Here is a 57,671-nt window from a genome sequence, read left to right on the forward strand (position 1 = left end):
CGCATCGCTATGGAACTTCGGGATATGATTACCGCAATTTTAATAATATTTGCGGGGGGTGATCCTGCAAAAGTCTTCAAAACTTAAAACATAAAAATGGTCGGAAATTTCTTCCGACCATGACTACTAAAAATGGGGCGTTTTTATTTTACATAAACTTTTGAAGACTACTTAGAGATTTTTTTGGAATAAAAACAAAATTCCTACTTTAAACAACATAACTGGTAAAGAACTTTATATTCTAAAATTACCCTCATACACAAAATGTGAATATATTCTTCTTATTACTTTTAATCTGTTGTGCATTTTAAATGATACTTGCTTTTAAGTTATTAATATTTCTGTTGAAGTAACCTTGTTAATAAATTGCACAACGGTTAAAGCTATTATTTTAGTTCATTATCTGGTTTTAAAACCTTCAAAACTCTTTGCATAATTGCTTGTTTCATTTACAGAGCAAACTATATGAAGTTTATATCCATAGATGAAATTATTCAGCATATTTACAGATTTTTGAAGTAGCACTTCTAGAAACTTTACAAACTTACACCACCATACTATAAACAATGAATAGCTTCTCAAATTCATTAAAACTTCTTGCTGTTTTTAACCGTATTTCAATAATCTTATTAACCAATCTAAGCTTAACCCGGTCTATTTTTTACCCAAGAGTATCAGAATTGTGGCGAAAAGGATGATTTTCACTATCATTTCCAAATTCTTTAGTTTTAGAATTCGTCTTTGATTAAGCAAAATATTTTCATTTGATATTCTTCATAAAACTTCCAAAATTCTTTCATAATTAGCTTGTAAGTTGTTCATTGTAAAAGTTTTACTTCAGAAACAATTTGCTGATTTTCAATCAAATGAAAAACTTTATTCTTTTTAATTTATAATGCACAGAGAATTATTTTTAAGAAAATAAAAATAAAAACAATAATATTAATTTTATTTTATAATTTTATTACATAAATAAATATATTCTATTATTATAATTATATAGAATATTGTTATGTTTTTAAATTCAACATTTGCACAAAATAACATTATTATATTTCATTAAAAACAACCCATATAATTATGAAAAAATAACTTTATCCATTGTAATTGCCTTAACGACTTTTTCAGCAAAAACAATAGCGCAGGTAGGTATTAATACTACAACACCTGCTGCAACTTTGGATATTATCCCAAAAAATTCAACAGGAACTTCTACAACAGTAGATGGACTTCTGGTACCGAGAGTAGACAGACAGCGTGCCCAGAGTATGGCCTCTGTCCCTGTATCTACCCTAATCTATGTCAACAGTACGGCGACAGGGACACAAACAGGAACTGCAATTAATATAGATGCTGTAGGGTTCTATTATTATAACGGAACTGCATGGGTAAAAATAAGTCCTCCACTCAATATTTATAATACTAACGGAACGCTTACCGGAAACAGAACTGTAACTCAGGGAGCCAGTACTTTGGCTTTTACCTCAAATATTGTCAACGGATTCTCTGTTGCAGGAAATACCTTCTCTGCAGATGGAGCCAACAGCAGAATAGGCATAGGAACTGCTGCTCCCACCACTAAACTCCATGTAGAAGGCAGTCAGTTTCTGAATGCAGCTGTCACCGGAGCAGCAACGAAAGATGCTCTGAACATCAATGTAGGTCAGGATGGCTTTTTATACGGTAACCGAACAGATAATTTCGGGATCAACATAAGAACCAATTCTTCTGCAGATACAGGCCCTATTGCCCGTATTAATTTTGGAGATATTTCAACAGGAACCATAAGCGGTAACGGACAACGTTATATGTCATTCAGTGTAGGAAAACCTCTTAATGAGCTTATGTATCTCACCAACGTTAACGGTGGAAATGTAGGAATCGGAACCATCAGTCCCAATACAAAGCTTGAAGTTAATTCAGGAACAGCAGGAATAAGCGGGATGAGATTTACCAATCTTACCTCTGCCACTACTGTAGGAGCCGGCCAGACTTTAGGAGTAGATAATTTGGGAAATGTAGTCACTTTACCCAATCCCACTACTGCCAGTGTAACGACTTTTGAAGTTGCATCTACAACAGAGCCTACCTTTAATGTCAGCGATACAGGCTATACAATCATTTCAGGGACCAGCCAAAATGTCACGATTCCCGCCGGAGGAAAAACATTGTTCATTAATTTTATGCTTGGAATTGATTATCTTAGTCTTCCTCCCGGATCAGGAGGAGGAAATTATCAGGCCACTTTATTTATAGACGGTGTTGCAACCAATGAGTATATGGTTACTCAGGAATCTGGTGTAGGACTTCAGACTCAATTCAGCTTAAGCAGTGTTAAGTTTTTAACTGCCGGTTCCCACACTTTGGATGTGAGAATGAGAAGGTCTGCAAATAACGGCACTACACCCGGGGCTTTAATGACATGCTCACCAATTTCCATGTCTTTCAATGCCTCTTATATTAATTAAGCAACAATCCTCACTTTCTAAAACAAAAATACTGTTCCTATAGTAGGAATAGTATTTTTTGTATATCCTTGTGACAACATTTAATTTATATTATAAATCAAAATTCTGCCTCTCATTTTCCATTCTGTTTCTTGTGATTATCATTAAGTTTAATAACATTCAGTGGTTTTATTCAAAAAAAAATCATTATTTTTATTTAAAATTGAATAACACATGAAAATTATATTATTTCCCCTACTTCTTATATCCGCTGTGCTGACGGCTCAAAAAAGGGATAAATTAATACCTTTTTCTAAAACAGATACTATAAAAAAATTAAATACGGAAAAATTACCCGGATCTTTTGGAATGAAACAAGATCAGAATAAAAGACTCTATAAAATGCTGGTTAAAAAGCCTGATGCCATTATCTATCTTGCCTTGAAAGAGCCTTCAAAAGATCATTCTCAATACAAAATTTTAAATGCCATCACCCCGGAAAAAACTCAGGTGAATCCTAAAAAACTAATACCATCCAAATAATCACAAAAACAATTATCATGGGAAAATTTATCATCTCTAAAAGAACAAACGGAGACTTTCAGTTTAACCTAAAAGCGGGAAACGGACAGGTTATTTTGACCAGTCAGGGATACAGTACAAAACCATCCTGCGAAAACGGAATCGGATCTGTGAAAACCAACTCACAGGAAGATTCAAAATTTGAAAGAAACACGGCCAATGATGGCAGATCTTACTTTAATCTTAAAGCAGCAAACGGACAGATCATAGGAACCAGCCAGATGTATGAATCTGACAACGGCATGGAAAACGGGATAGAATCTGTAAAAAATAATGCCCCCCATTCGCCTATAGAAGATGAAACCGACTTATAAAATCATCTGAAATAATTTTAATAAAAATGCCTTAAGTTTTTAAGGCATTTTCTATTTTTGTATTCTATTTTTCATTAGCAATGACAAAAGAAGAATTACTGAATAAAGCAATCAAAATTGCCGATAAGGCTCATAAAGGACAAACTGATAAATACCATGCTCCATACATTGCCCACGTAATGCGTGTGATGAATTATGGTAAAACACTGGATGAAAAAATTGTAGGGGTGCTACACGATGTTGTAGAAGATCATCCACAGGAGTTCAGTCTGGATTATTTAAGATCTGAAGGATTTCCTGAATATATTATTTTTGCCATCAGCTGTCTTACGAAATTTGATCCGGAAGAAGATTATGATGAATTCATTAAAAGAACAGAAAGATCTCTCCTATCCGTTGCTGTAAAATTGAATGACCTTCGTGATAATATGGATCTTAGAAGAGTAAACAGAGAGCTTACTCCTAAAGACATCAAAAGATTCAACAAATACCTGAAAGCTTATCGTTACCTGATAGAGAAATATTAATAAAAAAACACAATGACTAATAACCTACCCAAAATTTCATCGGCTTATCAATCTAAGCTGATTTCTGCTATGGTATCTATTTCAGTTTTTTTCCTGATGTATCTGATACTCATTCTCGCCTCCCTCCTGATGATATTCTTATTAGGATATGGAGCCATAAAAATGCTGAGTGTTTCTGTTAATTATTTTACAGTTTTAGGGGCGGCAGGACTCTTGAGTGTGGGCGTTTTTGTGTTTATATTTCTTGTTAAATTCATTTTCAGAAAAAACCATTACAGTACCCGCCATTTGCTGGAAGTGAACAGATCTCATCAGCCCGAACTGTTTGCTATTATTGATGAAATTGTAGCTGAAACAAAGGTAAAAGCACCACAAAAAGTTTTCCTCTCACCGGATGTAAATGCCAGTGTAAGCTATAATTCTATTTTCTGGAGCATGTTTCTGCCTGTGAAGAAAAACTTAACGATCGGCGTTGGACTGATCAATGCTACAAGTGTAGGAGAACTAAGAACAATCCTTGCTCATGAATTTGGGCATTTCTCCCAAAAAAGCATGAAAGTAGGCGGTTATGTGAACCAGGCTGAAAAAATCATTTTCGAAACCGTTTACAATAACAAAGACTACGAAAATTTTATCATGGAATTTTCAGGAGGGAATGCTATTTTTAAAGTTTTTGGTCTTATTTCGGTCAGTTTTATTAATGCTTTTCAGTCTGTTCTTAAAAGCATGTCCAATTTTCTTTTCAAAAATCATGCTTCGCTGCAAAGAGAGATGGAATATCATGCAGATGCTATTTCAACCTATATTACCAATCCTGAAGAACAGGCTTCATCTTTATTAAGGTTGGAATTAAGTGATATTGCTTTTAATAATTCTTTTAATTTTTACGTTGAAAGCAATCAAAAATACCTTCCAAAAGACCTGTACAGGAACCAGTTTTCTTTAATGAAAATTTTATCCGAAAGAAATAATCATCCTTACGTAAATGGTCTCCCAAAAATAGATGCCGAAGATCTTACCCGTTATAATAAATCCAGAATAGAAATTGAAGATCAATGGACTTCTCATCCTGATATTTTAAAAAGAGTTGAAAGGATTAAAACAAACGAAACCAGAAATGCATCCACAGACCACAGATATGCGAAAGAGATCATCAGTGGATTTGATAAGATCTGCGAAATCATGACCTCAAAATACCTGACTTTATGTACAGTGAAAAACGTAGGAGAAGTGATAGAGGATGAAACTTTCATCAAACTCTATCTGGATAATAATATCTATAAGACCTTCACGTCAAACTTCAATGGATATTACGAAAGACATAATCCTATCATAGAAAATATCGAATCTGTAATTTCTGATACTTCCTCTCATGATAATGGAGATTTATTCAGTGATAAAAAAGTATCTTTAGTTTACGAAAAATCAGGAATAGAAGGAGACATTCAAACACTGCAATACCTTGCCTCCTATCCGAAAGAAATAAAAACATTCAGATTTGACGGCACTTTATATAAAGCAAAAGATGCTTCAAGCCTTATTCCAAAATTGGAAAGTGAACTGAGAAGAGTAAAAGAAGAGCTTCTGGAAAATGACAAAGCTATTTTTCAGCATTATTACCATGTTTCCAACGAAGATAGTAAGAAAGAACTTCTTAGTAAGTACAGGAATTTTGCCGTATTAGACAGGGAATTCGATGTATTTCAGAAAAGTCTTAATGATTTTACAGTACATCTGCAGTTTATGGCTGTTACACTACCCTTTGAAGAAATCCGTCAACACAGAGCCAAGCTATTGAAAGCAGAAGAACCTTTTAAACTAAAGACTAAAGAACTGATCGAAAATTCTGCTTATAAAGATGGTTTAAAGATTGAAGACAAAATCATCTTACAGGAGTTTGTAAACTCTGAGTACATTTATTTCAATAAAGACAAATACCTTGAACATGAAGTAAATTCCATATCATTACTTATTGAAAAATATCGGGAATTACTGAATGATCATTATCTTAATTCTAAACTTGAATTGCTAAACTTTCAAGCAGATTTAAACAAGAATTAATCCGCACCCGGGAAATCGTAAGTTTTCGTGTGATGGTCTGTTCCGTCGATATTGATGTTTAACGCAAGGTAAACGAAATGTAAATTTTTGTTTCCTTTTGCTTCAAATTCGCGCTGCCACAGATATCCGCTCACGATACCGAAATACTCATCAATCTGATAGCCGAAACCGCCATAGACTCTGTTTCTGGCGAAAGTAGGCTTCATCGGAGAGACAAAGAACACCTCGTCATAAGCATTGGCGAAAACAGTTCCTTTCTTAATGGTTTTTGCATTTAAAGGAACACTTACGTTCAGACGATATCTGTAACGCATTCTCTGGGAAGTCTGATCTGTTTTTGGCTCATAGAACCAGCTCTTTTCAGCACGGAAACGGTTCTCAAACTTTACGATACCCTTTTTGATATCGATAACATCCTGCAGCCATACCCTGAACTCTTCTCTGCTTAAGCTATGCTCCTTATAATTCGCATATCTTCCAAGCCCAACAAAAGGTTTATGGTTTTTGGTAAGATTATACCCTAAGCCCCCTTTTATCTCATAATAATCAGGGTAGGTATAATCTTCGTTACCACGCATCTGTCCCTCAGCATAAAGGAAAAACTTCGGATGAAACTTATAGGTCAGAGTCACTGCATTGAAGCTGGAAATGTGTTCCTGTGCTTTAAAAAAAGAAATTCCAAGTAGTAAACCTAAACCTATAAGACGTTTCATAAAAAATTTTTGCAAATGTATATTTTTTAACAATTTGTTAATGTTAACTTTTATTCATTCCGGGTTAACATTTACTTAATATTAATCGTGTATGAAAAACCAATGTGGAACCATCTTTGCGGCATTGCTACCCCAAACGCTTCCGTATATTTTGTATTGGTAATATTGTTAATCAGCACATACACAGAGTAGTCTTTTTTAGCAAAACTCAGCTTTTCATCAAGCAGGTTATAACTTCCTAAATTCACTCTTTCATTATACCTGTAAACAAGCTCATTCGTGAAATTTTTCAGGAATTTGACCTCTAATTTAGAAACCAGCTGATGCTTCAGATTGTCCAGTATATATCTTGAAACCAACCCGTTCTTTTCTTCATATTTGCTGTCGATATAAGTATATCCAACTGTATATTTCAACCAATCCATCGGTCTGTGGCTCCACTCTGCCTCAATTCCTTTGGTTTTGATATCCCCTACATTCTGGGCATACCAGACTTTATCGCTCAGGTCTTTTTTCACCCAGTCAATGGAATTGCTTGAATTTCTTACAAATCCGCTTACTTTGGCTAGAATTTTACTATTCTGGAACTGATATCCAACTTCTGATGACAACGCATTTTCAGGCTGTAGCTCCTGATTTCCCTGTTCTGTTTTACTTATATAATAAAGATCGGTAAAGGTTGGAATACGGTGTACTTTTGCAATGTTTCCGTACACTTTATGATTAGGATTAAAGTTATATCCTACATCAAGTCCCGGATAGAAAAAGTTTCCTTCCTTCGAATAATTAGCCCATGAAATTCCCGGACTGATGCTTAGTTTTTTATCCAGTAATGAAAAATGATGTTCAAAGAAAACCTGGGATACAAAACGGTTTCTATTCCCCAAATTACTGCTTACTAAAAATTCTTTTCTCAATTCAACACCAATTCCGGTTGTTCCCAATCCCCACTCATAACTGGAGTTCACTTCTCCACCCACATTATTTCCGATGTGCATATTTCGGTAAAAATCCGGATTCCATCTGTCATAAAGGTACATATCCTGTCCCCTTCTCCAGTATACATTAGAATTAAGTTTCAGCTTTCCAAAAGTCTGCTGATGAGCCACACTTACAATGGAAGCCTGCGTTTCCTCATACTGTTTTGTGGCAGCACTGGAAGCATAAAAGCCGTTAGCCCCGAATTTCTTTTCCGAAAAACCTGCCTGTACTCTTACATCTCCGTTTTTGATATTCAGTTTTCCCTGATAAAATACATTTCTGATCTCATAATCAGTATTAAACATATATCCTTCTGAAGAGGCAGAATTTGCCTGAAGAGAATTCGTAAACTTCTCATTTCCAATCTGCGCATTGAATCCCAGGCCATACGTACTGAAGTCTCCTCCATCTGCACTGATCTTCACTTTCTTCCCTGGCGAAACTTTGGTAATGATATTGATAACACCTGCATAAGCATTCTGCCCAAAACGTCTGGCAGCCGGTCCTTTTATGATTTCTATCTTTTCTACGTCATCCAGATCTACCGGAATATTCATACTATTATGTCCCGTCTGGGAGTCATTCATTCTGATTCCGTTCAGAAGCAGAAGAACCTGCTCAAAAGAACTTCCACGGAAACTGATATCACTCTGTACCCCATTAGCACCTCTTCTTCGGATATCCATTCCTGGTACCTGCTGAAGAATTTCATCAATACTTTTAGCCGGAGAATTTACAATATCTTCTCTGGTGATGACACTGATGTTCTGGTTGGCACTTTTATAAGGGGTAGAGATAAATTTCCCCTGAAATTCAATGCTTTCAATATCCGTTGTCTTTTCCTGTGCGTTTACCCAAAGTAAAGATCCAAGAAAAAAAGCACTTCCTATCTTTTTGATCATAATCGTTTCCGTAGTTTTTTTAACAGAGTCCAAAAGTAAGGGAGTTCACCAAGACAGACAAATGATAGTTGTCATAAAAAAAGATGCAACGGAATGCTGCATCTGTGTGAGGGAGTAATTCTATCTTTTTCTCATTAAATGTGTAACTAGATCTCTGAATAATTTTCTCATTTCTATATTACATATTTACGAGTACAATTTTAAATAATTTTGCAACATAAAACAATACTTAAATTAAAAAAATAGAATGTATTTTGTAAAATAATGAAAAACACTATAAAATAAACACTAAATCAATAATAATTCAACAAAAAATAGTATTTTTTATTTAGAAATTATAGACTTTATCACAGCACAATTTCACTTTAAGAGGATGAAAAGGATAAAAAAATTATAGTTTAGTTACAACTGAGGCAGTATCTTTAAGTGGAACCTGATAACTTAAAAAGACGGCAAACATCTTATCCAAAAAAACTAATTTAAAAATTCAACAGTAATAAAAATAAGTGTAGTATTTCCTATATTCTCTAAATTGTGTATGAAATAATTTTCTTCATTTAAATCTGCAAAATATTTAGTATCACCAATTTCGTACTCACTTTCAACAATAGAACCATCATTGTAATAAGATATGGCTTTCCCTTCTGTTAATACTGTCCAAAAATATCTATTTTCATGTTTATGAAAGGGTAAACTTTCACCTGCTGGCAAATGTATTTGCCATATTCTAAAATCGTTATTTTCAAACACAATTCTATCTCCAATGTGCTTGTTACCTTCTGCAGAAGCTAAACTTAGTTTGATTTCTGCAACCCATCTGCTCCAATCGCCAGGATGAGATATTATATTTTTTTTCATTTTTTATAATTTAATCAATTATTTTTTGGTTTATCTAAAATTTTTGCCAGGTTATTTCGGGTGACAATGGTAATAAAGCCTACGATAACTCCAATAAAAAGAGGAAATAAAAGTTCAGAGATAATAGTTTTATGACTTACACCAGAGGCAAAAAATACAACTGTTCCTAAAAATGTTGCAGGAACCATTTCTGACCAATTTTCAAAACATTCTAGAAATACCAGCAGAGTTCCTACCACAAAAATGATGAGCCCGTTCATGTATAAATCATTACCTGTATTTTTCATAATAATTGTTGAAAGTAGAGCTAATACAATCCCTATACTAAATGCAAGAAACATTTTCATCGCCTTCTTAAGATTACTTTGATGCAAAAAATAATTTGCCCAAGAGAAAAAAACAATCCATGTAGTTATTCCAAGGATACCACAAAAAACAAAAACCAACCCCGATATTAAACCAACTAATAAAGAATGTGCCATTGTTTTTTTCATAAAAAATAATTTATACCACAAATCTAGCCTCTACTACCCATCCACTATTTGTAAAAATTCATTTAGTTTTTGTAAAAATTAATCACAAAATAATTTTGACTTTCTTTTAAGGAATTTTATACACTTTTTGAGCAGAGCAGCTGAGAGCTTCGCCACTTCAATATTTTGGAGCTTAAAAAAATAACATTCAGTCTTCAACCATAAAAAGGAGGTTTTTAGAGCAGCATCCACGCCTGTCGACCTACTCTGCTCTTTTACTTTTTCAAGTGATAAACTGACGGGGCTACCGGAATGGATGAGAAAAGAAACGTTTCCAAACTGAGAATTCTGGCGGTAAGGTTTCGCAAGTGTATTATTGTATTGCTAATCTTTAATAAAAGCATTAGTCAGCTGTATCCGTTAAGAGTCATCATCTTTATCAGGAACAAAAAACTGATCATACATTCGTGTAGGTTAACGTTTACAATAATCATTCTTAACAATAATATAAGCATAAAGTTTTCGCTAAAATTTCGTAATTTTGTGGGTCTTAATTTTACGATGAAAAACATTCTTTTTCAACCGTAATTTTGTTGGCATTCTTTAAGAATGTTTTTACAAGATACCGAATGAATTCAGGGATAAAAGTAAAAGTTCAATTGATGACAGCCCCGGAATATTCTGAGGCAAAACACCATTACTGACAGCCTTAATGCTGTACAGTCTTTTTATGAATAAACAAAATATGGCTAACACAACAGAAATAGATATAAAAAAACAGATTTTCGTTAAGAATGCACATCTTAACAATCTGAAACATATAGACGTCCTGATTCCGAAAAACAAACTGATTGTTATTACAGGAGTTTCAGGAAGTGGGAAATCATCTTTGGCCTTTGATACAATTTACGCAGAAGGACAGAGAAGATATGTGGAAAGCTTAAGCTCGTATGCCCGTCAGTTTTTGGGAAAATTAGAAAAACCAAAAGTAGATGATATCAAAGGGCTTGCGCCTTCTATTGCCATCCAGCAGAAAGTAATTTCTTCCAATCCACGTTCTACGGTAGGAACTTCTACAGAGATCTACGATTATATGAAGCTTTTATTTGCAAGAATCGGAAAAACCTTTTCCCCGGTTTCCGGAGAAGAAGTGAAGAAAGATTCTGTTTCGGATGTGGTTGACTTCATCAAAGCCTCTAAAAAAGATACTTCTTTTTTACTGACTGCACCGTTGGAATATGATGCCGATAATTTTAAAGAAACCTTAAATGTTTTAAAACTGGCAGGTTTCACAAGGCTTGAAATCAATGGAAATCTGGCTGGAATTGAAGATCTGGAAAGCTTTGGTTTCACTCCTGAAAAAGGAATGGCAATTAATCTTGTTATCGACCGTTTCTCGTATGAAGAAGACGAAAGTTTTCTACAAAGGCTTGCAGACTCTATTCAAATGGCGTTCTATGAAGGACGCGGATATTGTTCATTAAAGAATACAGATACTGAAAAAGTAAAAGAATTCTCCAATAAATTTGAACTGGACGGAATGGAGTTCCTTGAACCCAACGTTCATTTTTTCAGCTTTAATAACCCATACGGAGCATGCCCTGCATGTGAAGGATATGGAAAAGTAATAGGAATTGACGAAGATCTTGTTGTTCCTAACAAAACCTTATCTGTTTACGAAGATGCTGTAGTCTGCTGGAGAGGAGAAACCATGAGTGAATGGAAAAAAGATTTCATCAAAAAAGCAGGTGACTTCCCTATCCACAAGCCTTATCATCAATTAACAAAAGAACAGAAAAACTTCCTTTGGAAAGGTGACGGAAAAGGCAATTTCCCATGCATCAATAATTTCTTCAAAATGCTTGAAGAAAACCTTTATAAAATCCAGTACAGAGTAATGCTTTCGCGTTACAGAGGAAAAACCCTTTGTCCTACCTGTGAAGGATTGAGACTTCGTGAAGAAACAAGCTGGGTAAAAGTAGATGGACACAACATCCAATCGATGATTGAACTTCCTTTGGATGAATTAGCTCCGGTAATCAATGGATTAAAGCTTTCAGATCACGACAAAGAAGTGGCCAAAAGACTGACCTACGAAATCACAACCCGTCTGGAATTTTTATTAAAGGTAGGATTAGGATATTTAACATTAAACAGAACATCCAATACCCTTTCAGGAGGAGAAAGCCAGAGAATCAATCTGGCAACCAGCCTGGGAAGTTCTTTGGTAGGTTCTATTTATATATTAGATGAGCCTTCTATCGGGTTACACTCCAAAGACACAGAAAATTTGATTGAAGTATTGAAAAATCTTCGAGATCTTGGAAATACCGTCATTGTGGTGGAACATGATGAAGATGTAATGAGAGCTGCTGACTATATTATTGATATTGGTCCGGAAGCAGGTTATCTTGGTGGCGAGCTGGTATTTGCAGGAGATTATAAGGACTTGAAAAAAGCCAACACCCTTACTTCAGAATACCTTACCGGAAGACTTGAAATAGAAGTTCCGAAGAAACGAAGAAAAGCAAAAGAATGGATTCATATAAAAGGAGCCCGTCAGAATAATCTTAAAAATATAGATGTAGACGTTCCTTTGGAAAGTCTGGTGGTGATTTCCGGAGTTTCAGGGAGTGGAAAATCTACTTTGATGAAAGAAATCCTTACCAATGATATCCAGATCCAGCTTGGAATGGGTGGTAAAAAGGGAGACTATGATTCTGTAGAATTTCCAAAAAAACTGATCAAAAATATTGAATTGATTGATCAGAATCCGATTGGAAAATCTTCCCGTTCAAACCCCGTTACTTATTTAAAGGCTTACGATGACATCCGTGATCTTTTTGCGAAGCAGAAAGTAGCTAAATGATGGGTTATAAGCCTAAACATTTCTCTTTCAACGTTGATGGCGGAAGATGTGATGAATGTAAAGGAGAAGGAGTAATCAACGTTTCCATGCAGTTTATGGCAGATATTGAGCTTGAATGTGAGGTTTGTAAAGGTACACGATTCAAAAATGAGATCCTTGAAGTAAGATTTGATGAGAAAAACATCTCTGATATTCTTCACATGACGGTAGATGAGGCATTGGAGTTCTTTAAAGATAACAATGAAGACAAAATTGTAACGAAACTGAGACCTCTTCAGGAAGTAGGTTTAGGCTATCTGCAGCTGGGGCAAAGCTCTTCTACCCTTTCCGGTGGTGAGGCACAGCGTGTGAAACTGGCTTCATTCCTTGTAAAAGGAGTAACAACAGATAAAACGTTATTCATCTTTGACGAACCTTCCACAGGGCTTCACTTCCATGATATTCAAAAATTACTGAAATCATTGCAGGCATTGATTGATCTTGGACATTCCGTGATTGTTATTGAGCATCAGCCGGATATCATCAAATGTGCCGATCATATTATTGACATCGGCCCAGAAGCTGGAAAACACGGTGGAGAAGTCGTATTTACAGGAACACCTGAAGATCTGACAAAAAATAAAAAGTCTCACACCGCAAAATATATTAAAGAAAAACTGGAACAATAAATACAATCGGCTGTTATAAAAACAGCCGATTTTTTATTAGATTCTCTATCTTTATTCAACCATTACAAAAATTATTTTTATGCCCTGGAATCCTGAATTATATGATCAGTACAAAGATGTACGTTACAAACCCTTTTACGATTTAGCAGCATTAATAAAACCTGAAAACAACATAAAAGCTATTGATTTAGGCTGTGGAACCGGAGAACAAACCTCTATTCTGACAGAAAAACTGACAGGTTCAACATTTTTAGGAATAGACTCATCGGCAGAAATGCTTGAAAAATCTAAAAATTTTGAGAATGATAATCTTCATTTTAAACTTCAGACCATTGAAGAAACAGCACAGTCTGATCAAAAATGGGATCTTGTTTTCAGCAATGCCGCTTTACAGTGGGCTGATGATCACGAAACTTTATTTCCTAAAATCATTGGATTGTTATCTCCCGGAGGTCAGTTAGCCATACAAATGCCTGTTCAGAAAGAGAATATCCTGAATCAGATTCTATCGGAAATGGCAGATGAAGAGCCTTATGCATCACAGTTAAATCACTTCAACCGTGATTCCCCAGTACTTTCTATGGATGATTATGCACAGATATTGTTTGATAACGGAATTCAGGATATTGAAATATTTCAGAAGGTTTATCCTATTATTGCAGATGATTACGAAGCCTTATATGCCTTTATTTCAGGAACCGCATTATTGCCTTATTTAGAGCGTCTGGAAGAAGAACATAAAGAACATTTCATCTCTGAATTTAAATCACGTATTGCAAAAAGGTTTACAAAATACCCAGCTATTTATGCATTTAAGCGCATTCTGATGTATGGACGTAAGAAATAAAAGATTTTTATGCTAAAGCTAAAAGGAGCTGCCACGAAAGCCAAATAATTTGGTTTCTGTCATTCTGACACAGAATGAAGTTCTGCGAACATTGTTCAAAGAATCTCATTGATAACTATGTCTATGAGATTCTTCACTACATTTCATTTCATTCAGAATGACACCTTTGTGACAGCTTCTTCTTTGGACCTCTTTACTCTTTCACATTATACAAAAACGGACTTTTCCTGATATACTCGGAATCCTCAATCTGAGAAGCTAAAAATTCCGCCAGATCTGCAGCACTGATTCCTTCACCTTTGCAGTCTGTGAGATTTGTTTCTAGTGGAAAATTTTCCTCTGTAAGATGAATCAATGGTAATCTTACTAACGTCCAGTCAAGGTTACTTTCCAAAAGAAATTCATACTCTTTTTGCTTATCAGCTGTGGTTTCTGGATAATTCTGATACATCCAGTCTGTAGCTATTTTTACCCCTTCATTTTTATGATCGGATGCTGTATTTACACTTAGACCAGTGGTTACAATATAACGCCTGATCCCATGATAATTCATTGCAGAGATGATATTTTTTGCAGCATCACTGAATATAGACTTCTCTCCTTTTGGTTGTCCTAAAGTACTCATGACAAGATCAGTTCCTTCAATTAATTTATCGATTGATGTTTCATCTCTTGCATCTCCTTGTAAAACTTCAATGAATGGATGTTGAAGGGTAAAATTTTCAGGATGTCTTAGTAAAAGTTTAAGTTGATATCCTTTCTCAAGAAGATTTTCTACCAGATATTTTCCGGATTTTCCGGTTCCGCCGATCACGGCAATTTTATAGGTTTTCATAATTATTTTTTAATATTAAATATCAACAATCAGCAGCAGATTAACCGTTAATGACCGTTGATACGGCAAACGACACATGGTATTTGCTTTTAAATATGATATAATAGAATTATTGGGTTCAGAAAATTGAACCTAAGATGTTCAGTGTTAAAAATAACACCTGACTCATTGTAATATGTATTACGAGATTTTAATGAAATAAAGTTACTTATTTTTTATCATTAAAAATCAAAAAATTATAAGATGCAACGGCTTTGTGGAGCGGAAATCAGGTTAATCAAAAAAATGATGTTCCTGCCGGAGTACTTGTATTTCCCCGGGAAGTTCAATTTCCGAAAGAATGGGTGGAGCGTTTTGTGAATGTAACCAGTTTTAAAAAGATGAATGAAGGAGTACACTTTGCCGCATTGGAATTACCTCATATATTTGCGGAAGAATTAAGATCATTCTTTTATTCTGTCCCATAAAAACCAATTCATGAAATGTATTTTATTCACTCTTATAACAGCTTCTATTTTTATCACAAGCTGTACCTTGCAAAAGAAAACTACTGAAAGTAATGATTATGAAGTAAGACTGGATACTTTAACCTTATTTGACCAAAGCAGAAACCGTAAGATTCCGGTTGCTTTTTATTATCCTAAAACAAATAAGAAAATTCCTAATCAACAGGTTATTATTTTCAATCATGGATATGGTTTTAATAAGGGGGGAGATTATTTTGTATATTCTTATTTAACGGAAAAACTGGCTTCAAAAGGTTATTTTACAGTAAGCATTCAGCATGAACTTACTACAGACAGTCTTTTACCAACAGAAGGAAATTTGCAGATCGTAAGAAGACCTTTCTGGCAAAATGGCTCTGATAATATTCTGTTGGTATTGAATGAGCTTAAAAATGCAAACCCGGAACTGGATTACCAACATCTGACTCTCGTAGGACATTCTAATGGAGGTGATATGGCAGCATTATTCACGAATCAGCATCCTAATCTGGTATATAAACTGATTACTTTGGATAACCGGAGAATGTTTCTGCCGAGAACTTCTGTTCCTAAAGTGTATACTTTACGCTCCAATGATTATCCGGCTGATGAAGGAGTATTACCCAACGAAGAAGAACAGAAGAAATATCATATGACGGTACAGCCTACCCTCATCAATCATGGACATATGGACAATAAAGGGACGGATGAGGAGAAAAAAACCTGAATGATTTTGTTTTAAAATACCTTTCTGAGCCTTAATTTCAGAGAACCACACAAGTTATCCACAATAAATTGTGGATAACTTGTGAATTTTAACATTAAATTCATATTTCGTATTAAATTTATTACTATATTTACTATGTAATAAAAATCGAAGTGGAAACTTTATTTGCTTTTCTTACTACTATTGAAATTGCAATTAAATTTGAAATAAAAATTTAAGCACAGCATTGTCGGCTGTGCTTTTTATTGTTGTCTAATTAAAAAAATGAGATGTATTTATCTACTGAATCTGCCTCTAAAGGGCAGATTCTTTTATCCATATACCCTTTTATAAAAAGGTTTCCAGAGTTTTTGAATTCTTGAAAATCTATTTATTCTAAACTGAATTATTGAGCCAATCAGAAAGCTGTTTTTTCTTTTATAAAAGCAAAATTCATTTTAATCAAATTGTTATTTATAATATTATAATTTTCTATGTTTTTCCTATGTACGGTATAACATTTGTATTTTAATGTTTAATTATCAACATTATGGACGAAACGAAAATGGAATTTTTAGACCTGATTAATGATAAGTATTTAATAGATGAATATTTTAAACTCAAGGTGAAGAGGGAATTAAATATTAACATTGATCTTAGTTCTGAATATGTGACTGCACATAATATAGTTTCAAAAAAATTAATTCTTGTGCAGACCTTTTCACATGCCACTATGGAAAATCCCCAGCTCTATCTTTTATTACGCTCTTTAATTCATAACGTTAACAGTTATCAAGTAACAAAAACTCAAATGATTTCTGATCTGAACAATAAATAAAAAAGAATCCGTCTCAAAAGTGTCATTCTGACGAAGGAAGAATCTCATCCATTATTGATAACATGAGATTCTTCACTACATTTCATTTCGCTCAGAATGACAGTGTCAAATTGTTTGACTTTTAAGATAGACTCTTTTATTTGGAAAGTCGTAAGATTTACACCTGCTCTTTTATATGTTTTGCCACCATTTCTTCCAGATCATCCAGATTAAAAGGTTTTGAAACATAATCATCTGCCTGAGCTTCGGATGCTAAAGCAGCGATATCATTGTTTGCCGTAACATAGATGACAGGAATATGATTAAATTCTTCACTGCTTTTAAGAAGTTTTGTAGCTTCCACTCCTCCAATTTTTGGAATCCAGTTATCCATCAAAATAACATCAGGATGATATTCAGCCACTTTTTCCAGAATATCATGGGAAGTTTCTGAGATTCTGACCTCGTAGCCATTCTCTTCAAATATGATGGTAATTACTTCTAAAATAGCAGCATCATCATCAAAAATTAAAATTTTCTTTTTGTTCATATTATTTAGGTTATTCTTATTACAATTGATTGATATAATCTGCCAAATTATCTGGATTGATAATGAGGTCATAATCTATTTCTTCTACAGCATGTTTGGGCATGTATTCCACCTCGGCCGTTTCAGGATCCTGAATCCACACCTGTCCGTTATTTTTTTAATGTAATACAGTCCTTCTACTCCATCAGCATTGGCTCCGGATAAAAGAATTCCAATCATATTCTCTCCGTAAATTTCTGCTGCAGACCTGAAGGTAACATCTATTGAAGGACGGGAGTAATTCATTTTTTCTGAGCTGTCCAATGACATATTTTTCTTATTCTCAAACAGCAAATGATAATCTGCCGGAACAATATAAATAGCATTATTGTCCATTTCAGTTTTATCTTCTACTTCTATCACCGGTATCTTTGTAAATTGCTGTAACAGGGTTCTCAGAATGTCTCCGGATTGGGCTTTACGGTGAACCACCACCACAATTGGAATCCTTAGGGTATCATTCAGGTTTTTGATCATTTCAATAATGACCTGTAAACTGCCTGCCGATCCTCCTATAACAATTAATTCAATGTTCATCTGTGATTTCATAGCCTTAGTTATTAATGATGATCAAGCTTTTTCCAGATTTTCTGGTCTTCAATCTGATGATAATTCTTTTCAATAGTGGAAAACCTGAGGGTTTCTTTTGCTCCCAAAGCCAGAAAACCTAAATTTTCCAGACTGTTATCGAAAAGTTTGAATACCCTTTCCTGCAGTTCTCTGTCAAAATAAATAAGAACATTTCTGCAGATAATCAGCTGGAAACTATTGAAAGAGCTGTCTGAAACAAGGTTGTGGGTAGATAAAATAAGTTTTTCCTGTAAGCTTTTATCAAACTTTACACTATCATAATTGGCTGTATAGTAATCTGAAAAATCACGTTTCCCTCCTGAAAGCATATAGTTTTCAGAATATAATTTCATCTGATATAATGGAAAGACACCAGCTCTGGCTGTCTCAAGAACTGCGGGATTCAAATCTGTACCATAAATCAGGGATTTATCATACAGCCCTGCTTCTTTCAATAAAATAGCAATAGAATAAGCTTCTTCTCCCGTAGAGCAACCAGCAATCCAGATCCTGATCAGTGGATAAGTACCTAACTGAGGCAGAACTTTCTCCCGTAATGCTTTGAAAAAAGGAGGATCCCGAAACATTTCTGTAACGTTTACCGTAACTTCTTCTACAAAACGTTTTAAATATTCTGCATCATTCATAATGGTATATCTAAGTTCCGCAAAGCTGGTAAACCTGTCCAAAAGGCATATCCTGTTTACTCTTCTTTTAAACGAAGCCCTGCTATAACCGGAAAAGTCATAGCCATACATTTCATAGACATCGTTGATCAGATATTCTATTTCTTCATCTTTTACGATACTTGGTTCCAGCATCTATGAAAGTTTTTCTATTGCCATTAGTAAAAGGTCCACATCAATGGGCTTTGAAACATAATCATCAGCGCCTACCTCAATACATTTCTGACGGTCTTCAGGCATAGCCTGTGCGGTTACTGCAATAACCGGAATATCTTTGATTTCAGGAGTATCTCTTATGATTCTTACGGCTTCATAGCCATCTATTCCAGGCATCATCATATCCATAAGTACTATTGAAAAATCAGGATCAGCTTGTAGCATATCCAGAGCTTCCTGAGCCATTGTACAGGTTTCTACTGCATATCCACGGGCCTTAAGGGTGAGTTTCAATGCGAATATATTGCGTGGATCATCATCCACAATTAAAATTTTCTTTTTCATCAGAATTTTATCTGTTTAACTTTCATACAACCAAACGCGAAGCAGCGACAACAACTGATCAATATCTACAGGTTTTGAGATATAATCCGAAGCTCCGGCCGTAATGCATTTCTCACGGTCGCCAATCATTGATTTTGCGGTTACTGCTATAATAGGCAGCCTTTTAAATGCCGGCATTTTTCTGATCTGTTTTATGGTTTCATAGCCATCCATTTCCGGCATCATCATATCCATTAAAATGACATCTATATCCGGATGTTGATGAATTTGCTCCAAGGCATGCTTTCCGTCCATGGCTACGATAACCTCCACTTTATATTTTTCCAGTGCTTTGGTTAAAGAAAAAATATTGCGGACATCATCATCGGTAATCAGTACTTTTTTGCCACTCAGAACCTCTGTTAAAGAGCCCAGCATTCTGCCTGTGTTACTTTCTGCTGAATTGTTTTTTTCTTCTACCAGATGCAGGAACAACCCTACTTCATCTAAAATTCTTTGGTATGAGTGTGCTGTTTTTACAACAATTGAATCTGCATACTGTTTTATTTTAAGCTCTTCTTCTTTAGATAAATGATGTTCTGTAAAGATGATGATGGGAAGGTTTTCCAGTCCTTCATGGCTTTTGATGGATTCTATGACGTGATAATCATTTCCTTTTGTGCTTCCAATATCCAGAATAACGCAGTCCACAAGATCCGAAGTCAGTGCTTTTACACTATCTTCCACTGTATGTTCTACGGATAAAGAAATATTAAAATTGCTCAGGAAATAAGACAGTGCACTGGCATGTTTGGCATTTTCTTCTACAATCAGAACTTTTTGAGATCCTTTTTTCAAAGCTTCTTCAATTGTTTTGAATACGTCGGTCATTTTATCCAAAGCTACCGGCTTGTTAATGAAGTCAACAGCACCTTTCATCAAACTTTCTTTTTTAAGATGAAGCACAGACATCATATGAACCGGAATATGTTTGGTATAAAGATCAGACTTCAGTTCGTCCATGACCTCCCAGCCATCTTTTACAGGAAGCTGAACGTCCAGTAAAATAGCATGCGGATGGTACTTCTGAGCCGCTGAAAGCCCATGGTCTCCTCTTACTACAACCACTCCTTTATAGCTCTGCAAATGGGCATATTTCAATAAAGCTTTTGCAAAATTGATATCATCTTCAATGATCAGAATAACTTTATCTCCTTCCTGAATATTTTCTCTGTCGTCCGCTACATCTTCAGGAATTTCAAGGGTATTTACGGGAATTAATTTTGTTTCTCCATCATCAAGAATATTTTGGATTTCTTCCACATCTTCACGGATCACCTCTACAAGATCCTGATCTGTTTCAGAGTGCGTGATTTCAGTTACGGCATATACAGGAATGATAAAACTGAACTCACTTCCCTTGTCTATCTCGCTTTTCAGAACCAGCTCACCTCCAAGAAGTCTTGCAATTTCGCGACTTATCGACAGCCCCAAACCTGTACCTCCGAACTTTCTTTTGGTAGAGCCGTCTGCCTGCTGAAATGCTTCAAAGATGATTTTTTGCTTGTCCTCAGCAATTCCAACACCTGTATCTTTCACTGAGAATATAATAAAAGCAGGTTTTTCAGAATGTTTTTTGATGTGTAAACCGATGCTTCCTTTTGTGGTAAATTTTAAAGCATTTGACAATAAATTTCTCAATACCTGATCGATTCTTAGGCGGTCACTTTCGATAACCTTCTGTACATTTGCATCAATTTCGATATTAAACGGAAGCGCTTTCTCCTGGAATACCGGATTGAAAAGACTTTTCAGATCTTTCACCACTTCTTCAAGGGTTACGTCCTGATATTCAAGAGTCATTTTACCGGATTCTATTTTGGCAAGATCCAGAATTTCATCAATAAGGGTTAATAAGCTTGTTCCCGAACTATGAATTACTTTGGCAGATTCCATCTGGTCTTCATTGAGATTTTCATCAGGATTTTCCGTCATTAATCGGGATAAAAGAAGAATTGAATTCAGTGGAGTACGCAATTCGTGGGACATATTGGCTAAAAACTCAGATTTGTATTTGGTGCTTAATGCCAGCTCCTCTACTTTTTTCTGAATTTCATTATTACGTTCAGCAATCAAATGATTTTTTTCTTCCAGCAATCTAGAACGTTCTTCCAGTTCTGCATTGGCCTGCATCAGCTCTTCCTGCTGTACTTTAAGCTCTTCTTCCGATGCCTGAAGTTTTTGGGTTTGTGCTTCCAGTTCTGTATTCAGATTTTCAAGCTCAGAGTGCTGAACCTGCAATTCTTCAGACTGCGTCTGCGTTTCTTCCAGCAGCTGCTGTTCTTTTTCTCTGCCTTTTGCTGCGCTCAGGGCAATTCCTATATTGGTGCAACATTCCTCAAAGTAGCTTATTCTGTCTTCCTCAAAATTAGAAGTAGCTCCAAGCTCCAATACTCCTATTATGTGGCCGTCGGCAAACAGCGGAAGCAATATAATTCCGTAAATTTTTATGGTACTGCTGGCAAAAGTGACCACAAAATCCTCTTCATGAAGGTTATTATAAACCTGTGTCTTCGCATTAACAAAAGCCTGTCCCACCATTCCTTCTCCGGGCTCAAAAGCTTTTTTCATATTGGATTCTAATCCAAATGCTTTATTAAGCTTTAAAATACCTTCATCATATAAATACAGGGAGCCATTAATGCAATTTCCGTATTCAATCAGCTGCATTAAAGATTTATTGGAAACTTCCTGCACAGTCTTATTCCCTACCAGGGATTCATTGAGTAAAGCAAGTCCTTTCTGACGCCAGTCACTCTTATTAATTTTATCAAAAGAGGTTTTGAGGGATTCTGTCATGTGATTGAGAGATCCTACAAGATCTCCAAGATCATCTTGAGCATTATCCGCTATTTTTTCACTGTAATCACCATTAGCTACTCTGTTGGCTATCTTTTGAATAGCACTTACACGGCGTGTCATTTCTTCATCTTTTTCTTTAAGCATTTTCTCCAGCTTATCTCTTCGGATAAGATCTGCACGCATCTTTATATAGAAGAATGTAGTGACTACTACTGCAGCCATTGCAGAAAAAAGGATAAAAATAACAGTTGTACCGGAGGAACGGTTGAGATCGTTATTTTTAAATTCAACCTGACTTTCTTCATATTGTACAAAATCATTGACAATTTTCCGGCACTGATCCATATAGGTTTTACCCTCCGTAATCTCCTGTTGCGTCATGATAATACCTCTTCGTCTGTTCTCAACCAAATGCTTCAGGTTCTGCATTACCTGATCAACTGCTGTTTTTAAACCGGCAAGTCTTTGAATTTGATTCTGATCATTGATACCCAAAGATTCAGCACGTACCAAAGCTTTAGGATATTCTCTTAATCCCCGTTTATAAGGTTCAAGAAAATCTTCCCTTCCGGTAAGCTGATACCCTCTGTTTCCTGTTTCTGCATCCAGTAAAGCAACCAGCACATCTTTCACGGCTGTTACAGAACGTCTGCTTTTGGAAAGACTTTCACGGTGATTCATTTGATTTTGAATACTCCAATAAGAGGCCAGTGAGCTGGCTATTAAAATCAAAAGGGAAAGACCTACTCCAAACTGAAGATTTCTTATTATTTTTTTCGGCATTAAAATTAGTTTAGTGGTAATGTGAAATAAAAAGTAGATCCTTCATCTACTATACTGGAAACGCCAACGTTTCCATGATGTTGTTTGATGATCTCGGAGCAGATAAACAATCCGATTCCCATTCCCTGAAACTGTAGAGAAGATTCTTCTACACGATAGAATTTTTTGAAGACAGCATCCTGTTTAAAATCCGGGATACCAATTCCAAAATCGGTTACATTCACTCTTACTTCTTCAGCTTCTTCATCTACAAAAGTGGTGACAATAACCTGATTATTATCTGGTGAATATTTGATAGCATTGGTCAGAAAGTTAATGAGCACCTGCTCTATACGGATTTCGTCTAAAGGAATTAAAATATCCGGTTTTGTTCCGTGACGCTCAATTTTCACTTCACGCTGATCATGAGTTTGTATGATTGTTTCAATTGCATTACTGATCAAATTTTCCAGATTAACGGGTTTTTTATTGATTTTCAGCTTGCCATTTTCTATTTTAGAAACATCCAGCAGGTCAGTGATCAGGGTATTCAGCTTTTCAATCTGCCCCTGAACTTTTGTTACAAATCCTGCTTCTGAGCTTTCTTTATCGAGTTTCAATTTTCTTTCTAATAGCTGAACATAGGCTTTAATACTTGTTAAAGGAGTCTTCAGCTCATGGCTTGCGATGCTTAAAAATTCATCTTTTTCTTTTTCAACTTTCTTCTGATCATCAATATCGGTAAAAGTTCCCACCCAGTTTTTAATACGGCCTTCATCATATACCGGAGTTACTCTAAGCAAATGATAGCGATAATTACCTGAAACCACATTTTTAATTCTAACTTCCAGCTCAAGAGCTTTTCCTTTTTTTCTGCATCTCTCAAATTCTTCTGTGATATCAGGGTCATCGGGATATATTTCAGGAAAATTCTGTTCGGAATCTGAATATTCATACCATTTACCATTCACAAAATCAACGGTTCCTGATTCATTCAGGGTAAATGCAATTTGTGGAAGTGACTCCAGCATTAAGTGAAAATGGTCTATCTGAGACTTCATCGTCACTTGTGATTCACGTCTTCCCTTAACCTCCAGCTCAAGATTCTGCTGAGTCTTTTTCATTGCTATATTCTGCTCCTGAAGATTATAGAATGTTTTTACTTTGAGTAAAAGAATTTCAGGATCTACAGGTTTGGTGACATAGTCTTTAGCACCAGAAGCATAGCCTTTTGTTATAAATTTTTTGTCTGTATTGACAGCGGATAAAAATATAATGGGAACTTCTTTAGTTTTACTATAATCTGCCAGTGTTTCTGCTACTTCAAAGCCGTCCATATCAGGCATCTGAACATCCAGAATAATGAGGGCATAGTCATTCTTAAGGGCTTTACCCAGAGCCTCTTCACCAGAATTGGCTGTTTCCACCTGAAAATCTTTGGACTCTAGTAATTTTTGCAATGAATAAAGATTACTTTGATTGTCATCAACAATTAAAATCATAGAAGTTAAAATCAATAATTAGTTACAGATATTTAAACCTCAAAAATACTTACAATATTTCAAAGCATAGCAATTTTTAAAGTGTTATGAATAACTATTTCATACCACATTTTGTGCTTTAAACAGGAATAAAATGAGGATTAAGGCAGTTCATCTCATTTAAAAAAAATTTTATATAATTTCACAGAAAGCCAGATGATAAAACTCCTAAAACATACTTGAGCATTCATTATTAAAGATGTCCCCTTCAATCAATATCCTGAGCATTAAGCTACTCCGCCAAATAATTTGTAATTTTATGATCTCAGCCAGGCCTCATAGTTCAATGGATAGAATAAAAGTTTCCTAAACTTTAGATCCAGGTTCGATCCCTGGTGGGGCTACCAGACAGGGATAAGCTGTTTTTTTATCATTTTTTCATTATTCAAATCATATAACCTGTTGGATATAAGTGATATACTGCTTAATATAGAATTCACTCTGTTAGTTCGATAATCAATTCCTGTAAACTCAAGATTTTCGGGATATATCGAACTAATTATTTTTCTTTTTGCTTCTACACTACTTGATTGGTATAATAATGATAAGTTAGATATAACTGATAGAGCCTTGTTTAAACGATCATCAACTTTTTCGGGATTACGAGTAGCAATTAAACAAGAATGAAGTTCATTTTCCAGAATTTCAATTTTTTGTTTATACTGTGCTTTAATAATCATATAATCGTCATCTTCAATCTTTTCTGATAATAATTTTTCCAGTGCAAGAGCTATTTTAGCATTACAATTCTTTATTTCAGAAATTATTTTCTTTCTTCTATCGCCAGCTTTGCTATTGTACTTTTTATAAGCTGTTAATAGGATATTTTGTAAGATTTTCTGAACCGATGGAAGAAATTCATATTTCTTTAATTCCTCAACAAAAAGATTATTGGTAAGTTCAGCACTTTGTCTAAATCCACAAGATGATTTGCAAGATAGTAATAATATATTTTCTGACTTCCCTTTGATCCACTAGCAGTTAAATTTCTCCCACATTTAGGACAAGTCAAAAAACCTCTCAATGGAAAAACCTCAGCAGAACTAAATTTTACATACTTTCGGATTTTTCTTTTATTACTTCTAAAATTAATTGAACTTTATTAAATAGGGTCTCACTTACAAGAGGAACATGTAAAGATTTATTTTATATTTTTAAACCATCTTTTAGACAACGTTTTTGACTTCATTCTTAGTGGTCAATTTAGTCAGGAATTAGGTGGTCAGTTTATCTGGAATATACACTATAAGCCCAATTACGATTTTTTTCATACGTTTTAAGCAGGAAATCTTGAAGTCTTTTATTGTTTGCCATTTGAACAAATCCACCTGGAATATAAATAGCTCTATAATTTTGTAAATCAACATCTTCAAGAGAAAATGATTTTTTTGTTCAAAACACCTGAGAAAATTAAGATCAAGGAAATCATCATTTTTGTAGATCTGGCAGTAGATTGTTCTTTGCTAATTGCAAAATCAATTACATATTTATTCTTTATAAAAATAAAATAGGGACGAAATGTCTCAGGAAGAAGATGCCCTAAAGAAGCATTGCAAGGAATAATAAATAAAATCTTTTGTTTCATTAGTTTCATTACTTTTTTTGACAAATTTTAGAAATTATCTATTATGGATCAAACATTTAACAATAAGTATATTAAAAGTTTCGATCAACAGAACTTTTAATACATTTCTAATTCAACCTTAAGGGTTGGCACAGTCAATACAACACTCAACACTTTTAATATTCATATCAAGTTGGTAATGAAATATTCTTATTGTTAAAAAAATTTATGTAGTCATTCAGATAAGATTTAAAAAAATGAGTTGTCATTCTTAAATAATTTCTTTTCTAATACTGAGATGCATGAATAAAAAACAATCTGGTTTTCACAATTAAATGAAATCCCAGATTATTTTTTTTTGGATAAATATATTGTTAAAATACTTCAGCACTAAAAACAATTATCATTTAATGTACTTTTTAATAGAAGGATCTTAACTTTTGTAATCTCTGCAAGTTGAACTATAGTGTTTGCTCCAAGTATTTCCATTATTGATAAATTAATACCAAGGTTAGACTGAATAGCTACAACTAATTCAACCGACATTATGGAATCAAATCCAAGATCTGTTAATTTACTGTCAGGAGTTAATAACTCTTTATTACCACCTGTAATCTCAGTAATTAATTCTTTAATTCCATCTATGATAATATGATCCCATTTTGTCTCTTCCAGTGTAAAAAGATTACTGATAAAAGCAGATAAAGATTCATTATGCTGACTATCAAGTAAACCACTTAATCTTTTCCAGGAACCAGGAAGGGAATCAGACATTTTATTCCAATCTACATCAATAATACCAATGTGGTTTTGAAAGTTCCTGATGGCATCACCCATTAAGTTAAGTCCAACCGATGGAGGAATTAATTTAAACCCGATATTGGTTAAATGAGATTGTACCATGTGGTTTCTTGCTACCATCCCTGTTTCTGCCATAGCTCCCCAACTTATACTTGTAGAAGGAAACCCTTGTCTTATTCTGTCTAATGTGAGTCCATCTAAAAAGCAATTCGCTGTAACATAAGCCAGCTGTCCTGGATTACCAATATAACTTAATGCAGAGGAATAGCATATAAAGAATTTTAAAGGGATATCTTTCGTTTGTTCATGAAGATATAATGCTCCTTGTGCTTTAGGTAAAAACACCTTGTCGAAAGAATCATTTGTAATAGATTCTATAACAGAATCTTCAAGAACAGCCGCTGCATGGATAACACCAGTCAATTGTAGCTTTTTATCCGAAGAGTAGTCTAAAGCTATTTTTACGGATTCTTTATTGGTAACATCTATTTGAATAGGGTACACCGAACAACCATATGCTTCTATTTTTTTTTGAATCGGCAAGTCTCCATTGGTTATTTTTCCGTTTCTGCTTGCCAGTATAAGATGCTTCACACCTTGTCCTGCCAACCACAATGCTGTTCTCAAACCAAAACCACTACAACCTCCGGTTATTAAAACACATTCATTTTCTTTGAAGCTTAAATTTTCTCTTAATTCCGGAACCGTTTCAATGTCTTGATTTGTAAAATCTATAATGGCTTTTCCGGAAAAGTTTCCAGAAGCTAATTTTTTGAAAGCTTCTTTGCTTTGCCCTACTGTAAAGACTTCATAAGGAAGCGATGGTAGTTTTTTTTCAGAGTAAGCATGAAGGAAGCTTTCAAAAAATTCTCGAAAACGAAGTGGTGACAGCAGTATACTTTTATCAAGATCAAATGCAATAAACTGTATGCTTTTGTTAAAGGGAAGAAGTGATAATTTGTTATTGGTTGTAATATCCTGCTTACCTATTTCTATAAATCTTCCTGATGTTCTGATTAGACGTAAACTTCTATATAAAGCAGGCCCAGCCAATGAGTTTAACACCACATCAACACCCTGTTCATTAGTATGCTCTAAAATATCTTCATAAAAATTCAATGATCTTGAATCATAAATATTTTCAATACCCATTGTTTTTAGTAGGGCTCTTTTTTCATCGGTACCCGCAGTAGCATATATTATAGCACCTCTACTTAATGCTATATTACATGCTGCCAGTCCCACGCCTCCTGCAGCCGCATGAATAAGTATACGCTCTCCTTTTTGTAAATGTCCGAGTTCAACCAATGTTACCCAAGCAGTAAGATAAACTAAAAAGGTTGAACTTTCCAGGAAAGAAATTTCTTCAGGCAATTTGTGTACAAAATCCTTATTTACATTAATATATGTTCTTAAACCATTCCCATTGAAATAGACTCTGTCGCCTACTTTAAATTCAGTAACAGAGGGATGTAGCTGTGTAATAATACCTGCACCTTCCATACCAAAATCAGTTCCAAAAAGGGTATTCTCCAATGCAGCTTCATTCAACAATCCCATAGCCTTCATAGCATCTTTAAAATTAAGGGATGACGCAGCTACCTTTATTTGTACTTCGTTAATACCTGGGGCTTCTACCTCCATATTTCTGAAAACAATACTATCTATTTTACCTTTTTGTAATATATCGAATCGGAAGGCTTGATTTTCTTTTTTCTTTGTCAGATTTTTCGCCCTTTGTGGATAAGAAATATCCTCTCGTACTAGCTTACCTTGGCTCCATCCAGATGTAGTATAAATTAACTCCTCTTCTTTAAATGAACTTTGAACAAGTGTTTGCAGCCCATTTTCATCCAATGAATGCTGCAAATCAATAGTTTTTAATTGGATGTGTGGCATTTCAATAGCAACGACCCTGGCAAAACCTGTCAACGCTGTATGATGAGGAGATATTTTCTCGATCGTTGGAAGGGTTTCATCGATAAGACCATATTGTACCAATAGTAATAAACGATGCAGCTGCTTCTTTACAACATTATGCTGTAATAATGTAATTAACCGGTGACAATCAGCCAAGGCGTCCACCACGCTATCCTTTTCAGCTTTTGATGCAATGTATACTAATTGAAACTCTTTATCTTGAATTGAGCTCAATTCATCGACCGGAATAAAGTGAATCGGAAGTTCGGAAGGAAAAGAAAGAGTATTAAATACTGAGCGATCACCAGTTGCTACTAAAGGAATCTGAGCAAACTTATCATTTCCTGTCAACTGATAGGGAGCGAAACTATATTTGTATATCCACTTCTGCTGTTGGTTGGAATCACTCTCAATTTGTGCTGTTTTACAAAACAACCCTTGAAGATCAACTAAGATATTTCCGTCCCTATCTAACAATTGTAAATTTCCTGTAAGATTACTTGCTGTTTCCTCAATGATACTTGCTACACAATAAACAGTTGATGACAAAGGAGCAAATACTTTAATGCTATCAATTTTAATGGGGAGATAGGTTTTACCGGGGTTATTGTTGGCAGACAAAAGCAAAATAGATTGAAATGCTCCATCCAAAATAGCAGGAGATACAATAGACTGCACTTCTGACCCTTCTTTTAATGAATTTTGTAAAACAGCAAACACTTCATTACTATTTACAAATGAGTAAGAAGAAATGGTTTGAAACGATGTTTGATAGTTCAGTCCAATAGATGAAAAATAACGGTAGGCATCAGTCTTTTTAAAAACTTCAGGAAACAACAGCAGTGAGCTAATATTACGAATTGGCAAAGGTATATATTTATCAGTGGTCCATGCTATGCCCTTTGCATGAACAGTCCAGTTATTATTAATTTTTGACGAAATAGAAAACACCCCATCAGGGCTTAGCGCAGTAAACAGTTCCGGGAATTCTCCTTCTCTAAAGGAAAGTGGTGAAGTAAATTCTATGAAGTCTGCAATCAACGTTCCACCTGATGACTTAGCGGATAGTACTGATAATATACTTTCTATATATCCCGCCCCGGGAAAAATGATGCTATTTCCGATTTGGTGATCTTTGAAATATGATAAAGCAGGTCTGTTTATTTGTGTTTTCCAGCAAATATCAGGTCCATCCAGTTTTTCCTGCAAAAAAGGATTTGCATTATTTTCTCCTGCTAGAAAACTGCTGATTTCATTTGCTTGCATCCATGACTCTTCTTTATCCCAACCATATCCAGGTAACCTTATTGGTTGACCATTAATTCCCGGATTTAATGAAACGTTAACACCCGCCCCAATAAGACCTTCTATATTTGCGTCAATAGAAGCTCTTTCTTCAGAGTGACGTTTTAATGTATAAAAAGTATTTACCCTTGCTCCCAAGTCCGCAGCTATTTCTCTGATAGAGCCACCTAATACAGGATGCGGACCAATTTCCATAAAATTAGTATAACCCTGGCTAATAAGATTTCCAAGAGTCTGACTGAAAAACACTTCGTAACGTATATTCATCCACCAGTATTCAGCATTATGTGCCACTGAATTAACCCGTTGTGAAGTGACCGTTGAGTATAAAGGAATGACAGGTAAAGTAGGTTTGACAAAGGAGAATGCTTCCAGGGATTCTTCTTTCAGTATCTCAGCCTGTGAAGAATGATAAGCTACTTCTACCCGCACAAATTTTGAAAAAATACCATCACTTGTTAGCTGTCGATCAAGTAGGCTTAAGTCATCTTCAGCTCCTGCTATCGTTAACGATTGCGGAGAGTTAATAGTCGCTATTTCTAAAGTTGAAAATGATTTTAAGTAATGAGCAGCATTTTCATAATCCAATCCAACAGATAGTAATGTACCTCTACCTGCTATTTTTTGAAGAATTGTTCCTCTGTGATATACCATCTCAACCCCTTCTTCCAAAGTCATCGCCTTAGCAATAACTGCCGCAGCAACTTCTCCTACACTATGTCCAATTATTGCATCCGGCTGTACTCCTTTTGATGCTAACATCTCACTAAGCCCTATTTGTATAAAAAAGTTGGCAGGCTGGGCTAAATAATTTTTGGTAATTTGTGATGTAGCTTCTGGCTTCTGCATCTCAGCAAGCAGTGAATAACCAGCAATAGCACTATAAATTGCATCACATTTATCTATGGTGTTCCTAAATACGCTATTCTCATTATAAAGCTCTTTTCCCATACCATACCATTGAGGCCCCATACCTGTAAATACCCAGACTAATCTTTGATCATGGGTTGCTGATACTTTAGGATATTCCTCTTTTTGTAATTTTAGTTCAATAGCCTCTATCAATCCTTCTCTACTTCCTGCTTCCAGCACCCAGGCAAAGTCATGTCTAGTTTTCCTTTTAGTTAACGTATAGGCTAAATTATTAAGGGATATAGCCTTTTCTTTCTCAAGAAAATTCAGCAAATTTTCTGCATTCTCTTTCAATGACCTTACTGATTTGCCTGAAATGACAAATTGATAAGTCTTTAAATTTTCTTTAATTTGAGGAGAAACCACCTGATCAAACCCCGATAAAATAGCATGTCCATTGGTTCCACCATATCCAAAGGAATTAACAGCTGCCAGAGTTGGTTTTTTATCTAAATACCAATTATCTCCCCGTAAAGGGATATTGATATTTAGCTCATCAAAAGGTATATGAGAGGCTAATGGGCCAAGGTTCATGTGGGGTAAAATTTCTCTATTTTTCAGTACTAATGCTGCTTTAATAACTCCAGCTACGCCGGAAGCTGCCTCTGTATGACCAATATTTATCTTTACTGAACCCACAGGTAAGGGGGATTTTCTATCTTTACCATATATATATCCCAACGCACCCAATTCAATGGGATCACCGGCCTTTGTACCAGTACCGTGAGCCTCTACATAATCTATGGAAGATGGGGATATATTACATGCCTTAAGAGCATCTTTTATAACATTGATTTGGGCTTCCTGGTTGGGGAGGGATATCCCCTCTGTCCTCCCATCCTGGTTAATGGCAGTACTTTCGATAACAGCATAAATATCATCATTATCTTCTATTGCCTTATCAAGTTCTTTTAAGACGATCAGACCAGCACCTTCTCCTCTTCCATACCCGTCAGCTTGTTCAAAAAAAGCTTTAGATCTTCCGTCTCTGGCCAGATATTTTCCCTTAGACATTAATATACTTGCAGCAGGATTGATCATTATATTCACTCCTCCGGCAATGGCAATATCCGTTTCATTATTTTTAATAGCCTGGCAAGCTAAGTGGATAGCAACCATTGATGAAGAACAGGCTGTATCAACACTAAAAGAAGGACCCATTAGGTCAAAAGCATGGGATAGCCTGTTAGATAGTAACGTAGCGGTACCTGCCGTAGGAGTATGTGTGTTTATGTATCGTAATGTGTCACCTGTGGTTCGTAACAATAAATTATCTAACATAAATCCACCAATAAAAACCCCTGTATTTGTCTTTTTGAGTGAATGAATATCCAATCCAGCATCATCGAATGCTTCATAAGCTATTTCAAGTAAAAGTTTTTGCTGAGGATCAAGTGTCATACTTTCCCTGGCCGAAATACCAAAAAAGTTATAATCAAAATCATAAATACTTTGTTGTAAAAATGCACCTTTTTTTGTATACATTTTTCCCGGAGCATCTTCATTGTGATCATAGAATTTATCCAAACTCCACCGGTCGGTCGGAACATCAACTATAGCATCTTTACAGTTTTTTAACTGGGTCCAGAAGCTTTCGGAATTGGTAATATTGCCTGCATATCGGCAACCAATCCCAATAATGGCAATCTTTTTTTGTTTCATAGAAATATTTGTAATTTAGGTTTGTTTCTTATAATAATTTAAAGCGATCGGAATTCATTTTCATATGCGAAGGAGTACAAATCTTTAAATCTCCTTTCAACATCTATCTCGGGAACATCTGCCATGATTTCTTTAAGAGTAGTGGTATCAAACTGATGGTGAGGAATCATTAAGTAATGAGAGAGTACTGGAGCTATCACGTCATAATATTGCTTTTCTGTTTTCGTCATGGTTTCACGAAGTGGAGGAGCATCGATAAGCTCACATCTTATACCTTCATAACTGCATATACACTGAAGCAAATAAGTGATGGATACCTGATTTACACTCACAGCATTTAGTTGTTCAATCATATTATTATCAAATGAACAGGCGATCGTTTTAGCTACATAATCAACAGGAACAATATTCATACTACCTGTTGGATTTGACTCAATTCTGATTTTTTCTCCCGGTTGAATTATATCTGTAGATGAACATGCCAGTAAAAACTTACCTAACATATAGAATACATTGAACTCTGGAGTGTAATATAGAGGTTCATCAAGCATGCGTCCACAAATACTAGAAGGTCTTATAATCTGCCATTTTTTTCATGCTGCTGGCAATATTGAATAAGCTCCAGCTCCATCTTTATTTTGAACTCCTCATATGGAATTCTATGTTGTAAAATTTCCTCAACAACAGGATTATGATTCTCATCAAACGAGATGTACTGGTTGGAGACTACAGGATTATACCTGCCTTTAGAAAAAGTAGTGCTTATAAAAATAAACCTATATAATCTTGGAGTAACCCATTGCAATATATGCTTGGTAGCCAGATAGTTATGAGTAAAAACTTTTTCATGTGCCGCAGCTGTATTAGATAAATCCGTTTCTGCAGCAGCATGTATAACATAGAAATTATTGTAATTTCCAAGAACTTCAAGATGTACATTGGTGAGCTCTTCTATAGCTGCTTCAATAAGAACAATATGTTTCAGGAGTTCATCCTCATTATATTTATCCAGATAAGCAGGTCTAAAGCGATGCCTAACTATTGACACTAATCTTTCATGTCCAGTTTGACCGGACTTAGATCTTATAATTACTATTAGCTTTCCTTTTTTTTGACCATCTGCATATTGGCGCAATAGTTCATACAATACATGTCTTCCAAGTATTCCCGTTGCTCCGGTAATCAGTATATTTGTTTTTATCATTGGAAAAAATTTTTATATAATAAGAAGTAAGTACAGATCTATACATATGAAATAATAAAAAACCTATATTTTTATTTTATTTTCAAAAATAAACAATTATTAGCTATTTTTTAACATAAAAAAACCGTAATTTAAAACATTTTTTAAATTTGCATTAATACAATTTAAAAATTACTCTTTAAAAAAAATGGTTTGGAAAATAAATACCTAATTGTCGCATTGAATTTGGCAGAACCTGCAATATGATATTTGCCCGAGTGTTGAAATAAATGAATACATCATCCCTATTCAAAATAAATTACTATAGTTTTTCTAATATTCTACTATTTTTAATATAATATTATCAAATTATAATTCATTAGAGCCTTAGTGAAAGCAGTAAAAATACTCATCATTAGCATAAACTAAATTATAGTCAAAATCTTAAAATTGAAAGAACAAAATTACCGTCACTCATTGTGAAGGTAAACATAAATACAAAAATATAGAGATTTTGTGTTTTTGTTATTTTGTATTTATTCCATTAGATTCAGATACCTTTAGTGCCTAAGCTAAAATATTTGCAAATATGATGGCATTTTGTACCTGCATCCCTCCTGAAATATATCCATTACCCGCATAGCCATAAGAAGATTTCTGTATGGGGCGATAACCACCTGAACTTGGAGCGACAAAAGGTTCAATAGTTACGCTATTATATTCATTTGCATTTTCATTACTTAAAAATCCACCATCTCCAAACCAAACAAAATTTAAGGAAGAATGTCTTAATCCAGAAATTCCTGTTCTAGAGGTAGTACTGTTAATTGGCTGAGCATAGCTATAGGGAATAAAACCACTGGTAAGACCAGAAATATTTACGGTTGTAGAAGCATCTTCACCCCAGTTTTTTCCTCTGACATCTCCAAAGGGGCCATTCAATATTGGATCGTTTGTGTTGGAAATAGCATATACGGAACCTGCTCCACCTCCATAAACGGTAGAAATCGCCGGATCAGAAAATATTGCTCTCATTAAGTTTTGAGAAGAAGGTGTATCATCTCCAAATGCGATCAAAACCCCTTTGTTATTTAAATAGTTAGCAAAATATCCCGCTGCGGTAGCATCTGCAATATAAGGATATCCAACAATTACGATATCTGGCTTATTATTTAATGCTGTAAGTAATACTGAATTTGCAGGAGATGCCCCTAAAGAAGTGTGCGTGTATCCACCTGATTTTACTATACTTGTTGCTACTGTTCCAAAATTAGTTGAGGAGTCCATTAAACTTCTAGAAGGCCCTGTATAAGCACTATATCCATAAGCCGTCTCAGCTCCGATATGTAAAACCTTTTTAATAGGGATAGTTATAACCACAATAATACTACAAGTACTCGCTCCATCCGCACTATTGCTGGTTATTGTCATAACTTTATCAGCTGTGGAAGTTGGTATCCCACTTCCCGTTAATGTTAAATTTTGATTGCCACTAACTGTAAAAGTACCCGCTCCCCTAAATGAAATACCATCCACTGTGTTTGTTATAACAGAATAACTTCCTAACGTTGTAACAGTTACAGGCAATACAATCGTATTAGTACTGCTTAAGGCTGTACCTTTTGTATACACACCATTTACCATGGCACTACCACAAGATAGAGAAAATGTTCCAGCAGCGGTTAAGACATTAACACTGACAACAGGTGTACATGTAGTACCTACTCCATTTGCAGAAAAAGATAAACACTAAATACCCCAAACCAACCCCGAAAAAATAATTTTCAGCTAAAATGATACGCCTTTTTCTTTTAGTTCTTGAATACTTTCTTGAGATTATTGCTTTTGATAGTATTTATACGATCCTAAAGTTCAATAATCCTTCTAATAATAGTCTATTTCTAAAATATAAAATAAACTGAAGTGTGAGGCATTGTTATTTTACATTCAAAAGTAGTTTTATCTTAGTTTTATTTGTAATTTAACAATCTGGGCTATGTGTCAAATATAGAATGATTTGGTGCGAACCTGAAATATATCCAAATTATTATAAGAAAAGATAATTAAAAAATCACTATAAAATAATATAATGATAAAATCTATCAATATCAAATTGTTATTAGTCCTTCTTTCCATCGTTTTTGCATTTGATTTAGTGTTTATTGCGATAGATCGTAGTTCTTGGCGGTTTCTTTCCAAGCCACTGTTGTTACCTATTATGATCTGGTTTTATTTTACTTACTCCAAACAGGATGTATTTCGGATAAACCAATGGTTTTTGTCTGGATTAATTTTGAGTTTTTTTGGGGATGTGTTTTTGTTATTCGGATGGGGATTTATGCCCGGTTTGGGCAGCTTTTTATTGGCTCATATTTGTTACATCGTTTATTTTTTTAAGATTAGAAAGAAAAATGTGTGGATTTGGATCACCGTTGTTCTGCTATATTTAGGCTCGTTTATTTACTATATATATCCGTATTTAAACGAAATGAAGATACCCGTGGTGATTTACGGAATCACCATTGCTACGATGCTGTATTTTAGTATCAATACTCGTTCTTTATTATTAGTCATAGGAGCTATTTTGTTTGTATTATCAGATTCTGTATTGGCTATTAATATGTTCGTACAGCATACTATCGGGAAAGAACTTGTTGTTATGATTACGTATGTTTTAGCCCAATTGATGTTGGTATTGGGAGTGGTTGATGTTGAAAAAAAGAATAGAATTATTCAATAAAATGAAGACTTATGAAAGAAAAGATAACCTTTTTTCATAGTATTGGGTTATTCAGTCCATTGGATTTTACTGATCCGGTTACGTATTTTATTCCTGTGTTTATCTTGTTGATATTAGGGGAAATATTTTTGTATCAAATTCCTCAAAAAGTATTCACAAAAAGACTCATCAAAGATAATGTATCGAGTATCGGATTGGGAATAGGGGCGGTAATGTTAGACTTTGGGATGAAAGCTATTTCATTATCCTACTTTTTTTGGATTTACAATCATTTTAGACTTACCGATATTTTCGGGATCAAAGATTTCAATGAATTTTTCACTTTAAAATGGCATGTAGATCACTGGTGGCTTTGGTTATTGGTTATGATTGTGCAGGATTTTGGATTTTATTGGCATCATCGATTGAGTCATAAAATCAGATTATTTTGGACAGGTCATGTGAATCATCATTCGGCTACTCATTTGAGTCTTGCTATTGCATTGCGTCAGGGATGGTTTGAAATCATATATCGAGACATTTGGTATATCCCTTTTATAATTATTGGTTTTCATCCTATTATGATTGCTATGATGCATCAATTTAATTTGATTTTTCAATTTTGGCCGCATACCAATGCTATTGGAAAATTAGGGTGGTTCGATAAAGTATTCAATTCGCCATCCAACCATCGAGTGCATCATTCTCGAAAAGTTGAGGATTTAGATAACAATTATGGGGGTATTTTGATGATTTGGGATCATCTCTTCGGCACGTATAAAGCGGAAGAAAAGAAAACCAAGAACTACGGAATCTATCATAACATTCATACTTATAATGTTTTTCATATCGTCTTTGACGAATTTGGAAATATGATAAAGGATATTCGAAACGCACCTACATGGAAAGCGAAACTGGGGTACATATTCAATGCTCCGGGCTGGCATCATAACGGTAAGGATGAACGAATTGCTACTTTGAAGCGAGAATTAAAAGAAAATAGATGAGCTGATAGTTGGCTTACATGAAAAATGCATATCCTTGTAAAAGATAATATTCCGGACAAATTCAGCAGCACCTAAAATTGCAATGACCTTCTCCAAAAAACCTTGCCATTTAAAAGTAGAGATTTTCAGTAAAAACAAAAATCCCCGGAGATCTCCGAGGATAAAAACTAATAACCATGAAAACTCAATTAAACTTGAGCTGTATCATGATATACGACAAAATGATTGGCTTGGTTTTGTCACGCTTCATTAAAAATCACTCAATAAAAAAACCTCTCATAATTGAGAGGCAACATAGATTAAAGTAGTCGATAATTCGAGCTATCTAGTAGTCTAATATACAAAAACCTCCAATTAATGGAGGTTGAATACATATAATCCGAAATTTAAATTAATCGAACATTTAAATATACTAAAACAAAACCCTCCTAGAATGGATTGTGGTACTAAAACATCAAATTTATCACTAATTATAGAAATATTTTGTTTAATACGTATTAAAACAAAATATTTATGGATAGAATATTCATTGTCATGGGTGAATCTGTAGACAACCGATTCAACATTGAGGAATTAAGAGAATTTTTAAATAGTATTGATAATGGAAGCTTTAATAAATTTACTCTTACATATATAGGGGGCAGCTCACGAGAAGTAAAAAAACAGGGTTAAGGATAAAATCTATCATATTTTATTTTTAACCGTACTTTATTTTCTTTTTCGTTGCCTGACCTTGGATACATTTTCTTTTTTTCAAATATCCAACCTCTGAAAGCTCCTTAACAAGTTTCTCTAGATAAATTTAAACAGGCTTTTATCCAAAAAAAACAATTTATTCCGGCAAACTAAACATAATATTACGTTTTTTCAAAAAAAAATAAAATACAAAACTTTTTATTTAATTTAAATTATTAATCCATATATGAAATATAGTTTAAAATTTAAATTAAACACCTCATTTACAACATATTACAAGCAACCAATAAACTTTATTAATATATTTGTGATAATATAATTCCTATTTAACCGTTATGAGAAAAATTTTTATCCCGGTCTGCACTTTGGCCGTAATAACTTTAAGTGCGCAAAATAATAATGAAAGTTTGAAAAGAGAATTCTACAGGCAGAATACCGAAAATAATGAAAAATTTGATGCTTATGTAGCCAAACTTTATGGAACTGAAAGAAATCCTGTGGATTTAAAGAAAATTGAAGAACAACGAGCAAATCTGGCCGGTTTTTTACCTAACGGAAGCCCCTACTTCCATCAGTCGGAGGACATCAAACAGATTAAAAACTCTAATTCTGATTTTCTTCAGAATGGTACCATTGTCGGACTGACAGGCTCTTTCAACGGTGAAAATATTAAGTTCACAGTTTTTGATGGCGGAAGGATATTCGGCGGACATACCCTTTTTGACAATGCTCCTAACAGAATAACAAATATGGAAGCCAACACCATGAATTACAGTGCCCACGCAACTAGCGTTGCAGGATTTATAGGAGCTAAATCGGCTAATCTTTCCGGTGGCGGAAATAACTATAATCCTAAAGGAATAGCAATGAATTCCACGATGGACTCTTATTCATTTCAAACAACTACTTTACCGGGAAATGCCAATACCAGCACTGTATTTCAAAAAATACTAACTGCACAGCCAAAAATATCCAACCATTCCTATGGATCCAATCAAGGATGGACAGACAATGATCCGAATCAGCTTAATGCATATGTCTGGAATGGAAATTACGAAGCCGGTGGCAATAATATCTATGACCTTCAGGGAACTTATTTTACAAATGACAAAAATTATGATCAGATTGTCTATAACAATCCATCTTATATTATTGTAAAATCTTCAGGAAACTATTTTGCAATGGGTCCCAATAACGGCGGCAACACCCCCAAATATTATAAGAATTTCTCAGTAACTCCCATCCAATATGTACAGTTTACAGCAAATGATGTCAACATCCCGCCAAACAATTGCTCTTTGGGTTATGACTGTATCGGTCCTGGTTCTTTAGCGAAAAATATTATTGTAGTAGGTGCTAACAATATTATTACAACTAATGATGAAAGATATATTGCCCCCGGAGATGTTGTCCATTCCGATTACAGCAGTGCAGGACCAAGGGATGACGGCGGGATCAAACCGGACATTGTTACGGTAGGAACAAATGTCGCGAGCGCATCTACAGCTCAGGATACAACTGGAAGCAACACTTATACTGTAGGTAGCGGCACTTCTTACTCTGCACCTGTAGTAACCGGAATTATAGGACTGTGGACCCAAATTAATAAGCAACTATTCAATAATGCCGAATTAAATGCAGCTTCAGCTAAAGTATTAACCATCCATTCAGCATCTGAAGCAGGAAATGTAGGCCCGGATCCTTGGTATGGCTGGGGATTTATTAATGCTAAAAAAGGAGCAGAGCTGCTTGTAGCAAAATCCAATAATACTGTCATATTCAAAGATGAAATTCTTAACAGTGGAACGGCAAATAGCAAAACTGTAACAGCCTCCGGCAGTGAACCACTTAAAGTAACCATTTCATGGATTGACCCTGAGTATAACTATGCAAATCCAGATAATTTAGCCGTTGCCGATATTTATAATAACAGAACCTCTAAACTTGTCAATGATTTAGATTTAAGAATTATTGATACTACAGACAATACAATTTACTATCCATGGAAGCTGAACGCAAACAGCCCGATGACTCCAGCCACAAAAGCTGATAATACAGTAGACAACGTAGAGCAGGTAGTAATTGATGCTCCGGTAGCAGGAAGAAATTATAGAATAGAAATTACAAACAAAGGAAATCTTGTGAACAATGCAGGTGTGAACGCTCCTCAAAACTATTCCATTATGGTTAGCGGACACAGTAATGAAGTACTCGCCACCCAGGAAACCAAAGCGGCAGCAACTATTACTATTGCCCCTACCCTTACAAAGGATATTGTTAAAATATTAAATGCACCTCGTAAAGCAGCGTTCACTGTATATGACCTTTCGGGTAAAAAACTACAGGGCGGAGCCACTAAAGGAGGTATTGAATCTTTAGACCTTTCAGCATTCCCTAAAGGTATTTATATCATTGAAGTAAAAACCGAAAAAGAAACAGTTTCCAAAAGAGTTATTAAAGAATAGTCAAACAATTCGTTATACATTCCAGCCGTTTTCATACTTTGAAAACGGCTTTTTGGGGATCATGATCAAAAGTTGGGGAGGTTGGAATATTTATACCTATACCATTTAAATATAACGCAAAGTTTTCACTATTCTTGCGAATTATTTTAGGAAAGCAAAGGTTGGAATCACGAAGTTGATTCTTTCTAAGCGCATGCATATCCATACCGCTTCATCAGAGGCTGTCTCAAAAGTACCTCCTCTCTTGGACTCCTGTCAGAAAACTTTTGTCATTTAGCAGATTCTCAGAGCGTTAATTTACCTTTTGAGACAGCCTCGTCTTTTTCGTGCCTCAGATGTTTCTCGTTCTTTAGGCTTAGGGTTTCGGTCTCTATTTTCTCTGCGACAACCACTTATTGATCCTTTATCTCTGGTGAGGCTACAGTTCATATTACAAATCAATTTTCTCTGTTACATCCACATAATTCGAACCTAATTTCCCTAACACAAAAAACCTCCCGAATCATCGGAAGGTTATACTGTAATTTGTCAGAAATATGAAATTTCAATGGGTCAAATATAATCAAGTATTTACACCGTGGAGTATGATCTCAATCATATCGTATAAAAAACTTCACACTCTGTTTAATCTAATCAATTTCAAGCAAATAGCATTTGAATTCCATTCTTAATTTCTTGAGATATATTAGTTTATTATCAATTCAATCATTCGTTATTCGGGATCAATTTTCGTATATTTAAGGTATAAGTTTTAAAATATTAAGTTATGAAAGCAGTACGTTTTTTCGGGCACAAAGATGTCCGTGTTGTAAATGATATGGAAAAACCCACTCCTAAAGGAGATGAAGTCTTGTTGAAAATTGGGGGAGCCGGTGTATGCCATTCCGATCTTCACATCATTGATGAAGGAACTGTAGGAGGTTCAGTATTCACATTAGGCCATGAAAATGCCGGCTGGATTGAAGAAGTAGGACCTGATGTGAAAGGATATAAAAAAGGAGATGCCGTTTTGGTGTATGGTCCGTGGGGATGCGGCCATTGTAAACCCTGTCAGCAATCTAAAGAAAACTATTGTGATCATCAGTCAGAAATGGCTTATGGAGGCGGTTTGGGACTAGATGGAGGGATGGCTGAGTATATGCTTGTACCTTCTTCAAGATTATTAGTTCCTATTTATGACCTGGATCCTGTGATTGCCGCTCCGCTTACTGATGCAGCTTTGACGCCTTATTCCGCAATTAAAAGATCATTATCTAAACTAACCCCGGATGAATACGTTGTAGTGATTGGTGTTGGAGGACTTGGGCACGTTGCTCTGCAAATCCTTAGAGAAGTGAGCGGAAGTACGATTATTGCCTGTGATGTAACGGACGAAAAATTGGCCTTCGCCAAAGAACTGGGTGCAACATTTACTGTTAATTCAAAAGATGCTGATGCAGCAGAACAGATTCAGAAAATTACAGGAATCAAAAAAGCTAAAGTGGTCATTGACTTTGTAGGCGCAACATCAACCATTGAACTTGGAACTAAAATTGTGAGTCTGGATGGAGATCTTACCATTGTCGGATTGGGTGGCGGTCATTACCAATACAGCATGTCCGGGCTTCCATTTGGAGTGAGCATGACGAATCCTTATTGGGGATCAAGAGTTGAGCTTATGGAAGTGGTAGGATTGGCAAGACAGAAAAAGATTCATATTGAAATTGAAAAATATAAACTGGATGAGGCGAATGAGGTTTATGACCGAATGAGGAATGGAAAGATCAAAGGCAGAGCTGTTTTGATTCCATAATAAAATGAAAGTAGAAAATAAAAGGTCGGAAGTAGTTTTGCTTTCGGCTTTTTTATTACCTATCAACCATAAAATCAGCTATTTAAACTTAACAAAAATATAATCTTTCCAAAATCTGCATGAAACCCATTTAAAATGCATCTTTTTGCTTTCAAATAGCTATAATTTGATTAAATTTACGTCAATAACGTCTGCTGTTCAGACCTCATAAAAATGCTCAGAAAAAACCAGTATGAATAAGAAAAGTGCCACGATCTATGATATTTCCAATAAGCTCAACGTAAGTGTGGCAACTGTTTCAAGAGCATTGAATGACCACCCGAGAATAAGCGAGGCTACCAAAGAGCTGGTTCGTAAAACGGCCAAGGAAATGAACTACAAACAAAATAACCTTGCCAAAGCTTTAAAAAGCGGTGAAACTAAAAACGTTGGAATTATTGTTCCGTATATCAATACCAATTTCTTTTCATCGGTAATCAGAGGGATTGAGGAAGAGCTTTCCCCACTTGGCTATCATGTGATCATCTGTCAGAGCCACGAAGATGTTAATATTGAAAAAAGACAGCTGAATACATTACTGAATGCTCAGGTAGATGGTATTTTTATGTCCGTTTCCAAAACGACAACGGATATCACTCATATCCAGAACATTATAGATACTTCCAATACCCCTGTTATCTTTTTTGACCGTAAAAAGGATATTTCAGGGATCAGCACAGTGACTATTGATGATTATCGTGGTGGATATATGGCCACAGAACATCTTATTAAAGAAGGTTATAAGAATATATGCCATTTTGCAGGGGATCTTAACCTTGAAATTTATCAAAACCGTCTTAACGGATATAAACAGGCTTTAGCAGATCATCACCTTCCTGTAAAAGAGGATAATATTATTTTTACGGGTAGTTCTATTGAAGAAGGTACTGAAGCCATCAAAAAACTTTGGAGCAAAAAATCAGTTCCCGATGCTATATTTTCGTCCAGCGATTTTGCCGCATTAGGCGCCTGCCAGGAGTTGAAGAAACGAAACATCAAAATTCCTCAGGAAGTTGCTATCATCGGGTTTTCCAATGAACCTTTTACCCAATTTATGGAACTTCCGATCAGTTCTGTTGATCAAACGCCTGTGTTGATGGGAAAAATGGCGGGGCAGGTATTTTTAGAAAGTGTAAAAGAAAATGGATCCGGAGTTTCTATTGAAAAAAAGGTGGTGCTTACGCCACAGCTTTATATCAGGAAGTCTTCTAAGAGGAAATAGTTTTTCTCTTGAGGTTAATACGTTACGCAAGCCATCAACAGCCTTTTTGTCATTCTGACGAAGGAAGAATCTAAAATATATTCTATTTATAAGTTTTGGCTAAAGCTAATGATCGTATTTCTTTTATTAAACGGGCTAAAGCCCGTTCCTATTGAATTAATTTGTTGCAACTTTTTGTTGATAATTTTGCTAGTGAGAAATGTTCACTTCTCTAAATATTCCTCGTTCTGATATTTCATTATTAAAAATCTTGTTTTTAGGAGTTAAGAAAATATTCCTAATCTCTTCTATTGATTTTGTTTTTGGATGGAGTTTTACTTCATTAACAATTATTTTTTTATCTCATTATTCTTTTTTAAATCAATATAAATCTCACCTTTTTTTACCTTTAATTGGTCAAGATACTTCCCATTCATACTCTCTACATCATCTAAACTGTAGAAAAATAGACTATCCTTTGTTTCTCTCAATCTTTCAAAAACATACCTTTCTAGCCCTCTTGTATGTTCAGAATAACCTTTGTATTGATATATTCTGTTGGTTAGTTTAATATCATTAACCTTTTCCTCCTCAGTTTTCATAGGTTTAAAAATGGAAACACTATTATAATAAGCATCACCACAAGTCCCATAGCAGTCATGCATTATTCCTTCAATATCATTCCGATCAGGAATTTCTGAGAGTTGATAAAATGGAAGAATACGTTGGTAATCCATTTCAAATGCTTCTACAGAATCTAAAATCATAAACCCACGTGCATTTGAATCTCTTCCTCCCCAAGCACTAAACTTATAAATCACTTTAGAAGTTCCTTCAATTTTCTGCATATACAATTCATCAATTTGCCATTCTGTTTTTCCGAAACCACATCCATAAAATATTAGAAAAATAGAGAGTATGACGAATAATTTAATTTTCATTTTTTAAGCAGTTTTAAGCGTTGTATAGAGTGATCAAATATACAATGCTTTTCAGTTAAGATAAAAGAAAATGCCTCCTACAACGTAGAAAGCATTTTCATCCCTAATTAATATTTATAATTAAAAAAACATTTTATAAACTAACCCCTCTTCTCCAGGGAATAAAGTCGTTTTGATTTAAAATGGCAGCCTTTGTTTTTACTTCTCCACTGGCTACTTTGATGATATATTCCAGCAGCTCTTCTGCTTTTTCATCAATTGTTTTTTCCCCTGTAATCACATCTCCGGTGTTGAAGTCGATAATATCCGGCATTCTCTCCGAAAGTGAGGTATTGGAAGATATTTTCACTACAGGAACCACAGGATTTCCGGTGGGAGTTCCAAGACCTGTTGTAAATAGTACAATATTGGAGCCTGAGCCAACCAATGCAGTTGTACATTCTACATCATTACCGGGTGTACACAATAAATTCAATCCCGGTTTCTTAATATATTCCGTAAAATCCAGCACATCATTGACAGGTGATGAACCTCCTTTTTTAGCCGCTCCTGCAGATTTCATGGCATCAGTGATTAGCCCGTCTTTAATATTCCCCGGTGACGGATTCATATCAAAACCAGATCCTGCAGCAACGACTGATTTTTCAAAGTCTTTCATCAACTGTAAAAATCTTTCTGCATCTTTTTCATTCACACAACGGTTCACCAGCTCCTGCTCTACTCCACACAATTCCGGGAATTCTGAAAGAATAGTTGCACCTCCAATTCCAGCTATTAAATCTGACAACTGTCCTAAAACCGGATTGGCAGAGATCCCAGAAAACCCATCTGATCCGCCACATTCTAACCCTAATACCAGTTTTGAAATGGGAGCAGGCTTTCTTTGAATCTCATTCGCTTTCTTAATAGCATCATAGGAATCTTTGATAATTCCGCTCAGCATTTCATCTACTGTTCCGGATTTTTGCTGTTCGTAAACAATAATCGGTTTTTTATTCTCAGGGCTGATCTTTTCCAAAGCATCTTTGAAAATCTGTACCTGAAGATTCTGACATCCCAGACTCAAAACAGTTGCTCCTGCTACATTCGGGTTATTGACATATCCTGCCAATAAACGTCCCAAAGCTTCGGCATCCTGACGAATTCCGCCACAGCCGCCCTGATGAGTGATGAATTTAACTTCAATATTTTTAAAAACTCTTTCATCCTCATCTTTTTCAACAATAGCTTCCGGATCCGAATTATTGATCAAAGATCTCAGCAATAGCTGATGTTTTGTTACTTTTTCGAATAAGAGTTCTTTTTCAAAAACATCTTTCAAAATCTCAACATTTCGGTTTTCACAAAAAACCAAAGGAAAAAACAACCATACATTTTCTGTTCCTATCTGCCCGTCTTCTCTGTGATACCCCATGAACGTTCTGTCTTTCCACCTGTCTACATTCGGAGCTGTCCACGCAGTTGTTTCTGTTTTACCTTCTACTTTTGCGCTTTGATGTTTTACGTTTTCAGTGGTGATGACTTCACCTTTTTGAATCGTTTGGCTGGCTTTTCCCACCAAAACACCGTACATGATAATGGCATCACCTGCTGAAAGATTTTCTGTGACAAACTTGTGCTTGGCCTTCGTATCTTTTATGATTTCATAACTAAGATGATCCAAAGTAACCGTTTCCCCCTGATGAAGATCAACCAGAGCTACAGCAACATTATCTTTGGAGTTTACTTTCAAGACTTTCTTCTGCATGATTTTTAAGAATAGAATTGAACAAAATGATGATATGCTGTTTCTGCATCGTGATGATCAATTTCCCACAAAGCTTTTGCTACAGCGTCTTTCAAGCCTTCAACTTCTGTCAGATCTGTATCCCAGAAAGAAGTTTCACTTAATGCAAGTTGTGCTACTTTTTCGTAATCATTGTTTAACCAGATTTCTTTGAATCGGTCAACAATCGTCTGTTCATCATTCAATGGAAGTACTTTGTCTTCAAAATTCCCCTGATAGAATCTGATGAGACCCGCTAAAGAAAACGTTAAATTAAGCGGTAATTTTTGGTTGGTTTCCACATATTTCAATAAACTCGGCAGCACTCTCACTTTAAATTTAGATACAAAATATAAAGCGATACTTGCCAGATGATGTTTAATAAAAGGATTTCTAAATCTGTCGAACACTTCTTCGGCAAAGTCTTTCAACTCATTTTCATCCAATCCTAAAGTTGGATTGACTTCATTGAAGATGGTATCTTTTAAAAACTTCCCGATGAACGGATTATCAATGGATTCTTTTACCGTTTCTTTTCCTGATAAAATGGCTGGAGCCAGCATTAAAGTATGCCCGCCATTTAGAATTCTTACTTTTCTGAGGCGGTACGGCTGAATATCATTTACCACCAGAATCTGTTCATTTATCTGATCAAAAGGAATTCTTTCTTTTAAATTTTTAACATCCTGAATGACAAACAGTAAAAATACTTCAGAGACTACCATCATCTGGTCTTCATAATCCAACTGTTCTTCATAGGTTTCTGCATCATCTTTTGGATATCCGGGAACAATCCTGTCTACCAATGTATTATGAAAGTAGTTTGACTGATCAATCCACTGCACAAAACCTTCTTCTAAATTCCAGAGCTGGGCATATTGAAGGATGATATTTTTTAAAGCCAAAGCATTGTCTTCAATCAGCTCGCAAGGAATGATTCTTAATCCTTTATCTGGAGATCCATTGAAATACTTAAATCTTTCATATAATAAAACGGTCAGTTTTGCCGGAAAGTTTTTATGTGGTCCTGCATGATAGTCTTCGGTTTCATCATAAGCAATCCCGGTTTCTGTAGTATTGGAAAAGATAAATTCGAGTTCCTCTTCTTTTGCTAAAACCAGGAATTCGTCGTATTGTGTATAAGGGTTGATAGACTTCTGAATGGAAGAAATCACCTGTTTTTCATCAATAATTTCACCTTTCTTTATTCCTCGCGTAAAAAGAGTGTACAGATTATCCTGCTCTTCAAGCTTGTGAACAGAACCTCCCGGTGTAGGCTGTACATTTACAATTCCTGCGTTGAAACCTGTCTTTCTATTTAACTGATCTATAATATAATCTGTAAATCCTCTCATGAAATTCCCGCCTCCAAACTGTACTATTTTAATAGGAAGCTTTTCCTGAGATCCTTTGAATTGACGATTTAATTTTTGTTTTATCTGATTTTCCATTTTTTCTAATCTTGATCTATTTTTGAATTGTAACGCAATGTCTGCAAAGACCTGTAAATTTGCGCTTAATTTCATTTGCAAAGGCGTTTACTCAATAAAGGAGCTTTTGCCTTTTGTTCATCTTTATTTTATCACTTTATATTTTGGAACCAGTGTTTTCATCACACTCCATGCAATAAGATAAGCGACTGCGCACACTGAGAAAATGATCATATATCCTTTATCAATTCCATCAGAAATTATAGCTCCCGATTTTTCCAGATCGTGAAGAAAATTCTCCGGCAAACGCTCATTGATATATTGTGGATATTTTTCCAATAAAGGTATTCCGTCAATAGTAGTCCATGCTTTATGAGCATGATCGAATAACACTCCTGAAGATTTATTGATTAAAAAAGAACCGATTCCGCCTGCCATTCCGCCAATTCCTGTGATGGTAGCAATAGCTTTTTTGGGAAACATATCGCCAACAGTTGAGAAAATATTCGCTGACCATGCCTGATGAGCAGCCCCCGCTATTCCGATGATCAATACCGGAATCCAATACGAAATTGAGCCTAAAGGTTGTGCTAAAAGGGCCAATAATGGGAAAAAAGCAAAAATCAACATCGCTTTCATCCTTCCGGAATAAGCATTCATTCCTTTTTTCTCCACGAAATACTTAGGAAGCCATCCTCCGATGATGGAGAATAAAGTGATCATATAAAGAACGAATAACGGCAAGGCGCTTTGTGTAGAATCCATTTTGTAAACAGAACTCAGATAGGCAGGAGTCCAAAAAAGAAAAAACCACCAGATTCCGTCTGTCATAAACTTTCCGAAAGCAAATGCCCAGGTCTGTCTGTAACTGAAACATTCTTTGAAGGAAAATTTCTTTTCTGATACGGATGAACCATTTGCAGTCAAATCATCCTGATCCTGTTGAATATAAGTAAGCTCATGTTCATTGACTTTATGATGCTCATGAGGTTTTTTGTAATAGAATACCCAAAGCCCCATCCAGACAAAACCTAAAGCTCCAATAATGATAAACGCCCACTCCCAACCCATCGATTTTGCAATAAAAGGAATGGTAATCGGTGCCGCCAAGGCTCCAACTGTTGCTCCGGCATTAAAAATACTGGTTGCCAACGCTCTGTCTTTCTTTGGAAAATATTCTGCAGTAGTTTTTATCGCTGCTGGAAAATTTCCGGCTTCCCCAACGGCCAGCACGAAACGGGCGAAAATAAACAAGGTAACACTGGTGCTGATAATAGCACCCACATTATCTACTCTTCCGATAATCTCTTTAGATTCGTGAAAACCTACCAGCCAGTTTCCCGTAAGAACTCCTGAAGTAGCAATACCGCAAAAAGCGTGAATAACAGCTCCTACAGACCAGATTCCGATAGCCCAAAGAAAACCTTTTTTGGTATCCATCCAGTCTACAAATTTCCCGGCAAAAAGCATACTTACTGCATAGAAAATAGAAAATAATGCCGTGATATTTCCATAGTCATTATTATTCCAGTGAAATTCCGGAGCAATGAAATCTTTCCAGGTGAGTGACAGCACCTGCCGATCCATATAATTGATGGTCGTTGCAATAAAAAGAAGCACGCAGATTGTCCATCTGAACTGAGTCGGTTTCGGGGATATTTCTTTATTCATATCAATCGTTAATAGTATTGATTTTTATTGATTTTGACAACAAAATGGGGCAAAAAACTCCCAACCTGTACTATTTTAGCACAGAAATGATTAATTTTTTAAACCATTTGAATTTGATTAAGGGATTGAGATTAATGAGATTGAATGTTATGATCCTGTTTAGTCTCTGATTAATCGATCTAAACTCCCTTTATGGCTTCATTAAAATGATAAGAACAATTATCTTAGTTCTTTAATGATCTGTATTGAATGGGCTACAGCTTCTGTGATTTTTGCATAGTCATATTCCCCGTTTTCATTTTTTACAAACAGCTGAGAGCCAAGTCCAACGCAATAAGCTCCTGCAGAAATCCATTCACTGATGTTTTCTTTTGTCGGAATGACTCCGCCTGTAGGCATTATATTTGACCATGGCATCGGGCCTTTCACGGCTTTGATGAATTCCGGACCACCGACTTGTGTTGCCGGGAAGATTTTTACAATCTCTGCTCCTAATTCTTCAGCATAAGAAATTTCAGAAACAGAACCACATCCTGGCATCCATGCAATTTTTCTTCGGTTGCAAACCTTTGCCACTTCAGGGTTTAAAATGGGAGCTACAATAAAGTTTGCCCCATTCTGAATATATAATGAAGCGGTTGCCGGATCAAGAACAGATCCAATTCCCAGGATCATTTCAGGTGTTTCTTTGGCTGCATATTTTACCAGTTCAGCAAAAACCTCGTGACCAAAATCACCTCTGTTGGTGAATTCAAAAACACGGGCTCCTCCATCAAAACAAGCTTTTACAATTTTCTTGCAAATGTCAATATCTGCATGATAAAATACAGGCACAATCCCTGTTTGCTTTGCCATTAAGGCTACTTCTATCCTATTAAATCTTGCCATAGTTATCTTTTTATTCTTCCTCCTGAATTTCCGTTCATCACTTCCAGAATATCCTCTACACTTGCGTAGTTGATATCTCCGGGAATGGTATGTTTAACCGCACAGGCTGCATTGGCAAAACTCAACGCTTTTTTATGATCAAAATGCTTTAAACCATAGATTAGTCCTGCTGCAAAAGCATCTCCAGTTCCTATTCTGTCAACAACAGGATTAATTTCCAGAAGTTCCGTTTCAAAATAGGTTTCATCTACCCACGCTCTTCCCTGAGTTTGCTGAGTGCTGGCCGTAATACCAATTCTTATTTTATCAAAAACCCTTTGAACAGAAGGAATTTGTTGTTTTAATTCTTTACAGGCTTCAATGAAACCTTCTTTGTCTGAGGAAAACTGGGCTCCGAGAATTTCATTGATTTCGTTTACTCCTCCGATAAAAATGGTGGAATAAGAAACCAGTTCTTTCAGTACTTCAGGTCCTTTTTTGCCATATTTCCAAAGATTGGAGCGGTAAGCCGGATCTGTGGAAATTTCAATTCCTTTATTCCGGGCGGTTTTCAAACCTTCTTTCAATGCTTCATAAGCAGATTCTGAAATACCAGGACTGATGCCTGTCCAGTGAAAATATTCACAATCTTCAAGCGCATTTTCCCAGTTAATATATTCAGGATTGATATTGGCAAAAGAACCGTTGAGTCTGTTATAAGCAATTCTGCTGGCACGAACGGATGAACCTACCTCAAGAAAATACAACCCCAAAGGATATTCATTTTTATGAATGAAATTTGTTTCAACTCCAAGGCTTTGAATGAAAGAAACTGCTGATTCTCCTACAAAATCATCCGAAACACAACCGATATGTCTTACTTCACAACCCATTGTTGACAAGGAAGAAGCAACGTTCAGCTCTGTTCCTCCGAAAAAGAATTCCATTTCGTGGCTTTGCTTCATCATTCTGTTTCCGGGTGGGGAAAGTCTCATGATCACTTCACCGAATGTGATTATTTTGCCCATAGCTTTTCAATTAAAAATCAAAATAATTTTTCGCGTTATGGTAACAGATATCTGAAATGGTTTTCCCGATCAGTTCTATATCATCCGGCAATTCACCGTTTTTCATTTCTTCCCCGAAGAGGTTGCACAATACTCTTCTGAAGTACTCGTGTCTCGGGTAAGAAAGAAAGCTTCTTGAGTCAGTAAGCATTCCTACGAAACAGCTTATTAATCCCATATTGGAAAGGGCATTCATCTGTTTGATCATTCCGTCTTTCTGATCAAGAAACCACCATCCGGAGCCAAACTGTACTTTCCCTTTGATGCTTCCATCATTGAAATTCCCAATCATTGTTGCGAAAATCTCGTTATCAGCAGGATTTAAATTGTATAAAATGGTTTTTGTGAGTTTATCTTTTCCGTCTAAAGTATTTAAAAATTTAGACAGCGTTTCCGCCTGTACAAAGTCTCCGATAGAATCCCAGCCTGTATCAGGTCCTAAGATTCTGTGCATTCTTTCATTATTATTTCTCAAAGCTCCTAAATGGAACTGCTGAACCCATCCGTATTGATGATAAGCTTCCCCTAAGAATAATAAAATAGCAGTTTTGAATTGGTTAACCTGCTTTTCTGCAATCACTTTCCCTGCTAATTTATCATTGAAAATAGCATTCACTTCAGCTTCTGTAGCTTCTTCAAAAGAAATATTGTTTAAACCGTGATCACACAGTCTGCATCCGTTTTCATGAAAATATTGGATTCTTTTAAGCAAAACATCACATAAAGTCTGGTAAGAATTGATTTCAATCCCTGCTGATGCTCCCAGTTTTGCAATATAATCTGGAAAATTGTGGTTTTCAATCAGAATGGCTTTATCCGGACGGAATGCTGTGCTTACTTTGATACTGAAATCACTTTTTGCCAGATCCTGATGATAATTCAAAGTGTCTGTAGGATCTTCTGTAGTACATAGAGATTCCACATTCATCATTTTTAAAAGACCTCTGGTAGATTTTTCAGGGGTTTGAAGCTGAGCGGTGATATTTTCATAGATTTCTGATGCATTATCTCCATTCAAAAGCTCATCAATTCCGAAATATCTTTTCAATTCCAGATGAGTCCAGTGATACAGAGGGTTTCTCAATGTATACGGAACTGTTTTTGCCCAGGCTTCGAATTTCTCTTTGTCTGAAGCCTCTCCCGTGATGAATTTTTCATTGACTCCCATCGTTCTCATGGCTCTCCATTTGTAGTGGTCGCCAGCAATCCAGACTTTGGAAATATTGTCAAAAACAGTATCTTCTGCAATATCTTTAGGAATCAAATGATTATGATAATCGATGATCGGTTGCTTTTCTGCGAATCTGAAGTAAAGTTCTTCAGCATATTTATTTTGTAATAAAAATTGGTCTGTTATAAAAGGTTTCATTTTTTTTAGTCTGTTGTTATTCATTAGCAGGTTTTCCAATGGTCGCCAGGATTCCTCCATCTACGTAAATAATCTGTCCGTTGATGAATCTGCTTGCGTCAGAAGCAAGGAAAATAGCTGTTCCGGCCAAGTCTTCCGGGTTTCCCCATCTTCCTTCCGGCGTTCTGCTGATGATAAAATCATTGAAAGGATTTCCATCCACACGGATGGGTTCTGTCTGGGAGGTTGCAAAATATCCGGGACCGATTCCGTTCACCTGAATATTGTGTTTTGCCCATTCTGTTGCCAGATTTTTGGTAAGCATTTTAAGGCCGCCTTTTGCTGAAGCATAAGCCACTACATTGTCACGTCCCAGCTCACTCATCATGGAGCAGATGTTGATAATTTTCCCGGATTTTCTTTTAATCATATACTTCCCGATTAATTTCGACATGATAAAAGGTCCGGTAAGATCTACATCAATTACTTTTCTAAAGTCTTCCACTTCCATATCAATAGCAGGAATACGCTTGATGATTCCAGCATTGTTGACAAGGATGTCTATTTTTCCATGTGTGGCTTCCATTAAAGCTACTTTCTGAGCAGCTTCCAGCTCATCCGTCACATCAAAAATATAGCCCGTTGCTTTATACCCTTTTTCGTGGTAGTAATTCAATGCTTCTTCAAGTTTTGATGGCGTTGTACTGGTTATTGCAAGTTCAGCACCTGCCGCAGCAAGCCCTTCTGCCATTGCCATTCCTAGTCCGTGAGTACCTCCGGTAACCACAGCTACCTTTCCGGATAAATCAAATAAATTCATTGGAAAAATTACTTTAGTTCGTTTGTTTTAATACCGTCCATATCGCCGTAGTCCATATTTTCTCCGGCCATACCCCAGATAAAAGTATAATTGGCGGTACCTACCCCAGAGTGGATAGACCATTCCGGAGACAATACTGCCTGTCTGTTCTTCATAAACAGATGACGGGTTTCGTGAGGCTGTCCCATAAAATGACTTACCGTCTGCCCTTCTTCCAGATCAAAATAGAAATAAGCTTCCATTCTTCTGGTGTGGGTATGGGCAGGCATCGTGTTCCAGACACTTCCGGGATGAAGTTCAGTCATTCCCATCTGAAGCTGGCAGGTTTCTACAACAGAATTAACAATCAGTTTGTTGATGGTACGCTTATTCGCATATTTTTCTTCGCCCAGCTCTACAATTTCTGCTTCATTTTTGGTGATTTTCTTTGTGGGATATGCATGATGTGCCGGAGCTGAATTGATATAGAAATAAGACTGTTGTTCACTTGCCTTTTCAAAGATCACTTCTTTAGCTCCTTTTCCGATGTATAAAGCTTCCTTGTTACCAAGCTCATATACAGTTCCATCTACTGTTATTTTCCCTGCTCCTCCTACATTGATGATTCCCAGCTCTCTTCTGTCCAGAAAGCTTTCTGCTTTCAGATCATCAGTAGGTTCCAGTTTCAGAGCTCTGGAAGAAGGCATTATACCTCCCACAATAAGCCTGTCATACATAGAATAGACCAGTTTTATCTTATCCACATTGAATAAATCATCGATCAGAAACTCCCTCCTGAGATCTTCTGTGGTATATTTTTTCACATCTTCAGGATGATGGGCGTAACGAAATTCTGATTGTGCCATACTACTATTTTTACTTTTTCTTTTTACGGTTTTAGCAAACCTATTAAATTAAATGTAATCGATTGCATAAAATTACACTAAAATTGCAGAAATACTTGTGGGGTTAAATATATAATTATTCTTTAAGTAGTTCACAAAAAATTAATTTTATTTTAAAATAAACTGATTTTCAGATAAATAAAATTCAAAAAAGATTTAAAAACAGATGAAAAAGGGAATAAAAATTCAGAATAAATTTCCCAAAACAAGAAACTGACCTGAATTAAAATATAAAATCATGCCAAAATAATACAGAAAACAGGTAATGAAATATTGATCAAAATATCCTAAAATTAATACACATATGATACATACTCGTAATTATTAATAAAAAGTACAAAATATGCAGGTTCTAATAATTTGAAAAAGATGACAAAAATCAGAAATTGATGAAAGTTTTTCTTCCTTGAGATAATTTTTGGGATTTTTCATACTCAAAAAAGGACATCATTTTAAGCAAATTTTAAGTTTTATAGTCCTTAAACACTTCAGAAATTGATTTTTTTCATTGTTTACCAAATTTGCTCATACACAAATACAACAAATTATTAATCAACTAATTAAATACAAATTATTAATGCTTATTTTACAAAATACACCTTATTAAACAGATAAATTCACGAAAAAATAACATTTTTTTCTTTGTGTATTGAAAAATAATATTAGTTTAGGAGCCAGAATAATGTTTCATAAAAAATTACGCAATCGATTGCACAATAGCGTAAGAAAATGATTAAAAAATGTAATGACCACTAAAATCTGCAGAATACTTCATAATCCTAATCAAAAACGATTGAAAAAACTTTCAACCAAGAATTAAAACTATAAGGATACATAATGGATAAAAGAGTACAATCAATAAAGTGGTTATATTTAACTGTTTTTCTGCTTCCTGTCCTTTCAATGGCTCAGGAAAAAGAAACAAAGAAAGATAAAGAAACCAAACTGGATGATGTGGTTTTGGTAGGCTATACAAAGGTTTCCAAAAAAGACGTTACCAACGCTGTTTCTTCTGTGAAAGGCGAAGCTCTTAAAGACATGCCTTCCACCAACGCTGCTGAAGCTATACAGGGAAGACTGGCTGGTGTACAGGTTTCTCTGAGCGAAGGATCTCCCGGTGCGGATGTAGACATTGTGGTACGTGGAGGAAACTCCATTACCCAAAGTAATGCCCCACTCTACATTGTGGATGGTATACAAATGGATAATGCCCTTACTATTCTATCTCCTAAAGAAATAGAATCAATTGAAGTATTAAAAGATGCCTCTTCCACCTCTATTTTCGGATCACGAGGAGCTAACGGTGTAGTCCTCATCACCACGAAAGGCGGCAGAAAAAAGGGAAAAACAACGATTAACTATAATGGTTTTGTAGGAGTACGAAGTATTCAGAACAAAATTAATGTACTGGATCCTTATGAGTATGTTCTTTATCAATATGAGCAATATTATAAGAACGGAGATGTAAAAGATATTGAAACTTTTAACACCCGCTACGGAACCTTTGATCAGCTGGACAAATATAAATCTGTAAAGAATGTAAACTGGCAGGATAAACTTTTCGGAAGAGAAGCTTTCAATTTTACGCATAATGTGGCATTGTCCGGAGGATCTGAAAATTCTGCATTTTCATTGACTCTTAATAATGTGGAGGAAGACGGAGTAATGATTGGATCCGGATTCAAACGTAATATGGCCAACTTCAGGTATGATTATGATATTTCAAAAAAGCTAAGCATTGGCCTGAACGCCCGTTACAGCCGTCAAATGATCTACGGAGCAGGAACATCTGCCTCAGGTTCCCAAACTACCAACCGATTGAGAAATGCCATCAGATATCAGCCTTTTGAGGGGGGATCTACGGTGGATGTTGATGAATTTGATCCTTTATTTGCAGATCAGACCAATCTAGTAAACCCTATTTTACTGGCCAATGATGAGGTAAAAGAAAGTGGTAGAAACGACCTATTACTGAACGGAACGATTGAATATAAAATCAGTAAAGATTTTACATTCCGAAGTGTCATCGGGTATGTACAAAGAGATCAGATTGTGAATCAGTTTTCCGGTCCGGTTACCAGCCTTGCCAGACAGAACAACGACCAGCCGGTGGTTTTTATGAGCAACTCTCAAACCAGAAGGATCACCAATACCAACACATTGAATTATAGAAGAACATTTGGTAATCATAAGTTTGATCTTTTAGCAGGTCAGGAAACCGTAAGAACAGATGGTGAATCTACTTCCATCAATATCAAATGGTTCCCGAAATCTTCTTCGGCACAGGAAGCTTTCGCCAATTCGCAGCTGGCATCACCGCCTTCAGGAATGGTTCAGGATGCTCCTAAAACGGCAAGAGAGGTAGACCGTTTAGCATCTTTCTTTGGAAGGGTAAATTATATCTACAACAACAAATATATTGCAACAGTTTCCATGAGAGCTGATGGCTCGAGTGTTTTCAAACCTGGCCCAAATCAGTGGGGATACTTCCCTGCAGCTTCTTTAGCCTGGAAAATCAAGGAAGAAAATTTCTTGAAGCAGAGCAATTTTGTCAATGAACTGAAACTTCGTTTAGGATACGGAAAATCCGGAAATAACAGAATTGGAGCATTTTTATATGATACCTTCTTTACTTCTTCTTCGGATTACGGCTATGCTTTCGGAACCAGTGTTACCCCAGGGGCTACTACGGGAAACATTATGGCTAATCCCAATGTAAAATGGGAAACAGCAACTTCTTATAATGCAGGATTAGACTTTGGTTTCTTTCAGGGAAGACTTTATGGTACTCTTGATGTTTATAAAACCCACACGAAAGACCTTTTATTGCTGGCGAAAATACCACAGACTTCCGGATATGAATATCAATATCAAAATTCAGGAAGCAGTGAAAATAAAGGGATAGAATTATCAATGGGAAGCACCATCATCAGCAAAGAAAATTTTTCATGGAAAATTGACGCCAACATTTCTTCTAACAGAAATACGATCAAAAGCTTAGGAAATAATGCGTCTGCAAGTTCCAATTCGTACTACT

General features: G+C 35.5%; 41 protein-coding genes, 1 tRNA gene and 2 pseudogenes (1 of these 44 running past the window's edge). 18 read left to right on the forward strand and 26 right to left on the reverse strand.

Translation table 11 applies throughout. The features are described from left to right. Nucleotides 1-1,031 precede the first annotated feature (1,031 nt). The 5 genes from BOQ62_RS00270 (at nt 1,032) to BOQ62_RS00290 (ending at nt 5,931) form a co-directional block, all read left to right on the forward strand. Nucleotides 1,032-2,468 (forward strand): hypothetical protein, encoded by a 1,437-nt coding sequence (locus tag BOQ62_RS00270; RefSeq protein WP_129036468.1) that lies wholly within the window; start codon nt 1,032-1,034, stop codon nt 2,466-2,468. 213 nt (nt 2,469-2,681) lie between these two features. After that, complete coding sequence (locus BOQ62_RS00275; RefSeq protein ID WP_129036469.1) at nt 2,682-2,990, forward strand: hypothetical protein; 309 nt, start codon at nt 2,682-2,684, stop codon at nt 2,988-2,990. Nucleotides 2,991-3,007: 17 nt separating this feature from the next. Continuing rightward, nucleotides 3,008-3,343 (forward strand): YegP family protein, encoded by a 336-nt coding sequence (locus tag BOQ62_RS00280; RefSeq protein ID WP_129036470.1) that lies wholly within the window; start codon nt 3,008-3,010, stop codon nt 3,341-3,343. A gap of 80 nt (nt 3,344-3,423) precedes the next feature. Next, nucleotides 3,424-3,870 (forward strand): phosphohydrolase, encoded by a 447-nt coding sequence (locus BOQ62_RS00285; RefSeq protein ID WP_129036471.1) that lies wholly within the window; start codon nt 3,424-3,426, stop codon nt 3,868-3,870. Between the two features lie 12 nt (nt 3,871-3,882). Beyond that, nucleotides 3,883-5,931, forward strand: a complete 2,049-nt coding sequence (locus BOQ62_RS00290; protein WP_129036472.1) for a M48 family metallopeptidase — start codon at nt 3,883-3,885, stop codon at nt 5,929-5,931. Here the strand turns inward: BOQ62_RS00290 and BOQ62_RS00295 are convergent. The 4 genes from BOQ62_RS00295 to BOQ62_RS00310 all read right to left on the reverse strand — a co-directional run bounded on the left by BOQ62_RS00295 (nt 5,928) and on the right by BOQ62_RS00310 (nt 9,879). Next, nucleotides 5,928-6,644, reverse strand: coding sequence for a DUF2490 domain-containing protein (locus BOQ62_RS00295; RefSeq protein ID WP_129036473.1), 717 nt, complete (start codon nt 6,642-6,644; stop codon nt 5,928-5,930). The two genes, BOQ62_RS00290 and BOQ62_RS00295, sit on opposite strands and share 4 nt — an antisense overlap. 71 nt (nt 6,645-6,715) lie before the next feature. Then, entirely contained in the window at nt 6,716-8,527 is a 1,812-nt protein-coding gene (locus BOQ62_RS00300; protein ID WP_129036474.1) for a TonB-dependent receptor plug domain-containing protein, read from the reverse strand. Nucleotides 8,528-9,001: 474 nt separating this feature from the next. Then, entirely contained in the window at nt 9,002-9,385 is a 384-nt protein-coding gene (locus BOQ62_RS00305; RefSeq protein WP_129036475.1) for a cupin domain-containing protein, read from the reverse strand. 14 nt (nt 9,386-9,399) lie between these two features. After that, the gene (locus BOQ62_RS00310; protein WP_129036476.1) at nt 9,400-9,879 is read right to left on the reverse strand and encodes a DUF1097 domain-containing protein; all 480 of its coding nucleotides are present in this window, start codon (nt 9,877-9,879) and stop codon (nt 9,400-9,402) included. 724 nt (nt 9,880-10,603) lie between these two features. Between BOQ62_RS00310 and uvrA the strand changes: the two are divergent. Together uvrA and BOQ62_RS00320 are read left to right on the forward strand one after the other, a co-directional pair. Next, a pseudogene (gene uvrA, locus BOQ62_RS00315) lies at nt 10,604-13,395 on the forward strand (excinuclease ABC subunit UvrA). A gap of 79 nt (nt 13,396-13,474) precedes the next feature. Next, on the forward strand, nt 13,475-14,242 hold the full coding sequence (locus BOQ62_RS00320) for a methyltransferase domain-containing protein (RefSeq protein ID WP_129036477.1): 768 nt from the start codon (nt 13,475-13,477) through the stop codon (nt 14,240-14,242). A gap of 193 nt (nt 14,243-14,435) precedes the next feature. Here BOQ62_RS00320 and BOQ62_RS00325 read toward each other — a convergent pair whose 3' ends face one another. Further along, a complete protein-coding gene (locus BOQ62_RS00325; RefSeq protein WP_129036478.1) occupies nt 14,436-15,077 on the reverse strand; it encodes an NAD(P)-dependent oxidoreductase in 642 nt (213 codons plus the stop codon). 254 nt (nt 15,078-15,331) lie between these two features. Between BOQ62_RS00325 and BOQ62_RS00330 the strand changes: the two genes are divergently transcribed. The 3 genes from BOQ62_RS00330 to BOQ62_RS00340 all read left to right on the forward strand — a co-directional run bounded on the left by BOQ62_RS00330 (nt 15,332) and on the right by BOQ62_RS00340 (nt 17,106). Continuing rightward, nucleotides 15,332-15,544 (forward strand): hypothetical protein, encoded by a 213-nt coding sequence (locus BOQ62_RS00330; RefSeq protein ID WP_185146778.1) that lies wholly within the window; start codon nt 15,332-15,334, stop codon nt 15,542-15,544. Nucleotides 15,545-15,554: 10 nt separating this feature from the next. Further along, nucleotides 15,555-16,289, forward strand: a complete 735-nt coding sequence (locus BOQ62_RS00335; RefSeq protein WP_228413479.1) for an alpha/beta hydrolase — start codon at nt 15,555-15,557, stop codon at nt 16,287-16,289. 529 nt (nt 16,290-16,818) lie between these two features. After that, nucleotides 16,819-17,106, forward strand: a complete 288-nt coding sequence (locus BOQ62_RS00340) for a hypothetical protein (protein ID WP_129036479.1) — start codon at nt 16,819-16,821, stop codon at nt 17,104-17,106. Between the two features lie 157 nt (nt 17,107-17,263). On the opposite strand, the gene BOQ62_RS00345 is transcribed toward BOQ62_RS00340, so the two are convergent. The 6 genes and pseudogenes from BOQ62_RS00345 to BOQ62_RS00370 all read right to left on the reverse strand — a co-directional run bounded on the left by BOQ62_RS00345 (nt 17,264) and on the right by BOQ62_RS00370 (nt 24,536). After that, the gene (locus tag BOQ62_RS00345) at nt 17,264-17,635 is read right to left on the reverse strand and encodes a response regulator (RefSeq protein ID WP_129036480.1); all 372 of its coding nucleotides are present in this window, start codon (nt 17,633-17,635) and stop codon (nt 17,264-17,266) included. Nucleotides 17,636-17,654: 19 nt separating this feature from the next. Next, nucleotides 17,655-18,223, reverse strand: a pseudogene (locus tag BOQ62_RS00350) (chemotaxis protein CheB). A gap of 11 nt (nt 18,224-18,234) precedes the next feature. After that, a complete protein-coding gene (locus BOQ62_RS00355) occupies nt 18,235-19,065 on the reverse strand; it encodes a CheR family methyltransferase (RefSeq protein WP_129036481.1) in 831 nt (276 codons plus the stop codon). Continuing rightward, nucleotides 19,066-19,431 carry a response regulator gene (locus tag BOQ62_RS00360; protein WP_185146779.1) on the reverse strand — a complete coding sequence of 122 codons (366 nt, stop codon included), beginning with the start codon at nt 19,429-19,431 and terminating at the stop codon, nt 19,066-19,068. Between the two features lie 15 nt (nt 19,432-19,446). Beyond that, nucleotides 19,447-23,055 carry a response regulator gene (locus BOQ62_RS00365; protein ID WP_129036483.1) on the reverse strand — a complete coding sequence of 1,203 codons (3,609 nt, stop codon included), beginning with the start codon at nt 23,053-23,055 and terminating at the stop codon, nt 19,447-19,449. A 5-nt stretch (nt 23,056-23,060) separates the two neighbouring features. After that, complete coding sequence (locus BOQ62_RS00370) at nt 23,061-24,536, reverse strand: response regulator (RefSeq protein WP_129036484.1); 1,476 nt, start codon at nt 24,534-24,536, stop codon at nt 23,061-23,063. Between the two features lie 311 nt (nt 24,537-24,847). Between BOQ62_RS00370 and BOQ62_RS00375 the strand changes: the two genes are divergently transcribed. Further along, nucleotides 24,848-24,922: transfer RNA gene (locus tag BOQ62_RS00375), tRNA-Arg, on the forward strand. On the opposite strand, the gene BOQ62_RS00380 is transcribed toward BOQ62_RS00375, so the two are convergent. The 6 genes from BOQ62_RS00380 to BOQ62_RS00400 all read right to left on the reverse strand — a co-directional run bounded on the left by BOQ62_RS00380 (nt 24,917) and on the right by BOQ62_RS00400 (nt 35,554). After that, nucleotides 24,917-25,255 carry a hypothetical protein gene (locus BOQ62_RS00380; RefSeq protein WP_129036485.1) on the reverse strand — a complete coding sequence of 113 codons (339 nt, stop codon included), beginning with the start codon at nt 25,253-25,255 and terminating at the stop codon, nt 24,917-24,919. The two genes, BOQ62_RS00375 and BOQ62_RS00380, sit on opposite strands and share 6 nt — an antisense overlap. Nucleotides 25,256-25,443: 188 nt before the next feature. Further along, nucleotides 25,444-25,599: a zinc ribbon domain-containing protein gene (locus tag BOQ62_RS24185; protein ID WP_410494156.1), complete on the reverse strand. Its 156-nt coding sequence runs from the start codon at nt 25,597-25,599 to the stop codon at nt 25,444-25,446. Between the two features lie 930 nt (nt 25,600-26,529). Further along, complete coding sequence (locus BOQ62_RS00385; RefSeq protein ID WP_129036486.1) at nt 26,530-32,739, reverse strand: type I polyketide synthase; 6,210 nt, start codon at nt 32,737-32,739, stop codon at nt 26,530-26,532. Nucleotides 32,740-32,777: 38 nt separating this feature from the next. Further along, entirely contained in the window at nt 32,778-33,092 is a 315-nt protein-coding gene (locus BOQ62_RS00390; RefSeq protein ID WP_129036487.1) for a hypothetical protein, read from the reverse strand. A gap of 221 nt (nt 33,093-33,313) precedes the next feature. After that, on the reverse strand, nt 33,314-33,943 hold the full coding sequence (locus BOQ62_RS00395; protein WP_129036488.1) for an SDR family oxidoreductase: 630 nt from the start codon (nt 33,941-33,943) through the stop codon (nt 33,314-33,316). Between the two features lie 546 nt (nt 33,944-34,489). Further along, nucleotides 34,490-35,554 (reverse strand): hypothetical protein, encoded by a 1,065-nt coding sequence (locus BOQ62_RS00400; protein ID WP_129036489.1) that lies wholly within the window; start codon nt 35,552-35,554, stop codon nt 34,490-34,492. A 457-nt stretch (nt 35,555-36,011) separates the two neighbouring features. Between BOQ62_RS00400 and BOQ62_RS00405 the strand changes: the two genes are divergently transcribed. From BOQ62_RS00405 to BOQ62_RS00425, 6 genes are all read left to right on the forward strand, one after another. After that, the gene (locus BOQ62_RS00405; protein WP_129036490.1) at nt 36,012-36,662 is read left to right on the forward strand and encodes a lysoplasmalogenase; all 651 of its coding nucleotides are present in this window, start codon (nt 36,012-36,014) and stop codon (nt 36,660-36,662) included. An 11-nt stretch (nt 36,663-36,673) separates the two neighbouring features. Then, the gene (locus tag BOQ62_RS00410) at nt 36,674-37,648 is read left to right on the forward strand and encodes a sterol desaturase family protein (protein ID WP_129036491.1); all 975 of its coding nucleotides are present in this window, start codon (nt 36,674-36,676) and stop codon (nt 37,646-37,648) included. Between the two features lie 513 nt (nt 37,649-38,161). Beyond that, complete coding sequence (locus tag BOQ62_RS22260; RefSeq protein ID WP_164976643.1) at nt 38,162-38,320, forward strand: hypothetical protein; 159 nt, start codon at nt 38,162-38,164, stop codon at nt 38,318-38,320. 431 nt (nt 38,321-38,751) lie between these two features. Continuing rightward, on the forward strand, nt 38,752-40,809 hold the full coding sequence (locus tag BOQ62_RS00415; RefSeq protein ID WP_228413481.1) for a S8 family peptidase: 2,058 nt from the start codon (nt 38,752-38,754) through the stop codon (nt 40,807-40,809). 766 nt (nt 40,810-41,575) lie between these two features. Then, entirely contained in the window at nt 41,576-42,601 is a 1,026-nt protein-coding gene (locus BOQ62_RS00420) for an NAD(P)-dependent alcohol dehydrogenase (RefSeq protein WP_129036493.1), read from the forward strand. 232 nt (nt 42,602-42,833) lie between these two features. Further along, a complete protein-coding gene (locus BOQ62_RS00425) occupies nt 42,834-43,862 on the forward strand; it encodes a LacI family DNA-binding transcriptional regulator (protein WP_129036494.1) in 1,029 nt (342 codons plus the stop codon). Between the two features lie 329 nt (nt 43,863-44,191). Here BOQ62_RS00425 and BOQ62_RS00430 read toward each other — a convergent pair whose 3' ends face one another. The 9 genes from BOQ62_RS00430 to kduI all read right to left on the reverse strand — a co-directional run bounded on the left by BOQ62_RS00430 (nt 44,192) and on the right by kduI (nt 54,595). After that, nucleotides 44,192-44,782 carry a hypothetical protein gene (locus BOQ62_RS00430; protein ID WP_129036495.1) on the reverse strand — a complete coding sequence of 197 codons (591 nt, stop codon included), beginning with the start codon at nt 44,780-44,782 and terminating at the stop codon, nt 44,192-44,194. A gap of 133 nt (nt 44,783-44,915) precedes the next feature. Next, nucleotides 44,916-46,529 carry a UxaA family hydrolase gene (locus BOQ62_RS00435; protein WP_129036496.1) on the reverse strand — a complete coding sequence of 538 codons (1,614 nt, stop codon included), beginning with the start codon at nt 46,527-46,529 and terminating at the stop codon, nt 44,916-44,918. A 5-nt stretch (nt 46,530-46,534) separates the two neighbouring features. Further along, nucleotides 46,535-47,998 carry a tagaturonate reductase gene (locus BOQ62_RS00440; protein ID WP_129036497.1) on the reverse strand — a complete coding sequence of 488 codons (1,464 nt, stop codon included), beginning with the start codon at nt 47,996-47,998 and terminating at the stop codon, nt 46,535-46,537. A gap of 123 nt (nt 47,999-48,121) precedes the next feature. Beyond that, entirely contained in the window at nt 48,122-49,648 is a 1,527-nt protein-coding gene (locus BOQ62_RS00445; RefSeq protein WP_129036498.1) for an MFS transporter, read from the reverse strand. A 219-nt stretch (nt 49,649-49,867) separates the two neighbouring features. Next, the gene (locus tag BOQ62_RS00450) at nt 49,868-50,536 is read right to left on the reverse strand and encodes a bifunctional 4-hydroxy-2-oxoglutarate aldolase/2-dehydro-3-deoxy-phosphogluconate aldolase (protein WP_129036499.1); all 669 of its coding nucleotides are present in this window, start codon (nt 50,534-50,536) and stop codon (nt 49,868-49,870) included. A gap of 2 nt (nt 50,537-50,538) precedes the next feature. Next, entirely contained in the window at nt 50,539-51,543 is a 1,005-nt protein-coding gene (locus BOQ62_RS00455) for a sugar kinase (RefSeq protein ID WP_129036500.1), read from the reverse strand. A gap of 10 nt (nt 51,544-51,553) precedes the next feature. Then, entirely contained in the window at nt 51,554-52,951 is a 1,398-nt protein-coding gene (gene uxaC / locus BOQ62_RS00460; RefSeq protein ID WP_129036501.1) for a glucuronate isomerase, read from the reverse strand. Nucleotides 52,952-52,967: 16 nt separating this feature from the next. Then, entirely contained in the window at nt 52,968-53,750 is a 783-nt protein-coding gene (locus BOQ62_RS00465) for a gluconate 5-dehydrogenase (protein ID WP_047430171.1), read from the reverse strand. Between the two features lie 8 nt (nt 53,751-53,758). Beyond that, a complete protein-coding gene (kduI, locus tag BOQ62_RS00470) occupies nt 53,759-54,595 on the reverse strand; it encodes a 5-dehydro-4-deoxy-D-glucuronate isomerase (RefSeq protein WP_129036502.1) in 837 nt (278 codons plus the stop codon). 876 nt (nt 54,596-55,471) lie between these two features. On the opposite strand from kduI, the gene BOQ62_RS00475 reads away from it, so the two are divergent. Next, a protein-coding gene (locus tag BOQ62_RS00475; protein ID WP_129036503.1) for a SusC/RagA family TonB-linked outer membrane protein crosses the window boundary here: on the forward strand, nt 55,472-57,671 show its 5' portion. 818 nt of this gene lie beyond the right edge of the window; only the first 2,200 of its 3,018 coding nucleotides appear in the window; it begins with the start codon at nt 55,472-55,474; its stop codon lies beyond the right edge, outside the window.

It is taken from the genome of Chryseobacterium sp. CH21 (assembly GCF_004119445.1).
Classification (GTDB): Bacteria; Bacteroidota; Bacteroidia; order Flavobacteriales; family Weeksellaceae; genus Chryseobacterium.

What these genes read in the sequence shown, in the direction of transcription:
- BOQ62_RS00410 (WP_129036491.1), top strand. Translation starts at nt 36,674, where the DNA reads ATGAAAGAAAAGATAACCTTTTTTCATAGTATTGGGTTATTCAGTCCA.
- BOQ62_RS00360 (WP_185146779.1), bottom strand. Translation starts at nt 19,431, where the DNA reads ATGAAAAAGAAAATTTTAATTGTGGATGATGATCCACGCAATATATTC.
- BOQ62_RS22260 (WP_164976643.1), top strand. Translation starts at nt 38,162, where the DNA reads ATGGATAGAATATTCATTGTCATGGGTGAATCTGTAGACAACCGATTC.
- BOQ62_RS00335 (WP_228413479.1), top strand. Translation starts at nt 15,555, where the DNA reads ATGAAATGTATTTTATTCACTCTTATAACAGCTTCTATTTTTATCACA.
- BOQ62_RS00405 (WP_129036490.1), top strand. Translation starts at nt 36,012, where the DNA reads ATGATAAAATCTATCAATATCAAATTGTTATTAGTCCTTCTTTCCATC.
- BOQ62_RS00465 (WP_047430171.1), bottom strand. Translation starts at nt 53,750, where the DNA reads ATGAATTTATTTGATTTATCCGGAAAGGTAGCTGTGGTTACCGGAGGT.
- BOQ62_RS00450 (WP_129036499.1), bottom strand. Translation starts at nt 50,536, where the DNA reads ATGGCAAGATTTAATAGGATAGAAGTAGCCTTAATGGCAAAGCAAACA.
- BOQ62_RS00285 (WP_129036471.1), top strand. Translation starts at nt 3,424, where the DNA reads ATGACAAAAGAAGAATTACTGAATAAAGCAATCAAAATTGCCGATAAG.
- kduI (WP_129036502.1), bottom strand. Translation starts at nt 54,595, where the DNA reads ATGGCACAATCAGAATTTCGTTACGCCCATCATCCTGAAGATGTGAAA.
- BOQ62_RS00380 (WP_129036485.1), bottom strand. Translation starts at nt 25,255, where the DNA reads ATGATTATTAAAGCACAGTATAAACAAAAAATTGAAATTCTGGAAAAT.
- BOQ62_RS00435 (WP_129036496.1), bottom strand. Translation starts at nt 46,529, where the DNA reads ATGCAGAAGAAAGTCTTGAAAGTAAACTCCAAAGATAATGTTGCTGTA.
- BOQ62_RS00300 (WP_129036474.1), bottom strand. Translation starts at nt 8,527, where the DNA reads ATGATCAAAAAGATAGGAAGTGCTTTTTTTCTTGGATCTTTACTTTGG.
- BOQ62_RS00365 (WP_129036483.1), bottom strand. Translation starts at nt 23,055, where the DNA reads ATGCCGAAAAAAATAATAAGAAATCTTCAGTTTGGAGTAGGTCTTTCC.
- BOQ62_RS00440 (WP_129036497.1), bottom strand. Translation starts at nt 47,998, where the DNA reads ATGGAAAATCAGATAAAACAAAAATTAAATCGTCAATTCAAAGGATCT.
- BOQ62_RS00445 (WP_129036498.1), bottom strand. Translation starts at nt 49,648, where the DNA reads ATGAATAAAGAAATATCCCCGAAACCGACTCAGTTCAGATGGACAATC.
- BOQ62_RS00355 (WP_129036481.1), bottom strand. Translation starts at nt 19,065, where the DNA reads ATGCTGGAACCAAGTATCGTAAAAGATGAAGAAATAGAATATCTGATC.
- BOQ62_RS00305 (WP_129036475.1), bottom strand. Translation starts at nt 9,385, where the DNA reads ATGAAAAAAAATATAATATCTCATCCTGGCGATTGGAGCAGATGGGTT.
- BOQ62_RS00325 (WP_129036478.1), bottom strand. Translation starts at nt 15,077, where the DNA reads ATGAAAACCTATAAAATTGCCGTGATCGGCGGAACCGGAAAATCCGGA.
- BOQ62_RS00370 (WP_129036484.1), bottom strand. Translation starts at nt 24,536, where the DNA reads ATGATTTTAATTGTTGATGACAATCAAAGTAATCTTTATTCATTGCAA.
- BOQ62_RS00425 (WP_129036494.1), top strand. Translation starts at nt 42,834, where the DNA reads ATGAATAAGAAAAGTGCCACGATCTATGATATTTCCAATAAGCTCAAC.
- BOQ62_RS00390 (WP_129036487.1), bottom strand. Translation starts at nt 33,092, where the DNA reads ATGATTGAACAACTAAATGCTGTGAGTGTAAATCAGGTATCCATCACT.
- BOQ62_RS00395 (WP_129036488.1), bottom strand. Translation starts at nt 33,943, where the DNA reads ATGATAAAAACAAATATACTGATTACCGGAGCAACGGGAATACTTGGA.
- BOQ62_RS00295 (WP_129036473.1), bottom strand. Translation starts at nt 6,644, where the DNA reads ATGAAACGTCTTATAGGTTTAGGTTTACTACTTGGAATTTCTTTTTTT.
- BOQ62_RS00280 (WP_129036470.1), top strand. Translation starts at nt 3,008, where the DNA reads ATGGGAAAATTTATCATCTCTAAAAGAACAAACGGAGACTTTCAGTTT.
- uxaC (WP_129036501.1), bottom strand. Translation starts at nt 52,951, where the DNA reads ATGAAACCTTTTATAACAGACCAATTTTTATTACAAAATAAATATGCT.
- BOQ62_RS00420 (WP_129036493.1), top strand. Translation starts at nt 41,576, where the DNA reads ATGAAAGCAGTACGTTTTTTCGGGCACAAAGATGTCCGTGTTGTAAAT.
- BOQ62_RS00310 (WP_129036476.1), bottom strand. Translation starts at nt 9,879, where the DNA reads ATGAAAAAAACAATGGCACATTCTTTATTAGTTGGTTTAATATCGGGG.
- BOQ62_RS00320 (WP_129036477.1), top strand. Translation starts at nt 13,475, where the DNA reads ATGCCCTGGAATCCTGAATTATATGATCAGTACAAAGATGTACGTTAC.
- BOQ62_RS00430 (WP_129036495.1), bottom strand. Translation starts at nt 44,782, where the DNA reads ATGAAAATTAAATTATTCGTCATACTCTCTATTTTTCTAATATTTTAT.
- BOQ62_RS00455 (WP_129036500.1), bottom strand. Translation starts at nt 51,543, where the DNA reads ATGGGCAAAATAATCACATTCGGTGAAGTGATCATGAGACTTTCCCCA.
- BOQ62_RS00385 (WP_129036486.1), bottom strand. Translation starts at nt 32,739, where the DNA reads ATGAAACAAAAAAAGATTGCCATTATTGGGATTGGTTGCCGATATGCA.
- BOQ62_RS00340 (WP_129036479.1), top strand. Translation starts at nt 16,819, where the DNA reads ATGGACGAAACGAAAATGGAATTTTTAGACCTGATTAATGATAAGTAT.
- BOQ62_RS00345 (WP_129036480.1), bottom strand. Translation starts at nt 17,635, where the DNA reads ATGAACAAAAAGAAAATTTTAATTTTTGATGATGATGCTGCTATTTTA.
- BOQ62_RS00290 (WP_129036472.1), top strand. Translation starts at nt 3,883, where the DNA reads ATGACTAATAACCTACCCAAAATTTCATCGGCTTATCAATCTAAGCTG.
- BOQ62_RS00275 (WP_129036469.1), top strand. Translation starts at nt 2,682, where the DNA reads ATGAAAATTATATTATTTCCCCTACTTCTTATATCCGCTGTGCTGACG.